At 72.2% G+C, this 54,562-nt stretch carries 53 protein-coding genes, 1 tRNA gene and 2 pseudogenes (1 of these 56 cut by a window edge); 23 read left to right on the top strand and 33 right to left on the bottom strand.

What is annotated here, in order from left to right:
• A protein-coding gene (locus tag J7E94_RS29320) for a TetR/AcrR family transcriptional regulator (RefSeq protein ID WP_215019824.1) crosses the window boundary here: on the bottom strand, positions 1–42 show its 5' end (the start). Its footprint begins 564 nt before the window's first position; only the first 42 of its 606 coding nucleotides appear in the window; its start codon is at positions 40–42; the stop codon falls past the left edge of the window.
• 76 nt (positions 43–118) lie between these two features.
• Between J7E94_RS29320 and J7E94_RS29315 the strand changes: the two genes are divergently transcribed.
• Complete coding sequence (locus tag J7E94_RS29315; RefSeq protein WP_215019823.1) at positions 119–691, top strand: alpha/beta hydrolase; 573 nt, start codon at positions 119–121, stop codon at positions 689–691.
• A gap of 27 nt (positions 692–718) precedes the next feature.
• Here J7E94_RS29315 and pyk read toward each other — a convergent pair whose 3' ends face one another.
• Positions 719–2,146, bottom strand: coding sequence for a pyruvate kinase (gene pyk / locus J7E94_RS29310; RefSeq protein WP_215019822.1), 1,428 nt, complete (start codon positions 2,144–2,146; stop codon positions 719–721).
• A 145-nt stretch (positions 2,147–2,291) separates the two neighbouring features.
• On the bottom strand, positions 2,292–2,993 hold the full coding sequence (locus J7E94_RS29305) for an SIMPL domain-containing protein (protein ID WP_215019821.1): 702 nt from the start codon (positions 2,991–2,993) through the stop codon (positions 2,292–2,294).
• 128 nt (positions 2,994–3,121) lie between these two features.
• Between J7E94_RS29305 and J7E94_RS29300 the strand changes: the two genes are divergently transcribed.
• Positions 3,122–4,918, top strand: coding sequence for a bifunctional UDP-sugar hydrolase/5'-nucleotidase (locus tag J7E94_RS29300; protein ID WP_215019876.1), 1,797 nt, complete (start codon positions 3,122–3,124; stop codon positions 4,916–4,918).
• Positions 4,919–4,980: 62 nt separating this feature from the next.
• On the opposite strand, the gene J7E94_RS29295 is transcribed toward J7E94_RS29300, so the two are convergent.
• The 3 genes from J7E94_RS29295 to J7E94_RS29285 all read right to left on the bottom strand — a co-directional run bounded on the left by J7E94_RS29295 (position 4,981) and on the right by J7E94_RS29285 (position 9,709).
• On the bottom strand, positions 4,981–6,390 hold the full coding sequence (locus tag J7E94_RS29295) for a lysine N(6)-hydroxylase/L-ornithine N(5)-oxygenase family protein (protein WP_215019820.1): 1,410 nt from the start codon (positions 6,388–6,390) through the stop codon (positions 4,981–4,983).
• A complete protein-coding gene (locus J7E94_RS29290) occupies positions 6,387–7,778 on the bottom strand; it encodes an aminotransferase class V-fold PLP-dependent enzyme (protein ID WP_215019819.1) in 1,392 nt (463 codons plus the stop codon). Before J7E94_RS29290 ends, J7E94_RS29295 begins: the two co-directional genes overlap by 4 nt.
• Positions 7,779–8,263: 485 nt before the next feature.
• Positions 8,264–9,709, bottom strand: coding sequence for a transposase (locus J7E94_RS29285; RefSeq protein WP_215019818.1), 1,446 nt, complete (start codon positions 9,707–9,709; stop codon positions 8,264–8,266).
• Positions 9,710–9,817: 108 nt separating this feature from the next.
• On the opposite strand from J7E94_RS29285, the gene J7E94_RS29280 reads away from it, so the two are divergent.
• Positions 9,818–10,300: a 2-phosphosulfolactate phosphatase gene (locus J7E94_RS29280; protein ID WP_215019817.1), complete on the top strand. Its 483-nt coding sequence runs from the start codon at positions 9,818–9,820 to the stop codon at positions 10,298–10,300.
• Between the two features lie 40 nt (positions 10,301–10,340).
• Here the strand turns inward: J7E94_RS29280 and pepN are convergent, their stop codons facing one another.
• The 4 genes from pepN to J7E94_RS29260 all read right to left on the bottom strand — a co-directional run bounded on the left by pepN (position 10,341) and on the right by J7E94_RS29260 (position 15,652).
• Positions 10,341–12,848, bottom strand: a complete 2,508-nt coding sequence (pepN, locus tag J7E94_RS29275; RefSeq protein ID WP_215019816.1) for an aminopeptidase N — start codon at positions 12,846–12,848, stop codon at positions 10,341–10,343.
• 579 nt (positions 12,849–13,427) lie between these two features.
• On the bottom strand, positions 13,428–13,748 hold the full coding sequence (locus J7E94_RS29270; protein ID WP_215019815.1) for a chorismate mutase: 321 nt from the start codon (positions 13,746–13,748) through the stop codon (positions 13,428–13,430).
• A 352-nt stretch (positions 13,749–14,100) separates the two neighbouring features.
• Positions 14,101–14,709: a response regulator transcription factor gene (locus J7E94_RS29265; RefSeq protein ID WP_215019814.1), complete on the bottom strand. Its 609-nt coding sequence runs from the start codon at positions 14,707–14,709 to the stop codon at positions 14,101–14,103.
• 187 nt (positions 14,710–14,896) lie between these two features.
• A complete protein-coding gene (locus J7E94_RS29260; protein WP_251057408.1) occupies positions 14,897–15,652 on the bottom strand; it encodes a serine protease in 756 nt (251 codons plus the stop codon).
• Positions 15,653–15,804: 152 nt separating this feature from the next.
• On the opposite strand from J7E94_RS29260, the gene J7E94_RS29255 reads away from it, so the two are divergent.
• From J7E94_RS29255 to J7E94_RS29240, 5 genes and pseudogenes are all read left to right on the top strand, one after another.
• Positions 15,805–16,695: a hypothetical protein gene (locus tag J7E94_RS29255; RefSeq protein WP_215019812.1), complete on the top strand. Its 891-nt coding sequence runs from the start codon at positions 15,805–15,807 to the stop codon at positions 16,693–16,695.
• A gap of 121 nt (positions 16,696–16,816) precedes the next feature.
• Positions 16,817–17,467, top strand: coding sequence for an HAD family acid phosphatase (locus J7E94_RS29250; RefSeq protein WP_215019811.1), 651 nt, complete (start codon positions 16,817–16,819; stop codon positions 17,465–17,467).
• Positions 17,464–17,664: pseudogene (locus J7E94_RS36095) on the top strand (hypothetical protein); the annotation flags it as partial. The gene J7E94_RS29250 and the pseudogene J7E94_RS36095, both read left to right, overlap by 4 nt.
• 324 nt (positions 17,665–17,988) lie before the next feature.
• Positions 17,989–18,384, top strand: coding sequence for an IclR family transcriptional regulator C-terminal domain-containing protein (locus J7E94_RS35045; protein ID WP_308345506.1), 396 nt, complete (start codon positions 17,989–17,991; stop codon positions 18,382–18,384).
• Between the two features lie 65 nt (positions 18,385–18,449).
• Positions 18,450–18,812 (top strand): DUF4180 domain-containing protein, encoded by a 363-nt coding sequence (locus J7E94_RS29240; protein WP_215019810.1) that lies wholly within the window; start codon positions 18,450–18,452, stop codon positions 18,810–18,812.
• Positions 18,813–18,851: 39 nt separating this feature from the next.
• Here the strand turns inward: J7E94_RS29240 and J7E94_RS35040 are convergent, their stop codons facing one another.
• From J7E94_RS35040 to J7E94_RS29225, 4 genes are all read right to left on the bottom strand, one after another.
• Positions 18,852–19,601, bottom strand: a complete 750-nt coding sequence (locus tag J7E94_RS35040; RefSeq protein WP_251057397.1) for a Gfo/Idh/MocA family oxidoreductase — start codon at positions 19,599–19,601, stop codon at positions 18,852–18,854.
• Positions 19,595–20,146 (bottom strand): Gfo/Idh/MocA family protein, encoded by a 552-nt coding sequence (locus tag J7E94_RS35035; RefSeq protein ID WP_251057396.1) that lies wholly within the window; start codon positions 20,144–20,146, stop codon positions 19,595–19,597. The genes J7E94_RS35040 and J7E94_RS35035 overlap by 7 nt, the downstream gene beginning before the upstream one ends.
• A 365-nt stretch (positions 20,147–20,511) precedes the next feature.
• Positions 20,512–21,420 carry an SDR family oxidoreductase gene (locus J7E94_RS29230; protein ID WP_215019809.1) on the bottom strand — a complete coding sequence of 303 codons (909 nt, stop codon included), beginning with the start codon at positions 21,418–21,420 and terminating at the stop codon, positions 20,512–20,514.
• 1 nt (position 21,421) lies between these two features.
• The gene (locus J7E94_RS29225; protein ID WP_251057395.1) at positions 21,422–22,279 is read right to left on the bottom strand and encodes an SDR family oxidoreductase; all 858 of its coding nucleotides are present in this window, start codon (positions 22,277–22,279) and stop codon (positions 21,422–21,424) included.
• A 56-nt stretch (positions 22,280–22,335) separates the two neighbouring features.
• Between J7E94_RS29225 and J7E94_RS29220 the strand changes: the two genes are divergently transcribed.
• From J7E94_RS29220 to J7E94_RS29200, 5 genes are read left to right on the top strand one after another with little or no spacing between them, the layout of a single operon-like run.
• A complete protein-coding gene (locus J7E94_RS29220; protein ID WP_215019808.1) occupies positions 22,336–23,112 on the top strand; it encodes an enoyl-CoA hydratase family protein in 777 nt (258 codons plus the stop codon).
• Positions 23,109–23,963: a CoA transferase subunit A gene (locus tag J7E94_RS29215; RefSeq protein ID WP_215019807.1), complete on the top strand. Its 855-nt coding sequence runs from the start codon at positions 23,109–23,111 to the stop codon at positions 23,961–23,963. The genes J7E94_RS29220 and J7E94_RS29215 overlap by 4 nt, the downstream gene beginning before the upstream one ends.
• On the top strand, positions 23,960–24,703 hold the full coding sequence (locus J7E94_RS29210) for a CoA-transferase subunit beta (RefSeq protein ID WP_215019806.1): 744 nt from the start codon (positions 23,960–23,962) through the stop codon (positions 24,701–24,703). Before J7E94_RS29215 ends, J7E94_RS29210 begins: the two co-directional genes overlap by 4 nt.
• Before the next feature lie 29 nt (positions 24,704–24,732).
• Positions 24,733–25,815 (top strand): nitronate monooxygenase, encoded by a 1,083-nt coding sequence (locus J7E94_RS29205; RefSeq protein ID WP_215019805.1) that lies wholly within the window; start codon positions 24,733–24,735, stop codon positions 25,813–25,815.
• Between the two features lie 30 nt (positions 25,816–25,845).
• Positions 25,846–26,778, top strand: a complete 933-nt coding sequence (locus tag J7E94_RS29200) for a tyrosine-protein phosphatase (RefSeq protein ID WP_215019804.1) — start codon at positions 25,846–25,848, stop codon at positions 26,776–26,778.
• Between the two features lie 105 nt (positions 26,779–26,883).
• Here the strand turns inward: J7E94_RS29200 and J7E94_RS29195 are convergent, their stop codons facing one another.
• The 6 genes and pseudogenes from J7E94_RS29195 to J7E94_RS29170 form a co-directional block, all read right to left on the bottom strand.
• Positions 26,884–28,584, bottom strand: a complete 1,701-nt coding sequence (locus tag J7E94_RS29195; RefSeq protein ID WP_215019803.1) for a DEAD/DEAH box helicase — start codon at positions 28,582–28,584, stop codon at positions 26,884–26,886.
• 101 nt (positions 28,585–28,685) lie between these two features.
• Positions 28,686–28,892 carry a cold-shock protein gene (locus J7E94_RS29190; protein WP_030707191.1) on the bottom strand — a complete coding sequence of 69 codons (207 nt, stop codon included), beginning with the start codon at positions 28,890–28,892 and terminating at the stop codon, positions 28,686–28,688.
• Positions 28,893–29,231: 339 nt separating this feature from the next.
• A complete protein-coding gene (locus tag J7E94_RS29185) occupies positions 29,232–30,389 on the bottom strand; it encodes an acetyl-CoA C-acetyltransferase (protein ID WP_215019802.1) in 1,158 nt (385 codons plus the stop codon).
• A 26-nt stretch (positions 30,390–30,415) separates the two neighbouring features.
• Entirely contained in the window at positions 30,416–31,057 is a 642-nt protein-coding gene (locus tag J7E94_RS29180) for a TetR/AcrR family transcriptional regulator (protein ID WP_215019801.1), read from the bottom strand.
• Positions 31,058–31,233: 176 nt separating this feature from the next.
• Positions 31,234–32,016, bottom strand: a complete 783-nt coding sequence (locus J7E94_RS29175; protein WP_215019800.1) for an SDR family oxidoreductase — start codon at positions 32,014–32,016, stop codon at positions 31,234–31,236.
• Positions 32,013–32,129 (bottom strand): annotated as a pseudogene (locus J7E94_RS29170) (acyl-CoA dehydrogenase family protein); the annotation flags it as partial. The pseudogene J7E94_RS29170 and the gene J7E94_RS29175, both read right to left, overlap by 4 nt.
• A 159-nt stretch (positions 32,130–32,288) precedes the next feature.
• Here J7E94_RS29170 and J7E94_RS29165 point away from each other — a divergent pair.
• From J7E94_RS29165 to J7E94_RS29155, 3 genes are read left to right on the top strand one after another with little or no spacing between them, the layout of a single operon-like run.
• Positions 32,289–33,158: an enoyl-CoA hydratase gene (locus J7E94_RS29165; RefSeq protein WP_215019799.1), complete on the top strand. Its 870-nt coding sequence runs from the start codon at positions 32,289–32,291 to the stop codon at positions 33,156–33,158.
• Positions 33,158–34,303, top strand: coding sequence for an acyl-CoA dehydrogenase family protein (locus J7E94_RS29160; RefSeq protein ID WP_215019798.1), 1,146 nt, complete (start codon positions 33,158–33,160; stop codon positions 34,301–34,303). Before J7E94_RS29165 ends, J7E94_RS29160 begins: the two co-directional genes overlap by 1 nt.
• A complete protein-coding gene (locus J7E94_RS29155; RefSeq protein ID WP_215019797.1) occupies positions 34,303–35,298 on the top strand; it encodes an acyl-CoA dehydrogenase family protein in 996 nt (331 codons plus the stop codon). The genes J7E94_RS29160 and J7E94_RS29155 overlap by 1 nt, the downstream gene beginning before the upstream one ends.
• Here J7E94_RS29155 and J7E94_RS29150 read toward each other — a convergent pair.
• The 3 genes from J7E94_RS29150 to J7E94_RS29140 all read right to left on the bottom strand — a co-directional run bounded on the left by J7E94_RS29150 (position 35,271) and on the right by J7E94_RS29140 (position 37,078).
• Positions 35,271–35,639 (bottom strand): YrdB family protein, encoded by a 369-nt coding sequence (locus J7E94_RS29150; RefSeq protein ID WP_215019796.1) that lies wholly within the window; start codon positions 35,637–35,639, stop codon positions 35,271–35,273. The genes J7E94_RS29155 and J7E94_RS29150 overlap by 28 nt on opposite strands.
• Positions 35,640–35,724: 85 nt before the next feature.
• A complete protein-coding gene (locus tag J7E94_RS29145; protein ID WP_215019795.1) occupies positions 35,725–36,450 on the bottom strand; it encodes a class I SAM-dependent methyltransferase in 726 nt (241 codons plus the stop codon).
• A 76-nt stretch (positions 36,451–36,526) separates the two neighbouring features.
• Positions 36,527–37,078 carry a hypothetical protein gene (locus J7E94_RS29140; RefSeq protein WP_215019794.1) on the bottom strand — a complete coding sequence of 184 codons (552 nt, stop codon included), beginning with the start codon at positions 37,076–37,078 and terminating at the stop codon, positions 36,527–36,529.
• Between the two features lie 68 nt (positions 37,079–37,146).
• Here J7E94_RS29140 and J7E94_RS29135 point away from each other — a divergent pair.
• Positions 37,147–37,221, top strand: a tRNA-Ala gene (locus J7E94_RS29135).
• A 26-nt stretch (positions 37,222–37,247) separates the two neighbouring features.
• Here the strand turns inward: J7E94_RS29135 and J7E94_RS29130 are convergent.
• The 3 genes from J7E94_RS29130 to J7E94_RS29120 are packed head-to-tail and all read right to left on the bottom strand — an operon-like array spanning position 37,248 to position 39,547.
• Entirely contained in the window at positions 37,248–38,174 is a 927-nt protein-coding gene (locus J7E94_RS29130; protein WP_215019793.1) for an alpha/beta hydrolase, read from the bottom strand.
• Positions 38,171–38,902: an SDR family NAD(P)-dependent oxidoreductase gene (locus tag J7E94_RS29125; RefSeq protein ID WP_215019792.1), complete on the bottom strand. Its 732-nt coding sequence runs from the start codon at positions 38,900–38,902 to the stop codon at positions 38,171–38,173. The genes J7E94_RS29130 and J7E94_RS29125 overlap by 4 nt, the downstream gene beginning before the upstream one ends.
• Positions 38,903–38,905: 3 nt before the next feature.
• A complete protein-coding gene (locus tag J7E94_RS29120) occupies positions 38,906–39,547 on the bottom strand; it encodes a hypothetical protein (protein ID WP_215019791.1) in 642 nt (213 codons plus the stop codon).
• A gap of 105 nt (positions 39,548–39,652) precedes the next feature.
• On the opposite strand from J7E94_RS29120, the gene J7E94_RS29115 reads away from it, so the two are divergent.
• The 3 genes from J7E94_RS29115 to J7E94_RS29105 are packed head-to-tail and all read left to right on the top strand — an operon-like array spanning position 39,653 to position 41,213.
• Entirely contained in the window at positions 39,653–40,264 is a 612-nt protein-coding gene (locus tag J7E94_RS29115) for a PadR family transcriptional regulator (protein WP_308345502.1), read from the top strand.
• Between the two features lie 38 nt (positions 40,265–40,302).
• Positions 40,303–40,647, top strand: coding sequence for a hypothetical protein (locus J7E94_RS36090; protein WP_215019884.1), 345 nt, complete (start codon positions 40,303–40,305; stop codon positions 40,645–40,647).
• Positions 40,644–41,213 (top strand): pyridoxamine 5'-phosphate oxidase family protein, encoded by a 570-nt coding sequence (locus J7E94_RS29105; protein ID WP_215019790.1) that lies wholly within the window; start codon positions 40,644–40,646, stop codon positions 41,211–41,213. Before J7E94_RS36090 ends, J7E94_RS29105 begins: the two co-directional genes overlap by 4 nt.
• Here J7E94_RS29105 and J7E94_RS29100 read toward each other — a convergent pair.
• The 4 genes from J7E94_RS29100 to J7E94_RS29085 form a co-directional block, all read right to left on the bottom strand.
• Positions 41,206–42,516, bottom strand: coding sequence for a DUF1906 domain-containing protein (locus J7E94_RS29100; RefSeq protein WP_215019789.1), 1,311 nt, complete (start codon positions 42,514–42,516; stop codon positions 41,206–41,208). The genes J7E94_RS29105 and J7E94_RS29100 overlap by 8 nt on opposite strands.
• 70 nt (positions 42,517–42,586) lie before the next feature.
• Positions 42,587–43,687: a hypothetical protein gene (locus J7E94_RS29095; RefSeq protein WP_215019788.1), complete on the bottom strand. Its 1,101-nt coding sequence runs from the start codon at positions 43,685–43,687 to the stop codon at positions 42,587–42,589.
• Positions 43,684–43,914 carry a hypothetical protein gene (locus J7E94_RS29090; RefSeq protein WP_215019787.1) on the bottom strand — a complete coding sequence of 77 codons (231 nt, stop codon included), beginning with the start codon at positions 43,912–43,914 and terminating at the stop codon, positions 43,684–43,686. Before J7E94_RS29090 ends, J7E94_RS29095 begins: the two co-directional genes overlap by 4 nt.
• Positions 43,915–44,092: 178 nt before the next feature.
• Positions 44,093–44,491, bottom strand: coding sequence for an ATP-binding protein (locus J7E94_RS29085; RefSeq protein ID WP_308345501.1), 399 nt, complete (start codon positions 44,489–44,491; stop codon positions 44,093–44,095).
• Positions 44,492–44,631: 140 nt separating this feature from the next.
• Here J7E94_RS29085 and J7E94_RS29080 point away from each other — a divergent pair, with 140 nt between their 5' ends.
• Both J7E94_RS29080 and J7E94_RS29075 read left to right on the top strand, forming a co-directional pair.
• Positions 44,632–45,174: a GntR family transcriptional regulator gene (locus J7E94_RS29080; RefSeq protein ID WP_215019786.1), complete on the top strand. Its 543-nt coding sequence runs from the start codon at positions 44,632–44,634 to the stop codon at positions 45,172–45,174.
• Positions 45,171–45,953, top strand: coding sequence for a GntR family transcriptional regulator (locus J7E94_RS29075; RefSeq protein WP_215019785.1), 783 nt, complete (start codon positions 45,171–45,173; stop codon positions 45,951–45,953). Before J7E94_RS29080 ends, J7E94_RS29075 begins: the two co-directional genes overlap by 4 nt.
• Before the next feature lie 120 nt (positions 45,954–46,073).
• Here the strand turns inward: J7E94_RS29075 and J7E94_RS29070 are convergent, their stop codons facing one another.
• The 3 genes from J7E94_RS29070 to J7E94_RS29060 form a co-directional block, all read right to left on the bottom strand.
• On the bottom strand, positions 46,074–47,534 hold the full coding sequence (locus J7E94_RS29070; protein WP_215019784.1) for a glutamate synthase subunit beta: 1,461 nt from the start codon (positions 47,532–47,534) through the stop codon (positions 46,074–46,076).
• Positions 47,527–52,095, bottom strand: a complete 4,569-nt coding sequence (gltB, locus tag J7E94_RS29065) for a glutamate synthase large subunit (RefSeq protein ID WP_215019874.1) — start codon at positions 52,093–52,095, stop codon at positions 47,527–47,529. The genes J7E94_RS29070 and gltB overlap by 8 nt, the downstream gene beginning before the upstream one ends.
• 375 nt (positions 52,096–52,470) lie before the next feature.
• On the bottom strand, positions 52,471–53,202 hold the full coding sequence (locus J7E94_RS29060) for a VIT1/CCC1 transporter family protein (RefSeq protein ID WP_215019783.1): 732 nt from the start codon (positions 53,200–53,202) through the stop codon (positions 52,471–52,473).
• Between the two features lie 246 nt (positions 53,203–53,448).
• Here J7E94_RS29060 and J7E94_RS29055 point away from each other — a divergent pair, with 246 nt between their 5' ends.
• Positions 53,449–54,435, top strand: a complete 987-nt coding sequence (locus tag J7E94_RS29055) for an ADP-ribosylglycohydrolase family protein (protein WP_215019782.1) — start codon at positions 53,449–53,451, stop codon at positions 54,433–54,435.
• Positions 54,436–54,562 lie beyond the last annotated feature (127 nt).

Raw genomic sequence — 54,562 nt, 5'->3', positions numbered from 1 at the left:
TCCGCCTGTCCGGGGTGGCCGGTTCTGTGGATTGGTTGACACGTCATCACGATAGCCCTACCTTTAATCGAAACGCTGCGTAGCGTTTCGATTGATTGGTTGATCAGGGGGACGAGTCATGAGCAGGATCGTGATCGCGCACGGGTACGGCATGAGCGGTGGGGAGCACTGGTATCCGTCGGTGGCCGAGGAGCTGGGTGCCGAGGGGCATGAGGTGCGGGTGCCGGACTTCCCGGAGCCGTTCGCGCCGGAGGCGGCGGCGTGGCTGAAGGGGCTGCGGGCGGAGACCGAGGGTGCGCGGGCCGGGGAGACGGTGCTGGTGGGGCACAGTCTGGGCGGGGTGAATGTGCTGCGGCTTCTGCAGGAGCACGACACCGAGGCCGAGGGGGCTTTCGCGGGGGTGGTGTTCGTGGCGTCGATGAATGCCGGTGTGGGGTATGACGCGCTGGCGCCGTTCTTCTCGCCGGAGTTCGACTGGGTGGGGATCCGTGGTGCGGCGCGGGAGTTCCGGGTGCTGCATGCGGCTGATGACCCGGTGACCGGGGAGCGGACCTCGGAGCACATCATGCGGTTCGTGACGGAGCTGGGGGCGGTGGCGCGGGTGACCGCGTCGGGCGGGCACTTCCCGAGTACGGGTGAGAGCCTGCGGGAGCTGCCCGACGCGGTGCGTCTTATACGTGAGGTGCTGTAGCGGCTGTGTGAGGTGCTGTTGCGGTGGCTAGCGGACGGCGTCGCCGATGTGGTGGATGCGGACGAGGTTGGTGGATCCGCTGACGCCGGGGGGTGAGCCGGCGGTGATGACGACGACGTCGCCGGGGATGCAGCGGCCGATGCGCAGGAGTTCTTCCTCGACTTGGGCGACCATGGCGTCGGTTGAGTCGACGTGGGGGCCGAGGAAGGTTTCCACGCCCCAGGTGAGGTTGAGTTGGGAGCGGGTGGCGGGGTCGGGGGTGAAGGCGAGGAGGGGGATGGGTGAGCGGTAGCGGGAGAGCCGGCGGACGGTGTCTCCGCTCTGGGTGAAGGCGACGAGGAATTTGGCGTCGAGGAAGTCGCCCATTTCGGCGGCGGCTCGGGCTACGGCTCCGCCTTGGGTTCGGGGCTTGTTGCGCTCGGTGAGGGGTGGGAGGCCCTTGGCGAGGATGTCTTCTTCGGCGGCTTCGACGATGCGGGACATGGTGCGGACGGTTTCGACGGGGTATTTGCCGACGCTGGTTTCACCCGAAAGCATCACGGCGTCGGTGCCGTCGATGACGGCGTTGGCGACGTCGGAGGCTTCGGCGCGGGTGGGGCGGGAGTTGTCGATCATCGAGTCGAGCATCTGGGTGGCGACGATGACGGGTTTGGCGTTGCGCTTGGCGAGTTTGATGGCTCGCTTCTGGACGATGGGGACTTGTTCCAGGGGCATTTCGACGCCGAGGTCGCCGCGGGCGACCATGATGCCGTCGAAGGCGGCGACGATGTCGTCGATGTTCTCGACGGCTTGGGGCTTTTCGACCTTGGCGATGACGGGGAGGTGGCGGCCTTCTTCCTTCATGATGCGGTGGACGTCGTGGATGTCGCGGCCGCTGCGGACGAAGGAGAGGGCGATGATGTCGGCGCCGATGCGCAGGGCCCAGCGGAGGTCTTCGATGTCCTTTTCGGAGAGGGCGGGGACGGAGACGGCTACGCCGGGGATGTTGAGGCCTTTGTGGTCGGAGACCATGCCGCCTTCGACGACGGTGGTGTGGACGCGGGGGCCGTCGATTGCGGTGACTTCGAGGGTGACGCGGCCGTCGTCTACGAGGATGCGTTCGCCGGTGGTGACGTCGGCGGCGAGGCCTTTGTAGGTGGTGCCGCAGGTGTGGCGGTCGCCTTCGTGGTCTTCGACGGTGATGGTGAACTCGTCGCCGCGTTCAAGGAGTACGGGTCCTTCGCGGAATCGGCCGAGGCGGATCTTCGGGCCTTGAAGGTCTGCGAGGATGCCGACGCTGCGGCCGGTTTCGTCGGCGGCTTTGCGTACGCGCTGGTAGCGCTCTTCGTGTTCGGCGTAGGTGCCGTGGCTGAGATTGAAGCGGGCGATGTCCATTCCGGCTTCGACCAGGGCTTTGATCTGGCCGTATGAGTCGGTGGCGGGGCCCAGGGTACATACGATTTTCGCTCGGCGCATGAGGCGAGCGTATTCCCCTACCAGGCAGTAGGAAATTGGTTCCGGGTGTCCACTCAACAACCTTTGGGCAAAAGGTTGTTGACAATTGTTGAATGTGCATGGGGGTGCTCTGATGAGCACCCCCGGGGCGCCGATTGTGCGGGTCTCAGAGTTGGGGAGGGGTCATGGTGAAGCGGGCGTTCACCTGGGCGTAGACGGTCTGGCGCTGTGGTTCGAGGTCGAGTGGCGGGGGGCCGGCGTCCTCGGCGGTGCTGAAGGCCATGGTGCGCATTCCGGCGGCGGGGGCGGCCTGGAAGGGGACGGCGTTCTCGGCTCCGAGGTCGGCGAGTTCGACGAGGGCGGCGAGGCGGGCGCCGAGTGCTTCGGCGTATTCGCGGGCGCGTTGGACGGCTTCGAGTACGGCTTGGCGGCGGGCTTCGCCGTGGGCGGGCGAGGTGGGGCGCAGGGCCCACCAGGGTCCGTCGATCTGGGTGAGTTCGAGGTCGGCGAGGCGGGTGGTGAGTTCGCCGAGGGTGGTGAAGTCGTTGAGTTCGGCGGTGATGTGGACGCGGCCGTGGTAGGCGCGGATGCGTTCGCCGCGGCCGTGGCGGGTGAGTTCGGGGGTGATGGAGAAGGAGCCGGTTTCGAGTTTCTCGACGGGGTCGCCGTAGCCCTTGAGGAGGTCGAGGACGGTGTTGTTGCGGCGGGTGAGGTCGTCGAGTGCGGTGCGCCGGTCGGTGCCGCGGGCGCTGACGGTGATGCCGATGCGGGCGATCTCGGGGTCGACTTCGATGCGGGCTTCGCCGCGGACGGCGACGCGGGGTACTTCGGGGGTTCCGTAGGGCTGGTGCGATGCGTCCTGGGTCATGGTTTCACTCTCGCACTGTCGCCCGTACGGGTCCGGTCATCGGATCGAAACCTGGCAGGGGTATTGCTGCCTGTTGCCGCTGGGTCAGAATCTACGCGCGTTGTTCACGCCTCAAAAGGGGAGATGGCATGGCGTTCGACCGTAGGACGTTTCTGGGGACCACGGCTGCGACTGGTGCGGCCGTGGCGTTGGCGGGGGCCACGAGCACTCCGGCCGCGGCACAGTCCGAGTCGGGGAGGCCGCCGCGGACGTACTCGTTCACGGTGATGGGCACGACCGATCTGCACGGGAATGTCTTCAACTGGGACTATTTCACGGACAAGGAGTTCGACGACAAGGCGCACAACGATGTGGGTCTGGCGAAGATCTCCACGCTGGTGAATCAGGTGCGGGCGGAGAAGGGGCGGTGCAACACGCTGCTGATCGACGCGGGTGACACGATCCAGGGCACGCAGCTTTCGTATTACTACGCCAAGGTGGACCCGATCACGGCGCGGCGGGGTCCGGTGCATCCGATGGCCCAGGCGATGAACGCGATCGGCTACGACGCGGCGGCGCTGGGGAACCACGAGTTCAATTACGGCATTCCGGTGCTGCGCAAGTTCGAGGAGCAGTGCGACTTCCCGCTGCTGGGGGCGAATGCGCTGGATGCGAAGACGCTGCGGCCGGCGTTCCCGCCGTACAGCATGCACCGGCTGCGGACCCCGCACGGGCCGGATGTGAAGGTGGCGGTGCTGGGGCTGACGAACCCGGGGATCGCGATCTGGGACAAGGCCAATGTCCAGGGGCAGATGACGTTCCCGGGGTTGGAGGAGCAGGCGGCGAAGTATGTGCCGCGGCTGCGTTCGCTGGGTGCGGATGTGGTGATCGTGTCGGCGCACTCCGGGTCGAGCGGGACCTCTTCGTACGGGGATCAGCTGCCGTACATCGAGAACGCGGCCGGGCTGGTGGCGGAGCAGGTGCCGGGGATCGACGCGATCCTGGTGGGGCACGCGCACACGGAGATCCCCGAGTACCGGGTGAAGAACAAGGCGACCGGCAAGGACGTGGTGCTGTCGGAGCCGCTGAAGTGGGGGCAGCGCCTGACGCTGTTCGACTTCGAGCTGGTGTGGGCGAAGGGCCGCTGGTCGGTGGCGCAGGTGTCGGCGAAGGTGCTGAACTCCAACACGGCGGCGGAGGACCCGGAGATCACGGGGTTGCTGTCGGACGAGCACCGCAAGGTCGTGGCGTATGTGAACCAGGTGATCGGCACGTCGACGCAGGCGATGTCCTCGGCGGACGGCCCGGTCAAGGACGTGGCGATCATCGATCTGATCAACCATGTCCAGGCGGAGACGGTGAAGGCGGCCCTGTCCGGTACGGAGTGGGCGGCGCTGCCGGTGGTGTCGCAGGCCTCGTGCTTCTCGCGGACGGCGTCGATCCCGGCCGGGCAGGTGACGATCAGGGACGCGGCCGGCCTGTATCCGTTCGAGAACACGCTGGAGGCGCGGCTGCTGACCGGTGCGCAGCTGAAGGACTATCTGGAGTACTCGGCGAGGTACTACGTGCGGACCGCTCCGGGTGATGTGGTGGATCCGGCAAAGCTGACGAACTCGGAGAGCACGCCGGACTACAACTACGACGCCGTGTACGGGTTCACGTACGACATCGACATCGCGCAGCCGGTCGGTTCGCGGATCACGGGGCTGTCGTTCCAGCGGAAGCCGGTGGATCCGGCGGGGCAGTTCGTGCTCGCGGTGAACAACTACCGGGCCTCGGGCGGCGGGAACTTCCCGCATGTGCCGCAGGCCAGGCAGTTGTGGGCGAATTCGGATGAAATACGTAACACGATCATCCAGTGGGTGAAGGCGAAGGGGACGGTGGATCCGACGCAGTTCGCGTCGGTGGACTGGCGGCTGACCCGGGCCGGGGTGCCGGTCTTCTAGGGCAGGCCGCGGCGGTCGCCGGCCCGTCGGGGTCCGCCCGGCCGGATGTCGCCTGATGCCGCCTACGGGTGTTCGACCAGCGGGAGCAGTTCGACGGCCGGCTGTGGCCGGGTGTGTTCCCGCTGTTCGAGCCCGAAGGTGGTGAAGGCGGTGCGTACGGGCTGGGGGTAGGGCTCTTTGCCCGTGAGGGTGTTCAGGATGGCGGCGCTGCGCCAGGCGGCGAGGCCGAGGTCCGGGGCTCCGACGCCGTGGGTGTGGCGTTCGCCGTTCTGGACGAAGATGCTGCCGGTGACGGCGGGGTCGGTGATCATCCGGTAGTGCTCGTCGATGCGGGGGCGGCCGGAGGAGTCCTTGCGCAGGTAGGGGTCGAGGCCTGCGAGGAGGCTGCTGAGGGGGCGTTCGCGGTAGCCGGTGGCGAGGACGACGGCGTCGGTGGTGAGGCGGGAGCGGGTGCCCTGTTCCACGTGTTCGAGGTGGAGTTCGACCTTGGTGGTGGCGACGCGGCCGGCGGTGCGGACGCTGACTCCGGGGGTGAGGACGGCGTCGGGCCAGCCGCCGTGGAGGGTGCGGCGGTAGAGCTCGTCGTGGATGGCGGCGATGGTGTCGGCGTCGATGCCTTTGTGGAGCTGCCATTGGGCGGGGACGAGTTTGTCGCGGACGGGTTCGGGGAGGGCGTGGAAGTAGCGGGTGTAGTCGGGGGTGAAGTGTTCCAGGCCGAGCTTGGAGTACTCCATGGGGGCGAAGGAGGGGGTGCGGGCGAGCCAGGTGAGGCGTTCGCGGCCGGCGGGGCGGGCGCGGAGCAGGTCGAGGAAGACCTCGGCTCCTGACTGGCCCGATCCGATGACGGTGACGTGTTCGGCGCCGACGATGCGTGCGCGGTTGTCGAGGTAGTCGGCGGAGTGGATGACGGGGACGGTGGGGGCTTCGGCGAGGGGGCGCAGGGGTTCGGGGACGAAGGGGGCGGTGCCGACGCCGAGGGCGAGGTGGCGGGTGTAGGTGCGGCCGAGGGCTTCGGCTTCGCCGTCGGGGTCGAGTTGGGTGAAGTCGACTTCGAAGAGGTCGCGTTCGGGGTTCCAGCGGACGGCGTCGACCTGGTGGCCGAAGTGGAGTGCGGGGAGGCGGCCGGCGACCCAGCGGCAGTAGGCGTCGTATTCGGCGCGCTGGATGTGGAAGCGCTCGGCGAAGTAGAAGGGGAAGAGACGTTCCTTGTGCTTGAGGTAGTTGAGGAAGGTCCAGGGGCTGGCCGGGTCGGCGAGGGTGACCAGGTCGGCGAGGAAGGGGACTTGGAGGGTGGCTCCGTCGAGGAGGAGTCCGGGGTGCCAGCGGAAGTCGCGGCGCTGGTCGTAGAAGGCGGTGGCGAGTTCGCCCGCTCCTTGGTGCGGCAGGCCGTGGGCGAGGGCCGCTAGGGAGAGGTTGAAGGGGCCGATGCCGATTCCGACGAGGTCGTGGGGTGCATCGAGCTGGGCGGTCATCGGTGGGTTCTGCCTTCCAGGAGGGTGACGAGGGTGTCCAGGTCCCGCGCGGTGGCGTGGGGGTTGAGCAGGGTGGCTTTGAGCCAGAGGCGGCCGTCGGCGTGGGTGCGGCCGAGGACGGCGCGGCCTTCGTGCAGGAGGGTGCGGCGCAGGGTGGCGACCTGGGTGTCGTCGGCGTGGGTGGGCCGGAAGAGCACGATGGTGAGGGTGGGCGCGCGGTGGAGTGTGAAGCCGGGGTGGGCGTCGAGGAGCCGGGCGAGGTGCTGGGCGAGTTCGCAGGTGTGGTCGATGAGGCGGGCGAGTCCGTCGCGGCCGAGTGAGCGCAGGGTGGTGGCGATCTTGAGGGCGTCGGGGCGGCGGGTGGTGCGCAGGGAGCGGCCGAGGAGGTCGGGGAGGCCGGCTTCGGTGTCGTCGGTGGCGTTGAGGTAGTCGGCCTGGTGGGCGAGGGGGGCGAGGAGGGCGGTGTCGGGGACGGCGAGGAGTCCGGCGGCGACGGGCTGCCAGCCGAGTTTGTGGAGGTCGATGGTGAGGGAGTGGGCGCGGTCGATGCCGTCGAGGGTGGCGCGGTGGCGGGGGCTGAGGGCGAGGAGGCCGCCGTATGCGGCGTCGATGTGGAGGTCGGCGCCGTAGCGGTCGCAGAGGTCGGCGATGCGGTGGAGGGGGTCGATGAGTCCAGCGTCGGTGGTGCCGGCGGTGGCGGTGACGAGGACGGGGCCGGGGGTGGCGGCGAGGGCCTCGGCGAGGGTGGCGGGGTCGAGGGTGCCGGTGGGGGTGGGGAGGGCGGTGGCCGGGGGCAGGCCGAGGAGCCAGGCGGAGCGCGGGATGGAGTGGTGGGCGTTGGCGCCGTGCAGGACGGTGAGGCCGGGTCCGTGGCGTTCGCGGGCGAGGAGGAGGGCGAGCTGGTTGGCTTCGGTGCCGCCGGTGGTGATGAGGGCGTCGGGGTGGGGTGTGGTGGCGTAGAACTCGGCGGCGAGGGTGCGGGTGAGGAGGGCCTCGATGGTGGAGGCGGCGGGGGCCTGGTCCCAGGAGTCGAGGGAGGGGTTGAGGGCGGAGGCGGCGAGGTCGGCGGCGGCCGCGACGGCGAGGGGCGGGCAGTGCAGGTGGGCCGCGCAGAGGGGGTCGGCGGGGTCGGCCGCGCCGGCGGCGAGGGTGTGGACGAGGGTTCGGAGCGCTTCGTGGTCTCCGGTGCCGTGCTGGGGCAGTACGTCGCCCAGCGCGGCTTGGACGCGGGCCGCGATGGCGTCGGGGCCGCCGGCCGGGAGGGGTCCGCCGCGCTCTTGGGCTCCGGTGTGCAGGGCGTCGAGGACGGTGTCGAGGAGGGGCCTCAGGGCTTCGGCGCCGTCGCGGCCCCCGGCGAGCGGGGGCGGTGTACCGGGCGGCACTGTCATGCGGGGTCCTCCGGAGGCTGGGCGGGCGGGCTGGGCGGCTGCGGCTGTACGCCGAGGCAGGGCGGGGCACCCCGCCGGTACAACGATCCGACCCGAATGGGGTAACCGCCGGGGTTTGTCCGGAACCGATTCCAGACCGGTTCTCCGACGCCGGTCCCCGGCGGGGCCTGCGGGGGCCTGGGGAAGCCGAGGGGGCCGGGGAGGCCTGCGGGGGCCGGAGGCCCGAGGCCCGAGGCCGGAGCCGGAGGCCCGAGGCCGGAGCCGGAGCCGGAGGCCCGAGGCCGGAGCCGGAGCCGGAGGCCCGAGGCCGGAGCCCGAGGCCGGGGCCGGAGCCGGGGCCGGAGCCCGAGGCCGGGGCCGGAGCCGGGGCCGGGGCCGGAGCCCGAGGCCGGGGCCGGGGAGCCCAAGGCCGGGGCCGGGGAGCCTACGGAGCCCGGGGCCAAGAAGCGGGTCTGGCCCAAGTTGTGTGAGCCGACTACGCAGGGTCACGCGAGGAGGACGCGTTTCCGTAGGAGCGGGAATCCGGCGCGGCCGAACATCTGCCTCTTGAGCATCTTGATCCGGTTCACTGCCCCTTCGACCGGTCCGGAGTTCCAGTGGGTGGTCAATCCGGCGGTGACCGCGTCGAAGTCGGCTTCCAGGCCGACGGCGAAGGTGCTGACGCCGGGGAGGCCGGCGGTCATGGCGTCGGTGATCCAGTCAGTGAGTCGGCCGCCGTCGAGCGTGGTGAGCATCTCGGCGAACGAGCCGACCAGATGGGCGGTCGTCTCCAGCTCCGGGCACTGGTCCAGGACCGTCTTCCTGCGGATCTTCTCTTCTTCGGTGAGGGTCGCGGGGTGCCGGGTGAGCCAGCCGGTGACCTGGCGGATCGACGGCGCGGCAGGCGCTGGCGGAGTGCCGTTCGACGCGGGCAGGGCCTTGCGGACCCACAGTTGGACGGTGGAGTAGTGACCGCGGAAGCCTCGGGCCGTGATCTCGCGGTGGAGATCGAGGATGGTCACTTTCCCTTCGGTTTCGTCCCAGCGTTGCGCCAGGTAGGGCTTGAACGGGTCGAGTTTGCTGGGCTGTTGGTGCTTTCGGCCTTTGACCATGTCCTGCCAGCGGGCGGCGCGGGCGTACCGCTGGACGGTGTGCCGTCCCCAGCTCAGGTGCCGGGCGATCTCCCGGAGCCCCAGCCCCTGAGCGAGGAGGTCGTGGACGAGCGCGTGATGTGCCCGGGCGCGTTCGGCGAACTTTCCGGACGGATCGTCGTCCTCGCGCGCCGGAGCGTCCGTGGTCTCCCACTCGGGTTCGGGCTCAGGCGCCGGGGCGGGGAGGTCGCGAAGGCAGGGGCGATGGGCGGCGACTGTCTTCTCGACCGCGGTGGCGAGGTTCTGCCACAGGTGGAAGCGGTCGGCAACTTGCAGAGCCTGTGGTGCGGCGGTGTGAGCGGCGTCGGCGTAGGCCCCGACCGCCCTCGGCTGGGTCGCGGGCGGGTCGGGCAGATCCATCACCCGCCGCAACAGCGTATTGCGGCTGGTCACGATGCCAAGATGCGCAGCGAGGCGGGCGCCGGCCCGCCCGGCAAGCGCCAGCCCGACCTTGCTCATCGTGGACCGCAGACGCTCGGTGGCCCGGCCGTGGCGCCTGGTGAGTCCCGGCACCTGCTCGACGAACGTGCGCCGCGGGCATTCGGCGCTCGCGCAGATGAACCGGCGGACCCGCAGCGCCAGTACACACGGCCGTCCGGCACAGGCCAGATCTGCGGGGAAGCGCAGGTAGGAGCCGTGGATCTGAGCCGACCAGTCCCCGCAGGCCGGGCAACAAGCGTTGCTTGCGGTGCATCGTGCCTCGATACGTATCGCTTCGCCCTCCAGCTCGGCGGACGTGATCACGACCTTCGTGTTCGACGGGAACAACAGCTCTTGTACCGGAGACGGATCTTCGTTCATGGCGACCGAATGTCGAGCACGTCAGCCATATGAGGAGCGAAATCAAGGCGACTTTCGAACCCCAGCAGCAAAGATCAACAGCTACAACGAGTAGTCGGCTCACACAACTTGGGCCAGACCCCAAGAAGCCTGCGGAGCCCGGGCTGTCTGCGCAACGCGGCGGCGGTCGGACGCTGGCTGGCCGGGCGCGGCTACGGGACCGCGGAGCGCCCCGTCCTGGTGGTCGCGGCCGGCGAGCGGTGGCCCGACGGAGGACTGCGGCCGGCGCTGGAGGACTTGCTGGGCGCCGGGGCGATCATCGCCGAACTGCTGTCGCAGGGCATCGGCCCCCTGTCCCCCGAGGCGGCCGCCGCCCGGGCCTGCTTCACGCAGACCGACGATGTCGCCGGTGCCGTGGCTGCGTGTTCCTCGGGCATCGAACTGGCCCGGGGCGGGTTCGCCGAGGACGTGGCCGTCGCGACCGAGCTCGATGCCGGCACGATCGTGCCGGTCCTCGTCGACGGAGCGTTCGGCCACAGCGCCGACGACGCGCGGCCGCAGCAGCAGCAGCAGCAGCAGCAGCAGCAGCAGCAGCAGCAGCCAGATCATTGAGGGGTGGCGCCCGCCCCTGGTGGGGCGGGCGCCGGTGGGGTCAGGGGGTGCGGACGCGGAGGGCGCGGGCGAGGTCGTCGAGCTGGTCGACCAGTTTGCGGCGCAGCAGGGGGAGGATGTCGGGGTTCTCCAGGCAGGCGCGGCCGGCTTGGAGGTTGATCTCGTCCACGGCGTGGGCGGGGAAGGCCCAGCGGCCGGCGGCTTCGCCGATGGCGGGGCCGCGGCGGGCGCCGAGGGCGACGGCGTCCGGGTAGAAGCGGGTCACGTACGGCTGTACGAGGTCGGCCTGTTCGGGCTGCCAGAAGCCCTGGGCGGTGGCGCTGAAGAGGTAGTTGGAGAGGGTGTCGTCGTGGAAGAGGCGCTGCCAGGCGGCGGCCTTGGCCTCCGCTGAGGGGAGTGCGGCTCGGCAGCGGGCGGCGCCTTCCTCGCCGGTGGCGCTGGGGTCGGCGGCGAGGGCGGCGTCGATGTCGCGCTCCCCCACGGCGCCGAGGACGGCGAGGCGGGCCAGGATGCGCCAGCGCAGTTCGGGGTCGAGTTCGGGGCCGCCGGGGACGGTGTCGTCGGCGAGCCAGGCGGCGATGGTGTCGGGCTGGGTGGCGCTGTCGATGAGGGTGCGGACGGCGGTGAGCCGCAGGCCGGGGTCCGAGCCGTCCTCGGTGCGCCGCAGGAGGCCGCGGGCGATGGAGGTGATGGCGGCCAGGGCCGCCGGCCGCTCCTCGGGGGCGGCGTAGCGCACGGCGACGTGGTTCCGGGCGAAGGCGAGGACGCCTTGGACGACGGCCAGGTCCTGTTCCTGGTGGAGGTGGGCGGCGGCGGTCATCAGGTAGGCGTCGGGCTCCAGTTCTCCGTCGCGGACCATGTCGCGCAGGGAGTTCCAGACGACGGCCCGGGTGAGCGGGTCCGGGATGCCGGAGAGGCCGCGCAGGGCGGTTTCGACGGAGGTGTCGTCGAGGCGGACCTTGGCGTAGGTGAGGTCGGCGTCGTTGAGGACGAGGAGCGCGGGGCGGGGGCCGTTCGCGGAGACCACGTCGCGGGACGGGACGTCGAGGTCGAGGAGTTCGCGCAGTTCCAGGATGTGGGGGTCGACGGGGTCGTGGTCGTAGACGCCGACGGCGATGTGGTGGGGGCGGCTGCCGTGGCGGTCGACGGTGAGGGTCCAGCCTTCGGGGGCCTCCTCGATCCGCGGGGTGAGGGTGTCGATGCCGGTGGTGCGCAGCCAGATGTCGGCCCAGGCGTGGACGTCGCGTTCGGTGTGGGCGGCGAGGGAGTCGACGAAGTCGGCGAGGGAGGCGTTGGCGAACTTGTGGCGGGCGAAGTGGGTGTTGATGCCGGCGAGGAAGTCCTTTTCGCCGAGCCAGGCGACGAGCTGGCGCAGGGCGGAGGCGCCCTTGGCGTAGGAGATGCCGTCGAAGTTGAGGAGGGCGGAGGCGGTGTCGGGGACGTCGTCGGGGTCGGGGGCGACGGGGTGGGTGGAGGGCCGCTGGTCGGCGTCGTAGCCCCAGGGCTTGCGCTCCATGCCGAATTCGGTCCACGTGCCGGTGAAGCGGGTGGCTTCGGTGAGGGTCTGGTAGCCCATGTACTCGGCGAAGGACTCGTTCAGCCAGATGTCGTCGAACCAGGCGAGGGTGACGAGGTCGCCGAACCACATGTGGGCCATCTCGTGCGCGATGATCATGGCGCGGCGCTGGCGTTCGGTGTCGGTGACGGCGGAGCGGAAGACGAACTCGTCGCGGAAGGTGACGAGGCCGGGGTTCTCCATGGCGCCCGCGTTGAACTCGGGGACGAAGGCCTGGTCGTAGGAGTCGAAGGGGTAGGGCTCGTCGAACTTCTCCTGGTAGCGGTCGAAGCAGGCCGTGGTGATCGAGAGGATCTCTTCGGCGTCGGTGTCCAGGTGCGGGGCGAGGGACTGGCGGCAGTGGATGCCGAAGGGCAGTCCGGCGTGCTCGGTGCGGACGCTGTGCCAGGGGCCTGCGGCGAAGGCGGCGAGGTAGGTGGAGATGACGGGGGTGGGGGCGGACTGCCAGATGCCGGCGCCGTCCGTGGGGCGGTCGGCGATGGGCGTGGTGATGCCGTTGGCGAGGACGGTCCAGTGGGCGGGGGCGGTGACGGTGAACTCGAAGACGGCCTTGAGGTCGGGCTGGTCGAAGGCGGGGAAGACGCGCTGGACGTCGTCCAGGAACATCTGGGTGTAGACGTACGTCTCTCCGTCCGCGGGGTCGGTGAAGCGGTGCAGGCCTTCGCCGGTGCGGGAGTAGCGCATGCGGGCGTCGAGGCGCAGCTCGTGGGGGCCGGGGGTGAGGCCGGTGAGCGGGAGGCGGTTGCCGTCGAGGGCGGCCGGGTCGAGGGGGTGGCCGTCGAGGGCGACGGAGCGCAGGACGTCCGGTTTCAGCTCCACGAAGGTGTCTCCGGCGGCGCGGGCGGTGAACCGGATGACGGTGGCGGACTCGAAGGTGTCGTCGCCGACGGTGAGGTCGAGGTCGACGGTGTAGTGGTGGACGTCGAGGAGCTGTGCTCGGAGCTGCGCTTCGTTGCGCGTCAGTGCGGACATGGGGCCCATGCTGCCCGACGGCGGCGCGGGGCCGTAGGGGGTGTCGCCGGAGCGGTGTCGGGTGGCGCGGGGGCCCGCCGGCAGGCCGGGCCGGCCTGCCGGCGGCGGGCGCGGACGGGCGGGGGTCCGGGACGGGCCCGGGGGTCGGCGGCCGCCCCGGCCCGGGGGGCGGCACGGCCCGGGGGGCGGCACGGCCCGGGGGGCGGCACGGCCCGGGGGGCGGCACGGCCCGGGGGGCGGCACGGCCCGGGGGGCGGCACGGCCCGGGGGTCGGCGGCCGCCCCGGCCCGGGGGGCGGCACGGCCCGGGGGGCGGCACGGCCCGGGGGGAACGGCCCGAGGGGCGGCACGGCCCGGGGCACCGGGGGCGTACCCGAGGACCCTGGATCCAGCGGCGGGCCCAGGTTTCAGGGGCGGGGCCGGGCTGGGGCCCCGGGGAGGGTGGGCCCCGGGGACGTACCCGAGGACCCTGGATCCAGCGGCGGGCCCAGGTTTCAGGGGCGGGGCCGGGCCGGGGCCCCGGGGAGGGTGGGCCCCGATCCAGGGGCGGCCCCGGGCCCCCGGGGCGGGCCCGCCATTGCTACTCCTCGCCCGCGGCGATCGTCTCGTGGTGGCGGATGACCTCGGCGATGATGAAGTTGAGGAGCTTCTCGGCGAAGGCCGGGTCGAGCTTGGCGTTCTCGGCGAGCTGGCGGAGCCGGGCGATCTGGCTGGCCTCGCGGCCGGGGTCGGCCGGGGGCAGGTGGTGCCTGGCCTTGAGGTGGCCGACCTGCTGGGTGCACTTGAAGCGCTCGGCGAGCATGTGGACCACGGCCGCGTCGATGTTGTCGATACTGTCCCGCAGGCGGGCGAGCTCGGCGGTGACGGCCTCGTTGGTCTCGTCGATGTCGCTGTTGTTCATGGTCCCCGAGAATACGGGGCGGGGGCGGGTGGCCGTTCGGCCAGTCGGCCAGTGAGACGGACACCGGCCAGGGTGCCCCGCTACAGGGGCAGGGTCGCGGTGACCAGCCGCCGCATTCCGGCGCGGGGCCGGCGGTGAGGGGGGGCGGCGAGGCTGAAACGCCGGTCCGCGGCCCTCATGGTGGGGCGGGAGAGAGCGCGCCGGGGAGCGCGGCTGTGCCGGGGCTTCCTGGGGCTACACCCCAGACCCCCGCGCCTCAAACGCCGGCGAGGCTGGATATGCACGGCCGGCGCCCCGAGGTAGGAGGGGGGAGGACGCAGCGGTGGGGGCGGCTCGCCGGGGCCTCCCGGGGCTACACCCCAGACCCCGCGTCCCCGCGCCTCAAACGCCGGCGAGGCTGAACATGCCCGGGCGGCGCCCCGAGGCAAGGCCGGGTGGGCTGCTCGCCGGCGATCTCCGCGTGGGTCTGGCCGCGCGCGGCGCAGCGGACGACGTCGCGTTCCCGGTCCGTCAGGGGTTCGGCGGGGCGGCGGGCGGGGGTGCGCGGGGCCATTTCGCGCAGGAGGCGGGCGGTGATGGCCGCGGAGGCCCGGGAGTCGCCGACCGCGGCCGAGCGGACCGCTTCAACCAGCACGGCCGGGCTGGCGTCTTTCAGGAGGAAGCCGGACGCTCCGCCGTGGATCGCCGCGTGGGCGTACTCGTCGAGGTCGAAGGGGGTGACGATGACGATGCGTGGTGTGTCGTTGCCGGAGAGGCGGCGGGTGACTTCGAGGCCGTCGAGCGCCGGCATGCGGATGTCGGGGAGCAGCACGTCCGGCCGGTGCTCGGCGACGGCGGCCAGTGCCGCTTCGCCGTTGACGACGTCGGCGGCGACCTCGATGTCCGGTCGGCTTTCGAGGGTCATCCGGAATCCGGTTCTGACCATTTCCTGGTCGTCCGCGATGACCACTCTGATCGCCATGCGCTGCTCCTGCCTGCCCCGCTGTCGCCCGAGGCCTTGGTTGCAAGGGGCCGGTGCGTGCGTCGGCCCGCAACCGCAGCCCCATGAGCCCCATGAGCCTCATGAGCCTCAGGGCGTGGTGCCTTGCCCTACCGGCCGGTTCCCTACCGGCCGGTTCCCGACCGGCCGGAAGGACAAGGCGGACCGGCTACAGGGTCGCCGCGGCGGACTTGATCGCGGAGGCGAAGGTGGAGACCTCGGTGTAGACGCCGGGGTAGCCGGGGCGGGCGCAGCCTTCGCCCCAGCTGACGATGCCGACCTGGATCCAGGCTCCGGTGTCGTCGCGGCGGAACATCGGGCCGCCGGAGTCGCCCTGGCAGGTGTCGACGCCGCCCTCGTCGAGGAAGCCGGCGCAGATCTCCTCGCTCGGCACGAGGGAGCTGCCGTACGCGGCCTGGCAGTCGGCGTCGGAGACGAAGGGCACGGTGGCCTTCATCAGGTAGCGCTGCTGGCTGCCGCCTTCGCGGGTGGCGCCCCAGCCGGCGACGGTGAAGGTGCCGTTGTCGTAGGTCTTGGTGTCGGCGATCTTGAGGGTCGGGAGGTTGATGGGCTGGGCGAGCTTGATCAGTGCCCAGTCCTTGCCCGTGCCGTTGTAGCCGGGGGCCTGGAGGACCTTGGTGGACTTGACCTTGATGGCGCTGGAGCTGCGCAGGTCGACGGCCCCGGCGGTGGCGGTGATGGTGGTGTTGTTGCCGGAGCCGCTGACGCAGTGGGCGGCGGTGAGGACGATCTGCTGGGTGTAGAGGGCGCCGCCGCAGCCCATGGAGAGCCGCACCATGAAGGGGAATTCGCCTTGGGCGGCGCGGGTGCCGCCGACGACGGGGGCGGTGGAGGCGGTGGCGGAGCCGGGCTGGAGGCTGACGGCCGCGAGGGCGACCGCGCCGGCGGCGAGGGTGCGCTTCATGAACCGCGTGAGGGTGCTCACAGTCAACACACTGCCTTTCGTGGGGGGTTGGGCCGTGCGTGCCATCGCATGAATGACGGGTCCATGACACATCCGACGTATGGCGGGCATCAAGAACGCGTTTTCGGACAACTTCCCGCGCTGGGGGCGGCATGACGCAGAACAGCGGGCCCAACAGCCCGGTCGAGCACGGATTTCCGCACCTGGACACCGTGCGCGCCTCGATCGCCGCGCTCTTCCGGTGCCTCTCGGCCGACGGGATCCGCGCCTACACCGGCAGCTTCGCGCCCGCAGACGCCGCCTTCACGGCCGAGGACGACCTGCACCTGGGAGCCCAGCGGGTGGCCTCGGCGGTGGTGCGCGCGCTGCGGCTGCCCGACGCGCGCGTGGTGGTGAGCTTCCGGCCGATGCAGGAGGCGGCCACCGTGGAACTGGCGGCAGGGCCCGAGCACTTCATCGAGGTCAACGACCGATTCCGAGTCCACCGGCGCGATCTGGCGGCGGCCCTGGCCCACGAGGTCACCCATGTCCTGCTGCACCGCCTGGACCTCTCCTTCCCGGCCACCGCGCAGAACGAGATCCTCACCGACACCGCCGCCGCCTACCTGGGCGTCGGCTGGCTGCTGCTCGACGCGTACCGCGAAGACGCGCTGACCCACCAGAAGTTCGGCTACCTCACCCCGGAGGAGTTCGGGTACGTCCTCGCCCGGCGCGCCCGGCTGACCGGCGAGGACCCCTCGGCATGGTTCACCAGCCCTCAGGCGTACGAGGCCTACGCGCGCGGCCGCGCGAGGGCCGGGCGGGACCTGCGCCGGCCTCCCCTCGCCGCCGCGGGCCCGGTGGCGCGGCTGCGCTACGCCAAGGACCGCCGGGCCGGGGCCGCTTCGGGGCAGGGGGCGGCGTACCGCTTCGAACGCCACGACGGCGGCCTGCGGGTGAGCTTCCCCTGCCCGGTGTGCGAGCAGCGGCTGCGGGTGCCGGTGCGCGGACGGCTGAGGGCGCGGTGCGGGCTGTGCCGCACGGTCCTGGACTGCGACACGTAGCCCTTGCCGACGGGGATTCACCGGGTGGCCGCGAAAAGTTTCCTACCGGCCGGTAGACAACGGTGTGGATCTCGCCAACTCTGGCCACGTACATGCCAATGCGTGATCGAGGAGCGTCCCCATGCGCAGCACCCGTACCGCCACCACCGCCGCGGCGGTGGCCGCGGCGGCCGCCGTCCTGACCCTGGTTCCGGCCACCGCCGTCCAGGCGGCCCCGGCCGCGCCGGCGTCCGTCACCGCGTCCGCGCCTGGCGGAAACGCAGCGGTCCTCGGCATCGACTACGCCACCTGGCAGCGCGATGTCGCCGCCGTCATCGACGCCGCCCGCCCCGCCATCGAGCAGCGCATCGCCGCCTCCCCCGCCGGGGAGAAGCCCGCGATCGTCCTCGACATCGACAACACCTCGCTGGAGACGGACTTCCACTGGTTCTGGACCTTCCCGACCCCCGCGATCGCCAAGGTGCGCGAGCTGACCCGGTACGCGAACGACCGCGGGGCCGCCGTCTTCTTCGTCACCGCCCGCCCCGGGATCGTCCACTCCCTCACCGAGCGCAACCTCAAGGCGGTCGGCTACCCCGTCTCCGGCCTCTACGTCCGCGATCTGCCCGACCTGTTCGACCAGGTCAGCGCCTACAAGACCGGCAAGCGCGCCGAGATCGAGGCCCGCGGCTACACGATCATCGCCAACATAGGCAACAACGAGAGCGACCTGGTCGGCGGGCACGCCGAGCGCACCGTCAAGCTGCCGGACTACGACGGCAAGCTGTCCTGACGGCCGAGGGCCGCGGCGATGGCGTTGACCGCGGCCCAGCCGAAGGCCATGGCAGGGCCGATCGTCGCGCCCGGCCCCGGGTAGGGCTCCCCCATCACCGCCGCCGAGCAGTTGCCGGAGGCGTAGAGGCCCTGCCGCAGCCGCGGCTCTCGCTCACCGAGGTCGTACGCCGCTCCGGAATCCCGCGTTCCTCCGCCCATCGGATCCTCGACCAGCTGGTGCAGCTGCGCTGGCTGGACCGGGAGGGCCGGGACTACCGGATGGGCATGCGCATGCTGGAGCTGGGCGCGCTGGCCTCCCACCACAACCGGCTGCGCCGGGCCGCCCTCCCGCTGCTGCACGCGCTCCACAGACCGGGCAGCTGGTGCACCTTTCGGTGCTGGACGGCGCCGAGGTGGTCTGCCTGGAGCGGATCGGCGGCTCGGAGGCCAGCGCCGTGCCCTCCCGGGTGGGCGGGCGGATGCCCGCGTACTGCACGGCCGCCGGCAAGGCGGTCCTGGCCTTCAGCGACCCGGGCGGCGGTGGAACACGTCTTGGCCCAGGGGCTGCGGCCGCGCACGGCCCGCACGCTGATCCGGCCGCTCGCGCTGCGCTCGGAGCTGGCGGCGACCCGCGAGCGCGGGGCGGCCTACGACCGGGAGGACAGCTTCCGCGGGATCTCCTGCGTGGCGGCGCCGCTGCGGGGCGCGGGCCGGGCCGTCGCGGCGGTATCGGTCTCCTCCTGCCGCGGCGAGCGCGAACTGGCCCGGCTGGGACCGGTGGTCGCGGCGTGCGCGCGGGCCGTGTGGCGCGAGCTGTACGGGCCGGGGCGCGCCGGGCGTTCGACGACCGCCCCGGCGCGGGACCTGGAACCGGCCGTGTCCGCACAGGCGATGGACAACATGATGGGCTGGCTGCGGTTCAGCGAGTGGATGTAGCGGGTACAGATACCCCACGGACCCGACCCCTCGCCAGGGGGCCGGGCCCGTTACGTTTGGTCCCCATGAACACCTTGGAGACCATCCACGACGTCCCCGTCCTGATCGCCTCCGCCGAGGGCGGGCCCATCGCCGCCGAGGCCGACGCCCTGGACTTGATCGGCGATGCCTCGTACCAGGGTGCCCAGTGGGTCGTCATCCCCGCCGAGCGGTTCGACGAGGCCTTCTTCCGCCTGCGCACCCGCGTCGCGGGTGACATCATCCAGAAGTTCGCCCAGTACCGCATGGGCCTGGTCGTCCTCGGCGACATCTCCCGGCACACGGAGGGCGGTACGGCGCTGCGGGACTTCGTCCGCGAGTGCAACCGCGGGCGGCATGCGTGGTTCCTGGCCGATGCCGGGGAGCTGCGGGAACGCCTGAAGGGCTGAAGGGCTGAAGGGCTGAAGGGCTGAGGCGGCGAAGGTCGGTCAGCCCGTGCCGGCGGCTGCCGGCGGCCGTACGGTCTCGACGGTGCCGTTGCGCCGGGCGCGTTCGGCGGCGAGCACGGTCAGGTGGCTGGTCAGGGACTCCCGCGGGCCGGACTTCACCAGCCCGGGGTTTCCGGTGGCGACGGCGGTGACGAAGGTGTCCATGAGGCCCGCGTCGCCGCCGCCGTGGCCGCCCGCCGCGTCCATCGCCCCCGCCGCACCGCCGCCAACGCCGGCGCCGAGGCCGACGAGTTCCTCGGTCCGCGTCAGGAAGTCGTAGACCCGCAGGCTCTTCCCGTCGCCGCGCAGCTCGCCGCGGGTCCCGAAGACGCGGGTCTGGCGGTCCGCCTGCTCGGTGAAGGCGGTCATGGTGAAGGTGGCCGTGGCTCCGGAGTCGAACTCCATGGCCACCACCTGGTGGTCGACCACGTCGTTGTCGCACGCGTACACGCACCGCCCGTACGGTCCTTCCCGCAGCGCGCCCTCCAGCGCCTGCGGGGTGAACTCGTCGACCACCACGTTCAGCGGCCAGGAGTGCTCGCCGCGGGCCAGCCGGTCGCCGTAGTCGCGCGCGGCGGAATAGGGGCAGTCGCCCTCCACGGCGCAGTCCAGGCAGCGGTCCGCCGCGCCGGCGGGCCTGTTCGCGGGCCTGAAGTGGGAGAGCCGGCCGAAGCTGGAGACGCGGAGGGGCGGCCGGCCGAGCACGTACTGCAGCCAGTCCAGATCGTGGCAGGACTTGGCCATCAGCATGGACGTCGCCTGGTCCTCGCGGCGCCAGTTGCCCGTACGAACGAGTGCGCCTGGTGCCAGAAGCCGACCGGTTCCAGGTGCTGGACGCTGACGATCTCCCCGAGCCGGCCGGAGTCGACGACGGCCTTCAGCGCCCGCGTATAGGGGGTGTAGCGCAGGACGTGGCCGACCGCGAGGGTCACCCCGGCCTCCTCCACCGCGTCCACGATCCGCCGGCACTCCTCCTCCGTCAGCGCCATCGGCTTCTCCAGCAGGAGGTGGTAGCCGAGCGCGGCGAAGGCCAGCACCGGCTCCAGGTGATCCCGGTCCAGGGTGCAGATCAGCACCGCGTCCGCGATCCGCCCGCGGGCGGCCAGCTCCCGCCAGTCGCCCACCGCCGCCCCGGCCCCGATCCCGTGGGCGGCCGCCAGCCGCTCGCGCCGGACCGTGCGCGGTTCGGCCACGGCGACGATCTGGGCCCGCTCCGGGTGGGCCAGGGCCCAGCGGGCGTATCCGGTGCCCCGGCTTCCGGCGCCGACGACGGCAAGGGTGACAACGGCAGGCATGCGTAAGCCCTTCCCCGCGGCCTGCGGTTCCAGTCCGCTCCCGCCGGTTGCAGTCGGCTTCAGTCGTAGGTAATCCGCACCCGGGCCTGGCCGGCCGCGCGTGCCTGGCAGGCCAGGACATAGCCCTCGGCCAGGTCCTCCTGGTCCGCGGAGCTCCATCGCGTCGAGGAGGTGCCCGTAGTCGGGCTCGTCGACGCCCATCATGGCCTGCATGACGGGGGACGAGAGCCCGACCTTGTGGCCGGTGACGACGGCGCCGTCCGCGCAGCGCGCCCGGATGCCCCCGACCGGGGCCCATCCAGCCCCGCCGGCGCTTGAGGCGAAGGGGGACAGGGGGCGGAGCACCCGACGGCGGGGGCGCGCCGTCAGGGGGCGCCGTACACCGGCAGCGGAGCCTCCGCGGCAGCGAGCAGCTTCGCCGCCGCCTCCCCCGCCTCCGCCGGAGTCCACCGGCCCCCCCGATCGGCGGTCGGGCCCGGCCGCCACCCCTCCATCACCGTGATCCGGCCCCCCTCCGCCTCGAAGACCCGCCCCGTCACCCCGGCCGACGCATCCGCCCCGAGCCACACCACCAGCGGTGACACGTTCTCCGGAGCCATCGCGTCGAACGCCCCGGCCCCCGGCGCGGCCATCGTCTCCGCGAAGGTCCGCTCCGTCATCCGGGTCCGCGCCGCCGGGGCGATCGCGTTCACCTGGACCCCGTACCGCCCCATCTCCGCGGCGGAGACCAGCGTCAGCCCCAGGATCCCGGCCTTGGCCGCGCTGTAGTTGCCCTGGCCGACCGAGCCCAACAGCCCGGCCCCCGAAGAGGTGTTGACCACCCTCGCCGCGACCCGGCGCCCCGCCTTCGCCTCCGCGCGCCACCACCCGGCCGCCGCCCGCAGCGGCAGGAAGTGCCCCTTCAGGTGCACCCGCATGACCGCGTCCCAGTCGTCCTCCTCCAGGTTCACCAGCATCCGGTCCCGCAGGAACCCCGCGTTGTTGACGAGCGTGTCCAGCCGCCCGAAGGAGTCCAGGGCGCACGACACCAGCGAGGCCGCCCCCTCCGCCGTCGCGATGTCCCCGCCGTGCGCCACCGCCTCCCCGCCCAGGGCCCGGATCTCCGAAACGACCAAGGCTGCCGGGGAGTCGGGCCCCGGCAGCCCGTCCAGCCCCACTCCCAGGTCGTTGACGACGACCTTCGCCCCCTCCGCCGCGAAGGCCAGCGCGTGGGCCCGCCCCAGCCCCCGCCCCGCGCCCGTCACGATGACCACTCGGCCTTCCGCAATGCCCATGTCAGCTCTCCTCGTTCCCAGTTGCCTTGTTCGCAGTCGCCTTGTTCGCAGCCGCCTTGTTCGCAGCCGCCTTGTTCGCAGCCGCCTTGTTCACAACCGCCTGGTTCACGGTTGCCGCATCCAGAAACGCCGGGCGCTCCCCGCCCCCGTGCACGAGCAGGCTCGCCCCGCTCACGTACCCCGCCCGGCCGGAGGCCAGGAACACCGCCGCCTCCCCCACGTCCGAGGGTTCCGCCAGCCGCCCCAGCGGTACGGTCGCCCCCACCGCCGCGATCCCGGCCTCGTCCCCGTAGTGCAGGTGCGCCAGCTCGGTCCGCACCATGCCCAGGACCAGCGAGTTCACCCGCACCTCGGGAGCCCACTCCACGGCCATGGACCGGGCCAGGTTCTCCAGCCCCGCCTTCGCCGCCCCGTAGGCCGCCGTCCCCGGCGAGGGCCGGGTCCCGCTGACGCTGCCGATCATCACCACCGAACCCCGCGTCGCCCGCAGCCACGGATACGCCGCGAGCGAGGCCGTCATCGGGGCCACCAGGTTCAGCTCGACGACCCGCGCGTGCCGCTCCGCCTCTCCCTCCCCCAGCAGCCGGTACGGCGTCCCGCCCGCGTTGTTGACCAGGCAGTCCAGCCGCCCGTACCGCCCGGCGACCGCGCCGAAGAAGTCCTGCACGGCGGCCGGGTTCCGCAGGTCCAGCGGGAGGTAGGACGCCTTGCGCCCGCCCCCCTCCGCCACCGGTTCCTCCGGCGGCCGCCGCGCGCAGACGACGACCTCCGCGCCGGCCGCGAGGAACGAGCGGGCGATCCCGGCACCGACGCCCCGGGTCCCACCGGTGACGGCGACAACCCTCCCGTCGAGCTCCATAGGCTGCTACCTTCCTCACCTAACAAATGTTTGGTGGAAAGGTAGCTGATCTGCTCATGGGTGTCTCCACCTCAAGCCCGGACAAGGGCATCGCCCTTGTCACAGTCGACTTCCCGCCCGTCAACGCGCTCCCCGTGCAGGGCTGGTACGACCTCGCCGACGCCCTCCGGGCCGCCGGCCGCGACCCCGAGGTCCGCTGTGTCGTCCTCGCCGCCGAGGGCCGCGGCTTCAACGCCGGCGTCGACATCAAGGAGATGCAGCGCGACACCGGGCACTCCTCCCTCATCGGCGCCAACCGGGGCTGCTACGAGGCCTTCGCCGCCGTCTACGAGTGCGAGGTGCCGGTCGTCGCGGCCGTGAACGGCTTCTGCCTCGGCGGCGGCATCGGCCTCGTCGGCAACGCCGACGCGATCGTGGCGAGCGACGACGCGACCTTCGGGCTCCCCGAGCTGGACCGCGGCGCGCTCGGCGCCGCCACCCACCTGGCCCGCCTCGTCCCGCAGCACCTGATGCGCGCTCTCTACTACACCTCGCGCACCGCGACCGCCGCCGAACTGCACGCGCACGGCTCGGTCTGGAAGGTGGTCCCGCCCGCCGGACTGCGCTCCGCCGCCCTGGAACTGGCCGCCGAGATCGCGAAGAAGGACGGCTGCCTCATCCGGCTGGCCAAGGCCGCCATCAACGGCATCGACCCCGTGGACGTGCGCCGCAGCTACCGCTTCGAGCAGGGCTTCACCTTCGAGGCCAACCTCAGCGGGGTCGCCGACCGGGTCCGCGACACCTTCGGCCAGGAGAGCAAGGAGAGCAAGGAGAGCAGGGAGGACCGGTCGTGACCGACAAGACCATGGCCCCCGAAGAGGTGGTCGGACGGCTGCGCAGCGGGATGACCCTCGGCATCGGCGGCTGGGGCTCCCGGCGCAAGCCCATGGCCCTGGTGCGAGCACTGCTCCGCTCCGAGATCACCGATCTCACCGTGATCGCGTACGGCGGCCCCGACATCGGCCTGCTGGCCGCCGCGGGCCGCATCCGCCGGCTCGTCGCCCCCTTCGCCACCCTCGACTCGATCCCGCTGGAGCCGCACTTCCGCGCCGCCCGCGAGCGCGCCGCCTTCGCCCTCACCGAGTACGACGAGGCCATGTTCATGTGGGGCCTGCACGCCGCCGCCAACCGGCTGCCCTTCCTCCCCGTCCGCGCCGGCCTCGGCTCCGACGTGATGCGGGTCAACCCGGAGCTGCGCACCGTCACCTCCCCCTACGCCGACGGCGAGGAGTTCGTCGCCGTCCCCGCCCTGCGCATGGACGCCGCCCTGGTCCACCTCAACCGGGCCGACCGCCTCGGCAACGCCCAGTACCTGGGCCCGGACCCGTACTTCGACGACCTCTTCTGCGAGGCCGCCGACGCCGCCTACGTCTCCTGCGAGCAGCTCGTCGAGACCGCCGAGCTCACCAAGACCGGCCCCCCGCAGTCCCTCCTCGTCAGCCGCCACTGCGTCACCGGGGTCGTCGAGACCCCGAACGGCGCGCACTTCACCTCCTGCGTGCCCGACTACGACCGCGACGAGGCCTTCCAGAAGCTCTACGCGACCACCCCCTGGCCCGAGTTCGCCGACCGCTTCCTCGCGGGCGCGAGCGAGCACGACTACCAGTCCGCCGTCCGGACCTGGCACGAGGAGCAGCAGCCGTGACCACCCCCCTCACGATCTCCCGCGCCGAGTACTGCGTGATCGCCTGCGCCGAGGCCTGGCGCGACAACGGCGAGGTACTCGCCAGCCCGATGGGCCTGATCCCCTCCTTCGGAGCCCGCCTCGCGAAGCGGACCTTCGCCCCCGACCTGCTCCTGACGGACGGCGAAGCCATGCTCGTCGGCCTCGACGGCACGGTCGAGGGCTGGCTCCCCTACCGGCGCCACCTCACCATGGTCACCGGCGGGCGCCGGCACGTGATGATGGGCGCCAGTCAGATCGACCGGTTCGGCAACCAGAACATCTCCTGCATCGGCGACTGGCGGCAGCCCGCCCGCCAGCTGCTGGGCGTGCGCGGGGCGCCCGTCAACACCCTCAACAACCCGGTCAGTTACTGGATCCCCAAGCACTCCCCCCGGGTGTTCGTGGAGAAGGTCGACATGGTCAGCGGCGTCGGCTACGACCGCGCCGAGGCGGCCGGGCCCTCGGCCACCCGTTACCACCGCCTCCCCCGGGTCGTCAGCGACCTGGGCGTCTTCGACTTCGCCGGCCCCTCCCGCTCGATGCGCCTGGCCTCCCTCCACCCCGGGGTCACCGTCGACCAGGTCCGGGCGGCCACCGGCTTCGAGCCGGCCATCGCCGACGAGGTCCCGTACACCCGGGAGCCGACGTCGCAGGAGCTGCGGCTGATCCGCGAGGTGATCGACCCCAAGGGCCTGCGCGACCGAGAAGTACGGGTCTGACAGCGATGGCCATGCCGATGGTGAGGGACATGGAGACGGCGTTCACCAGGCTGGTCGGTGTGCGGCACCCGATCGTGCAGACGGGCATGGGCTGGGTCGCGGGCCCGCGCCTGGTGTCGGGCGCGGCCAACGCGGGGGCCCTGGGGATCCTGGCGTCGGCGACGATGACCATGGACCAGCTGCGGTCGGCGGTCCGGGAGGTCAAGTCCCGTACGCCGGACGGAACCCCCTTCGGGGTCAATCTGCGCGCGGACGCCGGTGACGCGGCCGAGCGCGCCCAGCTGATCATCGACGAGGGCGTACGGGTCGCCTCCTTCGCCCTCGCGCCCTCCAGGGAGCTGATCGCGCGGCTCAAGGACGCGGGCGTGGTGGTCATCCCCTCGATCGGGGCGCGGCGGCACGCCGAGAAGGTGGCCGCGTGGGGCGCCGACGCGGTGATCGTGCAGGGCGGCGAGGGCGGCGGGCACACCGGGGACGTGGCCACGACCGTCCTGCTGCCGCAGGTCGTGGACGCCGTGGACATCCCGGTGGTGGCGGCGGGCGGCTTCAGCGACGGCCGCGGCCTGGTGGCGGCTCTGGCCTACGGGGCCGCGGGCATCGCCATGGGCACCCGCTTCCTGCTGACCTCCGACTCCACCGTCCCGGACGCCGTCAAGGCCGAGTACCTGAAGGCCACGGTCAAGGACGTCACCGTCACCACGGCCGTCGACGGTCTCCCGCACCGCATGCTCCGCACCGGGCTGGTCGACTCCCTGGAGCGGGCGGGCCGCACCCGGGCGCTGGTCCGGGCGGTCCGGCACGCGGCCGGCTTCCGCAGGCTCTCCGGGCTGAGCTGGCAGCAGATGGTGCGCGACGGCATCGCGATGAAACACGGCAAGGAGCTGTCCTGGAGCCAGGTCCTGCTCGCCGCGAACACCCCCATGCTCCTCAAGGCGTCCATGGTCGAGGGCCGTACGGACCTCGGTGTCATGGCATCAGGCCAGGTCGCGGGGGTGATCGACGATCTCCCGTCCTGTGCGGAGCTCGTCTCCCGCGTCATGGCCGAGGCACACACCGTGCTGGAACAGCTGCACCACCCGCACACGCTCGGCACCCTGCCACCACCAGGGTGATCCCCCTTCTCCGTCACAGGAGTCGCCTCCATGAGCCGTGCCCGAATCCGCCTGGCGACCGCGGTCCTCGCCTCCGCCCTCGCCATCGGGACCCTGCCCGCTTCCGCGTACGCGGCGGCGGCGCCCGGAGCCGGGGTCAGTGCCCGGCACCACCAGCACGTCCAGGCGGAAACGATCCGCCAGATCCCCCTCCAGGGCGCGGTCAACTTCCGCGACCTGGGCGGCTACCTCACCTGGACCGGCGGCCAGGTCCGCCAGGGCCTGGTCTACCGCTCCGACGCACTGAGCAAGCTGACCGCCGCGGACATCACCACCGTGTCCGGTCTCGGCCTCACGAAGGCCGTCGATTTCCGCATCCCGATGGAGCTGCAGTACGACGGCGCCGACAAGCTGCCCGCCGGGCTGGCCCCCACGTCGCGCCCGGTCAGCGACCTCGGCCTCTATGGGACCCTCGTCGGTGCGATCGCCAGCGGCGACCCCGTCCAGCAGGAGCGGATGCTCGGCGGCGGTCGCGCCGAGGCCTACATGCGCGACATCTACCGCACCTTCGTGACCAGCCCCGAGAACCGGGCGCAGTTCGCGGCGACCGTGCGGGAGATCGCGGACGGCGGACAGGGTCCGCTGCTGTACCACTGCACCTCGGGCAAGGACCGGACCGGCTGGATGAGCTACGTCCTGCTGCGGGCCCTGGCCGTCCCCGAGGACACCGCGGAGCGCGACTACCTGGCGTCCAACACCTTCCGCGCCGCGTACGACGCGCAGGTGCGGGCGGCCCTCAAGCAGTCCGGGCGCATGCAGAACCCGGACCTGCTGATCCCGCTCCAAGAGGTCCGCCAGGACTACCTGGACTCCGCGACGGCCCAGCTGGAAGCCGACTACGGCAGCTTCTACGGCTACCTGACGGACGGCCTCGGCCTGGACCTGCGGACCCTGGCCAAGCTCCAGGCCAAGCTGGTCCGCTAGCGGAAGCAGAAACGGAAGCAGAAGCGGAAACGGAAACGCCGCCGCCGGGCGGCCCTGCGAAGGGCTGCCCGGCGGCGTCGTCGTACGTACGTGTCCCGCTACGGGTCAGACCGCCCGGCGGCGGCCCTGGCCCCCGGAGCCGACCCGGCTGCGCGCCGAAGCCGCGGCCGCACCACCGGTGGCGCCGCCACCCGTGCGCCGGCCGCGCTCACCGGAGCCGGCGGCCCCGCCGCCCTGGGCGCCGGTGCCCTGCCCGCGACGGGCCTGGCCCGACCCGGAGGCCGCCGGGGCCTGCCCGGAGCCGCCGCCGGCGCGACGGCCGCGGCCGCCCGCCGCCGGTGCGCCGGCCGTGGCGGAGCCGGTGCGCGGCCCGCCCGACCGGCGGCGCGAGCCGGAGCCGGAGCCCGAACCGGACCCGGAACCCGAGCCGCTGCGCTGCTTGGGCGGGGTCGGCTGCGGCACGTCCAGCACCACCGGGATGCCGGAGGGCGCCTTGGCGCCGGTCAGCCGGGACAGCTCCTCGTCGGAGGACTTGATCTGCGCGGTGCGCGGGGAGATCCCGGCGTCCGACATCAGCCGGATCATCTCCCGCTTCTGGTCGGGCAGCACCAGGGTGACCACGCTGCCGGACTCGCCGGCGCGCGCGGTACGGCCGCCGCGGTGCAGGTAGTCCTTGTGGTCGACGGGCGGGTCCACGTTGACGACGAGGTCCAGGTCGTCGATGTGGATGCCGCGCGCCGCGACGTTCGTCGCCACCAGCGCGGTGACCTCGCCCGTCTTGAACCAGTCCAGGGTGCGGTTGCGCTGCGGCTGCGAGCGCCCGCCGTGCAGGCCGGAGGCGCGCACGCCGTCCGCGAGGAGCTTCTTGACCATGCGGTCGACCCCGCGCTTGGTGTCCACGAACATGATCACCCGGCCGTCGCGAGCGGCTATACGCGTCGCCACGGCCTTCTTGTCGGTCTCGTCCATGACGTACAGGACGTGGTGCTCCATGGTGGTGACCGCGCCGGCCGACGGGTCGACGGAGTGGCCGACCGGGTCGGTCAGGAACATCTTGACGAGCTTGTCGATGTTCTTGTCGAGCGTCGCCGAGAACAGCATGGTCTGGCCGCCGGCCTCGACCTGCTTGAGCAGCGCCGTGACCTGCGGCATGAAGCCCATGTCGGTCATCTGGTCGGCCTCGTCGAGGACGGTGATCGCGACCTGCGAGAGGTCCGCGTCACCGCGGTCGATGAGGTCCTTCAGACGGCCGGGGGTGGCGACGAGCACCTCGGCGCCGCGGCGCAGGGCGCCGGACTGCCGGTTGATCGACATGCCGCCGACGACGGTGGCGATGCGCAGGTTGACGGCCGTGGCGTACGGGGTCAGGGCGTCGGTCACCTGCTGCGCGAGCTCGCGGGTCGGTACGAGGACCAGCGCGAGCGGCTGCTTGGGCTGCGAGCGGCGGCCGGCGGTACGGGCCAGCAGCGCCAGGCCGAAGGCCAGCGTCTTGCCGGAGCCGGTACGGCCGCGGCCGAGCAGGTCACGGCCGGCGAGGGAGTTCGGCAGCGTCGCGGCCTGGATCGGGAACGGCTCGGTCACGCCCTGGGCGGCGAGGGTCTTCAGCAGCGCCTCGGGCATGCCCATGTCCTCGAACGCGGCGACCGGCGGCAGCGCCGGGGCCATCGGGTCGGGCATGGTGAATTCTTGGGGCCGGGCAACGGGCGCGGACTTCTGCCGTCCCGCGCCAGCCTTCGGACGTCCCTGGGCCGCACCTCGGCCCCGGGTGGGGCGGCGGCTGGGTCGTGCGGAGCTGGAGCTGGTCATGCGAGAAAGCCCTCCTGAAACCGGCAGGTAAAACAAACGTCGAAACAGCAGACAAGCCGGGGCCCGCACCTCACGGTGCGGACCCCGGCATGCTGGAATACTTAGTTGGCGGGGAGGATGTTCTCCGCCTGGGGGCCCTTCTGGCCCTGGGTGACGTCGAAGGACACGCGCTGGCCCTCCTGGAGCTCACGGAAGCCCTGGGTGGCGATGTTCGAGTAGTGGGCGAAGACGTCCGGGCCGCCACCGTCCTGCTCGATGAAGCCGAAGCCCTTTTCCGAGTTGAACCACTTCACGGTGCCAAGTGCCATTTTAAATCTCCTGAATAGGCGGCAAAGGGCCCCATCCGGAGAGTCCGGCAAAACAATAAAAGCGCCTGAGGATCATTCCCGTCAGGCGCACATAAAGTTCATGGGTACCACAACTGCAACGAGATCTACGCTAGCACAAGTCTGCCGCGGAGTGTGGCCGGCGGCGTGTGACGTGCGCCCTTCGTGGTACCCGCGCGCACGCTGCGGCGCCCTCGGGAGCGGGCGCGGTGCGGACGGCGCAGGCTTCGGTCGGCGTCGCAGCACACGTCCGCGTCGCAGCACACGTCCGCATCGACGCCGCCGTCCTCCTCGGCTGCGGCCTGATCCCCTCCTGAGGGGCTACAGGCGCTCGATGATGGTGACGTTGGCCTGGCCGCCGCCCTCGCACATCGTCTGGAGGCCGAAGCGGCCGCCGGTGCGCTCCAGCTCGTGCAGGAGGGTGGTCATCAGCTTGACGCCCGTCGCACCCAGGGGGTGGCCCAGGGCGATCGCGCCGCCGTTGACGTTCACCCGCTCGGGGTCCGCGCCCGTCTCCTTCAGCCAGGCGAGCACCACCGGCGCGAACGCCTCGTTGATCTCCACCAGGTCGATGCCGGCCAGTGACATGCCGGTCTTCTTCAGTGCGTACGCCGTGGCCGGGATCGGCGCGGACAGCATGCGGATCGGGTCCTCGCCGCGGACCGAGAGGTGGTGGATGCGGGCGCGCGGGCGCAGGCCGTGTTCCCGGACCGCCCGCTCGGAGGCGATCAGCATCGCCGCCGCGCCGTCCGAGACCTGGGAGGAGACCGCCGCCGTGATGGTGCCGCCCTCGACGACCGGCGCCAGGGTGGCCATCTTCTCCAGCGAGGTGTCGCGGCGCGGGCCCTCGTCCACCGTCACGTCCCCGTACGCCGCCGTCTCGCGCGCGAAGCGGCCCTCGTCGATCGCGCGGATCGCCCGCTGGTGGGAGCGGAGGGCGAATTCCTCCATGTCCCGACGGGAGATGCCCCACTTCTGCGCGATCAGCTGGGCGCCGTGGAACTGGTTCACCGGGGCGTCCCCGTACCGGGCCCGCCAGCCCTCCGAGCCCGCGTAGGGTCCCTCCGTGAGGCCCAGCGGCTCGGCCGCCTGCCGCGAGGCGAAGGCGATCGGGATCATCGACATGTTCTGGGTGCCGCCCGCGACCACCAGGTCCTGGGTGCCGGACAGGACCCCCTGCGCAGCGAAGTGGACGGCCTGCTGGGAGGACCCGCACTGGCGGTCCACCGTCACCCCCGGCACCTCCTCCGGCAGCCCCGCCGCCAGCCACGCCGTCCGCGCGATGTCCCCGGCCTGCGGCCCCACCGTGTCGAGGCAGCCGAACACCACGTCCTCCACCGCCGCCGGGTCCACCCCGGACCGCTCGACCAGCGCCTTCAGTACGTGCGCTCCCAGGTCGGCCGGGTGGACCGCGGACAGGCCGCCCCTGCGCCGCCCCACGGGGGTGCGTACCGCTTCGACTATGTAGGCCTCGGGCATCGGAACTCCTCTGACGATCTCATCGGTCAGGTGCGGAGGGCGATCCCGTCCAGCACCATCGACAGGTACTGGCGGGCGATCTCCTCGGGGCTGTGCTGTCCTCCCGGCCGGTACCAGGACGCCGCCACCCACACCGTGTCGCGGACGAAGCGGTAGGTGAGGCGGATGTCGAGGTCGGCGCGGAAGACCTTGGCGGCGACCCCGCGCTCCAGCGTCCCCAGCCAGGCCTTCTCGAACTTCTGCTGCGAGTCGGACAGGTAGTGGAAGCGGGGCTGCGCGGACAGGGTGCGGGACTCCTTCTGGTAGATCGCGACGGCGGCGCGGTGCCGGTCGATCTCGCGGAAGGACTCGGTGACGAGGGCCTCGATGGTCTCCCTGGGGCCGAGGCCGGCGGCGAGGACCGTGTCGTAGCCCTCCCACAGCTCGGTCAGGAAGGCCGAGAGGATCTCGTCGAGCATCGATTCCTTGGAATCGAAGTGGTAGTAGAGGCTGCCGGCGAGCATCCCGGCGGCATCGGCGATCTTGCGGACGGTGGTGGCGTTGTAGCCCTGCGCGGCGAAGACCTCGGCGGCGGTGTCGAGGAGTTCGCGGCGCCGCTCGGGCGAGGCGGTCACCTGCGGCTTCTTCGGAGCGGGCTTCTTCTCGGCGGTCGGCTTGTTCGTGGGCACGCGTCCATTCTCGGCCAGGGGGTGCCTTGCCGGTCAGGCCGGATCAGCGAGCGGCGGCTGGTGCGTGCGATCGCAAGGCGGAGGAGGGAGTCGACGCGGAGCGTCGGCGACCGACGACAACGCGGCGAGCGTGCGTGCCAGGCGTCGCGAGCCCGGCCTGACCGGCAAGGCACCCCCTAGGCGTGCTGGCTGCTGACCGACACGGTCTCGCCGGTCATGTACGAGGAGTAGCCGCTGGCCAGGAAGACGATCACGTTGGCCACCTCCCAGGGCTCGGCGTACCGGCCGAAGGCCTCGCGGGCGGTGAGTTCGGCGAGCAGCTCCTCGCTGGTGACCTTCACCAGGTGCGGGTGCATGGCCAGGCTCGGGGCGACCGCGTTGATCCGTACGCCGAACTCCGCGGCCTCCAGTGCCGCGCAGCGGGTCAGCGCCATCACACCGGCCTTGGCGGCGGCGTAGTGGGCCTGGCCGGTCTGGGCGCGCCAGCCGACGACGGAGGCGTTGTTGACGAGGACTCCGCCGCCGCCGGACGCCTTCAGCGACCGCAGCGCGGCGCGGGTGCAGCGGAAGGTCCCGTTCAGGGTGACGTCGAGGACGCGGGACCACTGTGCGTCGGTCATGTCGACGAGGGCGGCGGTGCCGCCGAGGCCGGCGTTGTTGACGACGATGTCGAGGCGGCCGTGGGTCTGCTCGGCAAGCGCGAAGAGGGCCTGGACCTGGTCCTCGTCGGTGACGTCGCAGGGGAGGGAGGCGACGCGGTCGGCCCCGAACTCGGCGGCGAGCGCGTCCTCGGTCTCCTTCAGGCGGCGCGCGTGGGCGTCGCTGATCAGGATCCGGGCGCCCTCCTCCAGGAAGCGGCGGGCGGTGGCCCCGCCGATGCCGGCGCCGGCGGCGGCGGTGATGACGGCGGTGCGGTCCTTCAGCAGTCCGTGGCCGGGGACGTAGTCGGGGGTGGTCACGCCCGTACCTCCTTGGGAAGGCCGAGGATCCGCTCGGCGATGAGGGTGCGCTGGATCTCGTCCGAGCCCGCGTAGATGGTGTCGGCGCGGGCGGAGAGGAAGAGCCGCTGCCGCTCGTGTGCTCGCGGCCGGGCCCGCCGCGGCCCTTGAGGGCGGCGAACCCGCCGGTGAGGTGGGCCTTCAGCCACCTCCGAGCCCCGGTGCGGAACTCCTCGACGCTGCTCATGGCCGTACGTTAACCTACCAAACACTTGTTAGGGAAGGATCCCCGCATGCCCGAAGCCCCGGTGGTGCTGTACGAGCGGCGCGGCCCGGTCGCGTACGTGACCATGAACCGCCCCCGTTGCCGCAACGCGCAGAACAGCGCCATGACCTACGCCCTGGACGACGCCTTCTACCGCGCCGCCGACGACCCCGAGGTGAAGGTGGTCGTCCTGGCCGGCGCCGGCGAGCACTTCTCCGCGGGCCACGACATCGGCACTCCGGAACGCGACGCCCATCTCCCCTTCGAGCGGCGGGCCGGCCTGTGGTGGGACCACTCGGACCGGCCGGGCGCCGAATCCCGCTTCGCACGCGAGTCGGAGGTGTACCTCGGGATGTGCCGGCGGTGGCGGGAGCTGCCGAAGCCGGTGATCGCCTCGGTGCACGGGGCGTGCGTGGCGGGCGGGCTGATGCCGGCCTGGGTCTGCGACCTGATCGTGGCGAGCGAGGACGCCTTCTTCGCGGACCCGGTCGTACGGATGGGCATCCCCGGCGTCGAGTACTTCGCGCACCCGTGGGCGATGCCGCCGCGGATCGCGAAGGAGTTCCTCTACACGGGGGACCGGATGCCCGCCCGGCGGGCGTACGGGGTCGGCATGGTCAACCGGGTCGTGGAACGCGCCCGGTTGACGCAGGAGACCGACCGGCTCGCGCTGCGTATCGCCGAGATGCCCGGCTTCGGGCTGGCCCTGACCAAGCGGGCCGTCAACCAGGCCGAGGACCTCCAGGGCCTGCACACCGGCATGGACTCGGTGTTCGGCCTGCACCACCTGGCGCACGCGCACGACGCGGAGACGGCGGCGGACTCGCTCGGCGGCATGGACGTATCCGCCATGAAGGGCGCCGCCATAGGCGCTGCCATGAAGGAGGCGAACGGCTGATGGACCTGACCCAGACGCCGGAGGTGGAGGCCTTCCGCGCGGAGGCCCGGAGCTGGCTGGCCGCGCACGTCCCGGCCGATCCGCTGCCCTCGCTGGAGACGGGGCAGGGGTTCGCGGCCCACCGGGAGTGGGAGGCGCGGCTGCACGCGGACCGCTGGTCGGTGGTGTCCTGGCCCGAGGAGTACGGCGGCCGGGGCGTGGACCTCGTGAAGTGGCTGGTGTTCGAGGAGGAGTACTGGGCGGCCGGCGCGCCCGGCCGGGTCTCGCAGAACGGCATCAACCTGCTCGCCCCGACGCTCTTCGACCACGCGACGCCCGAGCAGCGGGCCCGGGTGCTGCCCTCCATGGCGAGCGGCGAGGTGATCTGGGCGCAGGCCTGGTCGGAGCCGGAGTCGGGCTCCGACCTGGCCTCGCTGAAGTCCCGGGCAGTGCGCACCGAGGGCGGCTGGCTGCTGTCCGGGCAGAAGACCTGGTCCTCACGGGCCGCTTTCGCGGACCGCGCCTTCGGCATCTTCCGCACGGATCCGGACGCCCCGAAACCGCACCAGGGGCTGACGTATCTGATGTTCGGCCTGCGCGCGCCCGGGGTGACGGTGCGGCCCATCGGCCGGCTCGACGGCAAGCCGGCCTTCGCGGAGCTCTTCCTCGACCAGGTCTTCGTACCGGACGAGGACGTGATCGGCGAGCCCGGTCAGGGCTGGCGGATCGCGATGTCGACCACTGGCAACGAGCGGGGGCTCACCCTGCGCTCCCCCGGCCGTTTCCTGGCGGCGGCGGACCGGCTGGTCGCGCTGTGGCGCTCGCACGGCGACCCGTCCGACACCGCGCTGCGCGACCGGGTGGCGGACGCGGTGGTCGGGGCGCGCGCCTACGAGCTGTTCACCTGGGCGGGCGCCACCCGCTTCGCGGAGGGCGGAGGGATCGGCGCCGAGTCCAGCCTGAACAAGGTGTTCTGGTCGGAGTACGACATCGCGCTGCACGAGACGGCGCTGGACCTGCTGGGGCCGGACGCCGAGCTCGCCGAGGGCCCGTGGGCCGAGCCCTGGATCTTCTCCCTGGCGGGCCCGATCTACGCGGGGACGAACGAGATCCAGCGCGACATCATCGCCGAGCGGCTGCTCGGCCTCCCGAAGGGCCGCCGCTGATGCGCTTCCTGCCGACCGACGAGCAGTCGGACTTCGCCCGTACGCTGCGCTCCCTCCTGGGGGCCGCGGATGTCCCCGCGGCGGTACGGGCCTGGGCGGGCGGCGGGCACGGGCCGGGGCGGGCGCTCTGCTCCCGGATCGCCGGTACGGGCCTCTTCGCCCTGGCCGCGCCCGAGGCGTACGACGGCATGGGGCTGCTCCCGGTGGAGCTGTCGCTGGGTTTCGTGGAGCTGGGCCGGGCCGGGGTGCCGGGGCCGGTGGTGGAGACGGCGGCCGTCTGCGTACTCCTGTCGGAGCTGGGGGACGAGGGGCTCGCGAAGCGGTTCCTGCCCGGGCTGGTCGCGGGCGGGGCCTCGGCGACGCTGACGCTGCCGGGCGGGTCCCCGTACGCCCTCGACGCGGACGCGGCCACGTACTGCTTCACGGTGTCGGAGGCGGGCGAGCTGCGGCTGGCACCGGACGGGGGCGGCCGGCTGCCGGCCTCGACGGACCCGGCGCGCCGGCTGACCGCGCCCGCGGCGGGCGGCGAACTCCTGGCGGCGGCACCGCAGGTGGTGGAGGCGGCGGTGGTGGCCGGGCGCTGGGCCCGGCTGCTGACGGCGGCCCAGTGCCTGGGTGTCGGCGAGGCGCTGCTGGCCCGGACGGTGGAGTATGCGAAGCAGCGCACGCAGTTCGGGACGCCGATCGGCGGCTTCCAGGCGGTCAAGCACCGGCTGGCGGACACCTTGCTGGGCCTGGAGTTCGCCCGGCCGCTGGTGTGGGCGGCGGCGCTGTCCCTGGCGCCGGGGGAGGTGGCGGCGGCGAAGCTGACCGCGGGCGAGGCGGCGTACGCGGCGGCCCTGTCCGCCCTCCAGCTCCACGGCGCGGTCGGCTACACGGAGGAGCTGGACCTGTCCCTGTGGCTGCGCAAGGCCCGCCCGCTGCGGGACGCGTGGGGCACGCCGTCGGTGTGCCGGGCCGAGGTCCTTCAGGCGCGGGAGTCCCGAGAGCGGTAGTACGTGACGAGAGCGGTGTTCACGAAAACGATCGCCGCGAACCAGCAGGCCTGTGGCAGCAGTCCGAGCCCCACCACGGCGAGGGCGGCGGCCCCGAACACCACGGCCTTGACGGAGAGCACGCCGGGCAGCGGCACCTTGTAACGGGCCTTGGGCGCGGCGAAGGCCCCCCACAGCAGAGCGGCGGCCGCCGCGGCCGCCGTACCGAGCAGCACGCCGCCGATCAGCCCGCCGCCCTGCCGGTAGCCCCACAGGGCGAGGGTGAGGAGGGCGAAGACCTCCAGGAGGAAGGCGAGGAGGTCGTTGAGGATCCCGAAGGTCCGGCGGCGCGGCGCTGTCATGCGCACAACCTCACCCGCGCGGGACGCGCTGTCCAGTGGCGTCTCGTACAAAGGCGGTCATACCAGGGCGGTCATACGAAGGCGGTCATACGAGGGCGACGCTGAGGCTGACCACGTACGGCTCCTCGACGGACCCGTCGGGGAAGAGGGCCGGCAGCCGCTCCCGCTCGGCGTCCATGAACTCCCTGGTACGGGCCTCCCCGAGGAGGAGGAAGGCGGAGTGGCTCGCCTGGTTGGCGAGGTGCGCCTCCAGGGGGATCCGCCGCGACCAGCGGACCTCCCGCCGGCCGGTGATGTCGAGCCCGTCCGTGGTTTCGCGCGGCGGCAGCCCGATCTCCCCGATGAAGGCCCGGATCCGCGCGTCCTGCTCGGCGATCCACGGGACGGTGGTGTCCAGGTCGTTCCACCACAGCGCGAGCGCGCCGCCGGGGCGCAGCACACGGCGGGCCTCGGGGACGGCGCGGGCGGGATCGGTCCAGTGCCAGGCCTGGGCGTAGGTGAGGAAGTCGAACGCGGCACTCGCCAGCGGCAGCCGGTCGCCGTCGCCGCGCACGATCGGGATGCCGGGGTTGGCCCGCCGGAACTCGGCGGCCATGCCGTCCCCGGGCTCTACGGCGAGGACCTCGGCCCCGCGGGCGCGCAGCAGCGCGGTGGCGATCCCGGTCCCCGCCCCCACGTCGGCCACCCGCGCCCCGGCGAGCGGCCGCCCGGCGAGCTCCTCGACGGCGTCGAAGAGCGCCGCCGGGTAGGCGGGACGGTAGGCCCGGTACTGCGCGGCGGCGGCATCGAAGGACCTGGCGCGTGACGTCATGCGGCCATTCTTGGCGATCACCGGAAGCCGGTCCAGCGCGTTGCCGCCGGCCTCCGGCGGGACGTAGGCCAGGGTCTCAAGCCCGGGCGGGGCGCAGGGAGATACGGGTGAGGGTGGCGGTCTGGATCAGGAGCAGGACGCCCGCGCCCGCGGCCCGCCAGAGCGGTTCGGCCGGGCGGGGGCCCAGGGACCAGGCGGGGCCGTCCGGATCCGCCGTCACCGTCAGCCGCGCGCCGACCGGGAGGTCCTTGGCCACCGGCCCGGGGAGGTCGCGGCCGCCCTCGGTGCGCAGCCGCAGCGACGGGGTGTGGCCGGAGCCGTCCTCCACCATCGTCCGCGACGCGACCACCGCCGTTTGCTCGCGGCCGCGCTCGTGGAGCGTGTGCCGGTCCCAGGCGATCCAGCCGGTCACCGCGATCCCGGCCGCGGCGAGCGCGACGGCGGTACGGGCCACGAACTCCGCGTTGGTGCCGTGCGGCACGGCCGCCCCGAGGACGAAGAGGGCCAGCAGGATCGGCACCCAGGCACCCTCCAGGTCCCGCAGCAGCAGGATCGCCCCGAACTCCCCGGCCAGCACAAGGCAGTTGCGCAGAATCGCCCCCGGCACCCGCCGGACCAGTTCAGCCATGGACACATCATGTCCGGGGAAATCCGGGTGCAGCCCTCCCCAGGCGCCTCGTAGGATGCGGGGCAAGGGCGGGGTCGTAGCACAGAGGTAGTGCGCCTACACAGCATGGAGGAGGACGCCGGTTCGAATCCGGCCGCCCCGCCCCCCTGTCCTCCTGTTTCTTCGCGGGCTACCGCGCGTCCGTGGTCGCCACCCATGCCGCCGCCGCGCTCCGGGCGGCCGCCGCGGCCGGCAGGGGAAGCCCCAGGAAGCCGTGGAAGACGCCCGGGTGGAGCTGGACCGTGCAGTCGACGCCCGCTGCCGCGAGCCGGCGTGCGTACGCGAGGCCCTCGTCCCGCAGCACGTCGCAGTCCGCGAGGACGATCAGGGTGCGCGGGAGCCCGGACAGGTCGGGGGCACGCAGCGGGGAGACGTGCGGGTGGGCCGGGTCGCCGCCGTAGGTGTCCCAGTACCAGGCCATGTGCGCGGCGGTGTGGAAGTAGCCCTCCGCGAAGGCCTCCACGGAGGCGGAGTCCATCGACGCGTCCAGCGGCGGATAGAACAGCAGCTGGCCCGCGACCAGTTCGGGCGCCCGCAGCGCGGTGACGGCCGCGAGGTTGCCGCCGCTGGAGTCCCCCGCCACCACCAGCCGGGCCGGGTCGCAGCCCAGCGCCCGCGCCTGCGCGCGCGCCCACAGCAGTACGGCCAGCGCGTCGTCCGGCGCCGCCGGCCAGGGGTGTTCGGGGGCGAGCCGGTAGTCCGCCGAGACCAGCACCGCACCCGAGGCCGCCGCCAGGGACCGGCACAGCGCGTCGTGGGTGTCCAGGCCGCACATCACCCAGCCGCCGCCGTGGAGGTAGACCACCAGGGGGCGGCCGACGGCTCCCGGGGCGGGATCGTAGACGCGGACGGGGACGCCCGGGGCGTCGGTGTCGTACACCGACGCCACCTCCGGGCCGCGCGGGCCGGGTACCGCCGCCGCCCGCAGGACCGCGGGATCGCCGGGGCCGGGGAAACCGGCCGCCATCGCGTCGCACATCAGCCTGGCCGCCGGTGACAGGAGATCGCTCGGATCGCTGGGATCGCTGGGATGGCTCGGATCGCTGGGATGGCTCATGCCGCCGTCATCCCTCCGTCGACCGTGAACTCCGTGCCCGTCACGTACGAGGACGCGTCCGAGCAGAGGAAGAGGACCAGCTCCCCGACCTCCTCCGGCCGCCCCATGCGGCCCAGCGGCACGTGCGACCAGTCCCGCCCGGCGACCGCCTCGGCCACCATCGGGGTGTCGATGGCCCCGGGATGCACCGAGTTGACCCGGATCCGGTCCGGCGCCAGGTCCAGCGCCGCCGACCGGGTCAGCCCGCGCAGCCCGAACTTGGTGGAGCCGTAGGCCGCGTGGCCCGGTATCCCGACCAGTCCGGCCGTCGAGGAGATGTTGACGATCGAGCCGCCGCCGCCCGCCCGCAGGACCGGCGCCACCGCCTGTATGCCGAGGAACGGCCCCAGCAGGTTGACCCGCAGAAGGGCCTCGAAGCCTTCGGGGCTCTGCTCCTCCACGTGCGCCGTGCGCCACAGCGCCGCGTTGTTGACCAGCGCCGAGACCGTGCCGAAGGCCGTGACCGCCGCCTCCACCACCCCTGCCCAACCTGCCGCGTCGGCCACGTCGTGCCGTACGTACAGCCCCTGGTCGCCGAGTTCCGCGGCCACCGCCCGGCCCTCGTCCTCCCGTACGTCGGTGACGACGACCCGCGCCCCGGCCGCGGCGCACAGCCGGGCCTCGGCCGCGCCCTGACCGCGCCCGGCGCCGGTGATGACGACGACCTTCCCGTCGAGGCAGACACCCACGGCTCAGCCCTCCAGCGCGCGGAAGTGCGGGATGACCTTCTCGCCCCACTGGCGGATGGTCTCCATGCACGCCTCCTGCGGCACGGTGCCCATCTGGATCAGGCACATCACCTCGTCGACGCCGATCTCGCGCAGCTGCTCGACGTAGGCGACGGCCGTCTCGGCGCTGCCGTAGGCGTGTTCCGCGTTGTAGGTGCCGGTGTCGACGGGGCGGGCCGGGATGTTCGCCTCGTGCAGCTTGGCGACGAGTTCCTCGCGGCTCTGTGCCAGGGCGGCCGCGTGGTCCTCGTCCTCCCCGCCGGTGGGTTGGGGGCCGTTGCCGTACCAGTGCGCGATGGACTCGGCGAAGAACCGCTGCCCCCGGGTGCCGAGCCGCAGCGCCCGCTCGGCGTCGTCGTCGAGGACGATGGTCGGGCAGAGGGCGGAGAGGTGGTCGTTGACCTCTTCCGACACGAAGCGCTCTCCGCCGCGGGTGGCGATGGCCTCGTCGTAGACCTTGCGCATCGCGCGGACGTCGGCCCAGATCCGGTCGAAGCCCATCTCCTCGGCGAAGACGGCCTGTTCCACGCAGTCGTGGATGACCTGGCGCTCGCGTTCGGGGGTGGGGTCGACGAGCTGCGCCTCGAAGATCATCGAGAACTTCACAGTGAGGTCCCTCCGTCCAGGGAGTTATTTCTAATAGGAATACTTCTAGCAGGCACACCCCGCAGGGGGAAGGGCGCCGCGGGGACCGGTCGTAGACTGCGCTGCGTGGCAGAAGAGACGGCAGGCGAGACGGCGAACGAGACGGCAGGCGAAGCGCAGAAGCCCACGCTCCCCGCGACCAGCTGGGCGGTGCTCGGCCTGCTCTCCTTCGGGGAGGAGCTCTCCGGCTACGACCTGAAGAAGTGGTCGGACTGGTCGCTGCGGTTCTTCTACTGGAGCCCGTCCTTCAGCCAGATCTACGGCGAGCTCAAGCGGCTGGAGAAGGCCGGCTACGCCTCCTCACGGCTGGTCGCCCCGGAGAGCGGCACCCGCGACAAGCGGGTGTACCGGATCACCGACGAAGGCATGACGGCCGTACGGGAGTGGGCGCGCGAGACCCCGGTCGACCCGCCGGTGCTCAAGCACGGGCCGATGCTGCGGCTGTGGCTGGGCCACCTGCTGGAGCCGGAGAAGATGCGCGAAGTCCTCGTACAGCACCAGGAGTTCGCCGAGAAGATGCGCCGTCGCGCGGTGGCCGACGTGGAGGGCGCCCAGGGCGAGACCGCGTGGGCGTACCCGACGCTCACCCTCAAGTGGGCCGAGCGGTACTACGCCTCCGAGCGCGACCTGGCGGCCGCCATGCTCGCCGACATCGAGGAGCTCGGCAAGCGCCCGTAGGCGCGCCGGAAGTAGAGCAGCGGCGGCTCGCCGGCGCGGTGCGCGGTCAGGTCGGTGACGCGGCCGAGCACGATGGCGTGGTCGCCGCCGTCGCGATCCGGCCCTACAGCTCCTGGTCCGAGCTGGTCACCCTGCGCCCCGGCGACCGGTACCTGCTGGTCAACCCGTTCTTCCACACCTTCGGCTACAAGGCGGGCGTCCTGGCCTGCCTGCTGCGCGGGGTCACCATGCTCCCCGAGGCCGTCTACGACACCGACCGCATCCTGGCGCGCATGGCCGCCGAGCAGGTCACCACCGGGAACGGCTGGCGGCCGAACTGGAGTTCCTCGGCGTGCGCGTCTGAGCGGCGGCTGTCGGAGCCACGCGCTTTGATGGGCGTATGACGACGAACAACTGGGCAGTGTTCGAGAAGGCCGAGCCGGAGTTCGCGGCGGCCGTCCAGGCCCGCTTCGCGCAGTATCCGCACCATGTCCTGGCCACTCTCCGCAAGGACGGCTCCCCGCGGCTGGCCGGGCTGAATGTCGACATCCGCGGCGGGGAGCTGTGGCTGGGCATGATGGCGGGCTCCCTGAAGGCCCGGGACCTCCAGCGCGACCCGCGGTTCGCCCTGCACACCAATCCGGGCGCGGGCGAGGAGATGCCGGACGGGGACGTACGGATCTCCGGGCGCGCGCTGGAGCTGGTGGATCCGCCCGAACTGCACCGGTACGCGGAGGAGACGGACACCCCGCACCCCTTCCACCTCTTCCACGCCGATCTGACGGAGGTGGTCCGCATCGGCGTGGAGGGAGACGATCTGGTGGTGCGGTCCTGGACCCCGGTGCGCGGCCTGCGCACCATCCGCCGGGGCAATGACGACGAACCGCCGAGGGAGGACCCGCCGGCCGCTGCGGGTCCGGCCGCCCCGGCGAGTCCGGCCGCCCCGGCTCCGGAGGGTCCCGCTAACTGAGCGGGAAGAGGGAGCCGGGCCCGAGGACGGAGGGGTCGATGTCGAGCCAGTTGCGGTCGATGTTGATGGTGACCCCGCCGTAGGAGGCGTCGTGGTCGCCGCGGAACTGGTGGGCGCGGCGCCGGCCGGCCCACTGGTCGGTGCCCGCGGGCAGGCCCATGTCGGCGTCGCTGACGGAGGGCGAGTCGTTCCAGCGGGCGACCCACAGCACGTCCGGCATGGCCTGGGGGGCCTGGTGGTAGTGGGCGCTCAGCGCCTTGGCCCCGGAGCCGGCCGAGACGTAGGCGGCGGAGCGGTAGCCCAGCTCGTGCAGCCGGACCGTCCAGGCGGTCAGGTAGGAGACGACCGGGGCGTCCCAGGTGGCGCGGTCGGTGTAGCCCTCCACGTCGTTGTAGAGCACGGTGTCCGGGGGCAGTCCCAGGGACTCCGCGGCGGCCGCCGCGCCGTCGGCGGCGGACCGGCCCTGCGCATCGGCCTCGGAGGGGTCGGTGGACAGGCCGGTACTGGAGCTGTTCCAGGGCTGGGGGCCCACCCAGATCGGCATGAGGTGCCAGCCCCCGTCGGCCTGCCGCCGGACCCAGTCGGCCGTGAGCTGCGGCTGGGCGCAGGCCCGGGCGCGGCCGCCGATGTAGATGCCGATCGCGCCGAAGGGGGAATCGGCCCGCCAGGTGTCCATGGACCGCTGGTTGGGGGCGGTGCAGGCATCGAAGCCCTCGCCGGTGAAGGGCGCCTGTGCGGTACGGGGCGTGTCCCCGTCGGTGGCCACCGCCGGCTCGGCTGGGGGCCGGGGGCCCGCGGGGGCGCCGGGGGTCACGGCGCGGGCGCGCGCCAGGACCCGGCGTACGGCGTCGGGCGCGGCCCCGTAGGAGACGGTGGCCATGACCCCGGGCCGGGGCAGGGCGTACCGCAGCTCGTTGCTGTCGGACTGGGGCGGGTCCTCGGGCAGCGCGGTTGCGGAGTCGACGGCGATCGTGAGGATGTCGGCGCGCTGCGGGGCTCCGTCGAGGGGTTCGAGGTGGAGGGTGTCGGCACGGTCGGCGACGGCCCGGCCGGTGCACCGGCTCTGGGTGCCGGCGTGGCCGAGGTAGAGAGTGGGCAGGTCCAGGCGCAGGCAGGCGTCGGGGTCGAGGCCGAGGTCGACGATCCGCCAGTCGGGGGGGACGGTGAGGCGCAGACCGGCGTAGTCGATGGTTCGCGCGTCGACGGTCCGGGCGTCGGCGGCGGCGGTCGTCGCCGCGGGGAGTACGGGGACCAGCAGGGCGGCGCCGAGGAAGCCGCTCAGCAGGGTTCGAAAGGGGGTCATGATCCGGATGGTTAGCAGACGGCGGGGCCCCTCAACGCGGCCGAGGGACCCCGCAGATGGTCCGTACGGCTCAGGGCGCCGGCTGGTCCTGGAAGGCGGGGAGGTCGAAGACGCGCTGCTTGCCGGCCTCGTCCATCAGCTCGACGAGGGGCAGGACCAGCTCCCACAGGTCCTGTTTGCCGACCTCCCGGACGAGTGCGTCCAGTTCGGTGTCGCCGAGCGCGGCGGCGGCGTCCGCGACCACCTTGCGCGCTTCCCCGGGCAGGACGCCGACCAGCGGCAGGAACTCGCCCCACAGCCCGGTCGCCACGACGGCCCGGACCACGCCGGCCAGCACCTGCGGATCCCGCAGGGAGTCCAGCCGGGCCACGGCGAGCCGGTCCTGCGCGCCGAGCAGGGCGACGAGGGGCAGCAGCGTCTCCCACAGCCCCTGATCGTGCGTCACCCGCACGAGTGAGTCCAGCGCGGCCCCGTCGAGACGGGCGGTGAGCTGGGCGATCCGCAGCCGCTGCTCCCCGCCGACCATGGCGGCGACGGCGAGGGCCTCCTCCCAGAGCCCGGCGGCCGAGGCGGTGCGGACGACCGAGCCGAGCCGCTCGTCCCCCATGAGTTCGAGGATCCGGGGCAGCCGCTCGGGCTGGTCCACGTAGAACCCGGCCTTCAGCACGTCGGCGTCGCCGACCTGCTCCAGGGTCCGCCCGAGCACATGGTCGCGCAGGTGCCCGACGAACCGGCCCATCGTGAGGTGGTCGCCGTTCGCGGCGAGCACGACGGCGATCCGTACGACGAGCCCCTCGTCGAGCCGGTCCACGATCGCGGCGATCTTCCGCGGGTCGAGGTGGGCACAGGACTCGGCCGTGAACGACACGGGCAGCTTCTCGATGATGTCGGCGGCCCGCCCGGCCTCCAGCCGCCCCGCGACGGCGGCCGCCAGCCGGGGGCCGAGCGCCTTCTGCGAGATGGCGGCGGCGACCCCGGCGGGCACCAGCCTGGTGGCGGCGGCGATCCGGTCGAGCATCTCGGGGGCACCGTCGAACAGCACGGCGGCGGCCCGCTCCCGGAAGGCCCGCACATCCTCACCCGGCAGCCCGGCCAGAAACCCCACCGCGGCGGTGTCAAGCCCCAGCAGCCGACCGACCTTCTCCACCTCGGCACGACCCGCGGCGCTCACCGGAACAACACCTTGCGCACGGCCCCACGCGCGAGGCCAGGCACCAGCTTGAGCGCCTCCTCGGCGGCCTCGTTCAGCCCCCCGGCCTGCCGCGCCCGCTCGTCCCGCACCGCGTCGGCAAGCCGCGCCAACTCGGCGCCGGCCAGACCGGCGAACGACCCAGGAGGCCGCACACCACCCAACTCCCCCGCCAACCGCTCGAGTTCCTGTCCATGCTGCTCGCCCACGGCACGACCTCCACCCACAAGAGACGACGGCTCGTCCCGAGGGTGACCCCGTATTGACTATTAGTCAATACTCGTGGGTAGCACTGCACTCCCCAACGTCGCCGCCGGGCAAGGAAGGTCGGCGCGGCGCCCGCCCCCCCGGCCGGGGACTCGGCGGGCACCAGGCCGACCAGGTGGCTCACACCGGCGCCAACTTGAAGCCGACCAAGGCCGATTTGCCCACCCTTTCGTCGCGGATCTCGAACTCGTCCGCAAGCGCCGTCACCAACCACAGCCCCCGCCCGGTCTGGGCATCGAAGTCGGGGTGCCGTACGACCGGATGTCCCGGGCCACTGTCACGGACTTCGATCCACAACACCCCGTCCTCCCGCGCCAGCCGCACCGAGAACTCGCGCCCGAGCGGGACACCGCGCAGAACGGCGTTCGCAGCCAGCTCTGAGACGCAGAGCCGTATGTCATCCCGCCGCTCGGACACGCCCCACTCGGCGAGGGTGTCGCCTACAAACTGACGGGCCGCGCGCACGAGACGCGAGTCCGAGGGAAACGCTGCTGCCGGGACAAGGGCATACCACCCCACCGCCTTAACGCTGAGCTTCCAAGGCCACACAGAACGTACCGCTATTCGCGAAAAGCGGCAAGGCTTGCGAGGGTAGGTCACATCGGGGCCGTCGCTTAACGTGGGGGACGGCAGAGCGAGTCGGATGTGCAGGAGGCGGCGTGAGCGGCAGCGGATGGACCAGTACGTCGATGCCCTACCTGACGCCCCGCACCTCAGGGCAACCGGACGCCTGGAGCGAAGAAGCCAAGGCGGCAGGCCGTCGGGGCAGCCAGCGCATCATCCACGCCGGGGAGACCCGGGCCCCGGCCGATGTCGCCCTCGCTCTGGACCTGATGGCCGGAGATGCCGTTGTCGTGCGCCGCAGGATCATCGAACTCGACGGTGAGCCGACCGAGTTGACCGACACGTACTACCCGGTGGACATCGCCGCGGGAACTCCACTGGCCGGCACGGCGAAGATCCGCGGTGGCGCCCTGACACTGCTGGCCGACCTGGGGCACGTCGGCGTACGCGTCGTCGAGAACGTGACAGCGAGGATGCCCAGCGCCGGCGAGTGCGAGCAGCTCCGTCTCGCGGCGGGCGAACCGGTCCTGCAACTCGCCCGGACCACCTACGACTCGGCGGACCGACCGATCCAGGCCGACGTGATGGTCATGCCCGCCGCGCGCCAGCAACTGCGGTACGAGATCAGGATCGGATGACCGTGCCCCACCCCGAAGCCGCCGACCTCGATCCCCGACCGCTCCATGCCCGCATCGCGGCCGATCTCCGCGACGAGATCATGAGCGGCGACCTCGCACCCGGGGCGAAGCTGCCCTCGACCGCGCAGCTCAAGGCACGGTTCGAGGCCTCCAACGCCACGATCCAGAAGGCCGTGCAGCTCCTCAAGGACGAGGGACTCGCCGTCGGCCGGGCGGGCGCGGCCGTGACCGTACGGGAGAACCGGCAGCGCACCGTCCGGCCCGCGGGCTCCCTGGCTCCGGCAGCCAATGGGGCACCGTACCCGTGGCTCGTCGAGGCCGGGGAACGGCCGTCAGCGGCTCGCAGCATTCTGCTGGCCGTGGAAGAGGTGACCGTACGCGGCGATATCGCCACCGCGCTGGGGCTCCCGGAGGGCAGCCCGGCGGTCTGTCGGCGCCAGCTGATCAGCATCGATGACGAACCTGCCGAGCTGGTGAGCTCGTACTACCGGCCGGAGCTCGCACGCGGCACCGCCCTCGCGGAGTCCCGCCGGATCCGGGGCGGCACCCCGACCCTGCTGGCAGAGCTCGGCTTCCCGCCGCGCCGCAGCGTCGACCGGATCTCCGCGCGGGTCGCGACACAGGAGCAGTACACCGCCCTGCGACTTCCCGGAGAGCTGCCTGTGTTGCGTACCCTCCGCACGGTCCACGGCCCGGATGACCGCCCGGTCGAAGTCACCGTCATGGTGAAGGCCGGGCACCTCTACGAGCTCCAGTACGAGTTCACGCCCGCGCCCTGAGGGCGAACGCCACAGCGCCCGCCATCCCTGGTCGGGGACTATGGCGGGCGCTGCGTCAGGTTTCCGTACGCCGTTGTACGGACCGTATGAGGGGTCTCCCCGGAGGGAGGGATGACGGGGTTACACCGTCAGGGAGCGGTCCGTCGGCTTGACGGGGTACGGGAGGGCGCTGCTGCCGGTCAGGAAGCGGTCCACGCCGCGGGCGGCCGAGCGGCCTTCCGCGATGGCCCAGACGATGAGCGACTGGCCGCGGCCCGCGTCGCCGGCGACGAAGACACCGTCGACGTTGGTCGCATAGGAGGCGTCGCGCTCGATGTTGCCGCGGGCGTCCAGCGCCAGGCCGAACTGCTGGACCAGGCCGTTCTCCTGGTCCGTGCCCGTGAAGCCCATCGCCAGGGTGACCAGCTGCGCGGGGAGGACGCGCTCGGTGCCCGGCTTATGGACGAGCTTGCCGTCCACGAACTCGACCTCGACCAGGTGCAGGGCCTGGACGTTGCCGTCCTCGTCGCCCTCGAAATGGGTGGTGGAGACGGAGTAGACCCGCTCGCCGCCCTCCTCGTGCGCCGAGGTGACCTTGTACAGCATGGGGAACGTCGGCCAGGGCTGGTTGGCGTTCCGCTCCTCGCCGGGCTTCGGCATGATCTCCAGCTGCGTGACGGAGGCCGCGCCCTGGCGGTGGGCGGTGCCCACGCAGTCCGCGCCGGTGTCGCCGCCGCCGATGACGACCACGTGCTTGCCCTCGGCCGTGATGGGGGGCGCCATGAAGTCGCCCTCCTGGACCTTGTTCGCGAGCGGCAGGTACTCCATCGCGAAGTGGATGCCCTTGAGGTCGCGGCCCGGGACCAGCAGGTCGCGGGAGACCGTCGCGCCGGCCGCGATGACGACCGCGTCGAACCGCTTGCGCAGGTCGGTCGCGGTCAGGTCGCGGCCGATCTCGATGCCGGTACGGAACTTGGTGCCCTCCGCACGCATCTGCTCGATGCGGCGGTTGATGTGCACCTTCTCCATCTTGAACTCGGGGATGCCGTAGCGGAGCAGACCGCCGATGCGGTCGGCGCGCTCGTACACCACCACGGTGTGTCCGGCCCGCGTCAGCTGCTGGGCCGCGGCCAGACCGGCCGGACCCGAGCCGATGACGGCGGCCGTCTTGCCGGACAGGCGCTCCGGCGCCTGCGGGGTGACGTCGCCGTTGTCCCAGGCCTTGTCGATGATCGAGACTTCGACGTTCTTGATCGTGACGGCCGGCTGGTTGATGCCGAGGACGCACGCCGACTCACACGGGGCCGGACACAGGCGGCCCGTGAACTCCGGGAAGTTGTTCGTCGCGTGCAGGCGCTCCGAGGCCGCGGTCCAGTCCTCGCGGTACGCGAAGTCGTTCCACTCCGGGATCAGGTTCCCGAGCGGGCACCCGTTGTGGCAGAACGGGATGCCGCAGTCCATGCAGCGGCCGGCCTGCTTGCTGATGATCGGCAGCAGCGAGCCCGGAACGTAGACCTCGTTCCAGTCCGTGAGGCGGTCGGCCACAGGACGGGTGCAGGCGGTCTCGCGGGGGGTGGTGAGGAAGCCCTTCGGGTCAGCCATGGGTCGCCGCCTCCATCATCTTCTCCGTGGTCTCGGATTCCGAGAGTCCGGCGAGCTCAGCGGCGTCCTTGGCGGCGAGCACTGCCTTGTACGTGGTCGGGATGATCTTGCTGAAGCGGTCCACCGCGACGGACCAGTCAGCCAGGAGCTTCGCGGCCACGGTCGAGCCGGTCTCCTCCTCGTGGCGGCGCACCACATCGTGCAGCCACTGCTTGTCGGCGTCGGAGAGGTCGGTCTCGACCGCCTCGGTGTTCCCGGCGTTGACGTTGTTGCGGTCGAGGTCGATCACGTACGCGACGCCGCCCGACATGCCGGCCGCGAAGTTGCGGCCCGTCTCGCCCAGGACGACCGCCTGGCCGCCGGTCATGTACTCGCAGCCGTGGTCGCCCACGCCCTCCGAGACGACCAGGGCGCCGGAGTTGCGGACGCAGAAGCGCTCGCCGGTGCGGCCGCGCAGGAACATCTCGCCGCCGGTGGCTCCGTAGCCGATGGTGTTGCCGGCGATGGTGGAGTACTCGGCGAGGTGGTCGGCGCCGCGGTCCGGCCGGACCACGATGCGGCCGCCGGAGAGGCCCTTGCCGACGTAGTCGTTGGCGTCACCCTCCAGGCGCAGCGTGATGCCGCGCGGCAGGAAGGCGCCGAAGGACTGGCCGGCGCTGCCCGTGAAGGTCAGGTCGATCGTGTTGTCGGGCAGGCCCGCACCACCGAACCTCTTGGTGACCTCGTGGCCGAGCATGGTGCCGACGGTCCGGTTGATGTTCCGGATGGCGACCTGCGCGCGGACCGGCTGGGCGGCCTCGGCGGACTCGGCGTTCAGCGCGTCGGCCGCGAGCTCGATCAGCTCGTTGTCGAGGGCCTTCTCCAGACCGTGGTCCTGCTCGATCAGGGCGTGGCGGACCGCGCCGTCGGGCAGCTCCGGCACGTAGAAGAGGGGCTCGAGGTCGAGTCCCTGGGCCTTCCAGTGCGTGACGGCCTTGGTGGTGTCGAGCAGCTCGGCGTGGCCGACGGCCTCCTCGATGGTACGGAAGCCCAGCTCGGCGAGGATCTCGCGCACCTCCTCCGCGATGAACTCGAAGAAGTTGACGACGAACTCCGGCTTGCCGGAGAAGCGGTCTCGCAGGACCGGGTTCTGCGTGGCGATGCCGACCGGGCAGGTGTCCAGGTGGCAGACGCGCATCATGACGCAGCCGGAGACGACGAGCGGCGCGGTCGCGAAACCGAACTCCTCGGCGCCGAGCAGCGCGGCGATGATGACGTCGCGGCCGGTCTTGAGCTGGCCGTCCGTCTGGACGACGATCCGGTCGCGCAGCCCGTTGAGCAGCAGGGTCTGCTGGGTCTCGGCGAGGCCGAGCTCCCAGGGGCCGCCCGCGTGCTTCAGCGAGGTGAGCGGGGAGGCGCCCGTACCGCCGTCGTGGCCGGAGATGAGGACGACGTCCGCGTGGGCCTTGGAGACACCTGCGGCGACGGTGCCGACACCGACCTCCGACACCAGCTTCACGTGGATGCGTGCGGCCGGGTTGGCGTTCTTGAGGTCGTGGATCAGCTGAGCCAGGTCCTCGATGGAGTAGATGTCGTGGTGCGGCGGCGGGGAGATCAGGCCGACACCCGGGGTGGAGTGCCGGGTCTTGGCGACCCACGGGTAGACCTTGTGGCCGGGCAGCTGGCCGCCCTCGCCGGGCTTGGCACCCTGCGCCATCTTGATCTGGATGTCGTCCGCGTTGACCAGGTACTCGGAGGTGACGCCGAAGCGGCCGGAGGCGACCTGCTTGATCGACGAACGCCGCGCCGGGTCGTACAGGCGCTCCGGGTCCTCGCCGCCCTCACCCGTGTTGGACTTGCCGCCCAGCTGGTTCATGGCGATGGCGAGGGTCTCGTGCGCCTCCTTGGAGATGGAGCCGTACGACATGGCGCCGGTGGAGAAGCGCTTGACGATCTCGGAGACGGGCTCGACCTCGTCAATGGAGATCGACGGGCGGTCGGACTTGAAGCCGAACAGGCCGCGGAGCGTCATCAGGCGCTCGGACTGCTCGTTCACGCGGTCCGTGTACTGCCGGAAGATGTCGTACCGGCGGTTGCGGGTGGCGTGCTGGAGGCGGAAGACCGTCTCCGGGTCGAACAGGTGCGGCTCGCCCTCGCGGCGCCACTGGTACTCGCCGCCGATCTCCAGCGCGCGGTGCGTCGCCGGGACGCCGGAGACCGGGTACGCCTTGGCGTGGCGGGCGGCCACCTCCTTGGCGATGACGTCCAGGCCGGCGCCGCCGATCTTGGTGGCGGTGCCGCTGAAGTACGTGCCGACGAACTCCTCGTTCAGGCCGACGGCCTCGAAGACCTGGGCGCCGCGGTAGGAGGCGACGGTGGAGATGCCCATCTTGGACATGACCTTCAGGACGCCCTTGCCGAGCGCGTAGATCAGGTTCTTGATGGCCTGCTCCGGCTCCAGGCCGGACAGGAAGGTACCGGCGCGCAGCAGGTCCTCGACGGACTCCATGGCGAGGTACGGGTTGACCGCGGCGGCGCCGTAGCCGATGAGCAGCGCGACGTGGTGGACCTCGCGGACGTCACCGGCCTCGACCAGCAGGCCCACCTGGGTGCGCTGCTTGGTGGCGATGAGGTGGTGGTGCACGGCGGAGGTGAGCAGCAGCGACGGGATCGGCGCGTGCTCGGCGTCCGAGTGGCGGTCCGAGAGGACGATCAGGCGGGCGCCGGCCTCGATGGCGGCGTCGGCCTCGGCGCGGATCTCGGCGATCCGGGCGGCCAGCGCCTCGGCGCCGCCGGAGACCCGGTAGAGGCCCGAGAGGGTGGCGGCCTTCATGCCCGGCATGTCGCCGTCGGCGTTGACGTGGATGAGCTTGGCCAGCTCGTCGTTGTCGATCACCGGGAAGGGCAGGGTGACGCTGCGGCAGGACGCGGCGGTCGGCTCCAGCAGGTTGCCCTGCGGGCCCACCGAGGACAGCAGCGAGGTGACGAGCTCCTCGCGGATGGCGTCCAGCGGCGGGTTGGTGACCTGCGCGAAGAGCTGCGTGAAGTAGTCGAAGAGCAGCCGGGGGCGCTCGGACAGGGCCGCGATCGGGGAGTCCGTGCCCATGGAGCCGAGCGGCTCGCCGGCGGTACGGGCCATCGGCGCGAGGATGACGCGCAGCTCTTCCTCGGTGTAGCCGAAGGTCTGCTGGCGGCGGGTGACCGAGGCGTGGGTGTGCACGATGTGCTCACGCTCGGGCAGGTCCGACAGCTCGATCTCGCCGGTCTCCAGCCATTCGGCGTACGGAGCGGCGGCGGCGAGCTCGGACTTGATCTCGTCGTCCTCGATGATCCGCTTCTGGGCGGTGTCGACGAGGAACATCTTGCCGGGCTGGAGGCGGCCCTTGCGGACGACCTTGGCCGGGTCGATGTCGAGCACGCCGACCTCGGAGCCGAGGACGACGAGGCCGTCGTCGGTGACCCAGTAGCGGCCGGGGCGCAGACCGTTGCGGTCGAGGACCGCGCCGACCTGGGTGCCGTCGGTGAAGGTGACGCAGGCCGGGCCGTCCCAGGGCTCCATCAGCGTGGAGTGGTACTGGTAGAACGCGCGGCGGGCCGGGTCCATGGAGGTGTGGTTCTCCCACGCCTCCGGAATCATCATCAGCACGCTGTGCGGCAGCGACCGGCCGCCGAGGTGGAGCAGCTCCAGGACCTCGTCGAAGGAGGCCGAGTCGGAGGCGTCCGGGGTGCAGATCGGGAAGATGCGGTCCAGCGCGCCGTCGCCGAAGACGCCGGAGGCCAGCTGGGACTCGCGGGCCTCCATCCAGTTGCGGTTGCCCTTGACCGTGTTGATCTCGCCGTTGTGCGCGACGAAGCGGTACGGGTGGGCGAGCGGCCAGGACGGGAAGGTGTTCGTCGAGAACCGCGAGTGGACCAGGGCGAGCGTCGACGCGAAGCGGCGGTCGGACAGGTCCGGGAAGAAGGGCTCCAGCTGGCCGGTGGTCAGCATGCCCTTGTAGACGATGGTGCGGGCGGAGAGCGACGGGAAGTAGACCCCGGCCTCGCGCTCGGCGCGCTTGCGCAGCACGAAGGCCTTGCGGTCCAGCTCGATGCCGGTGCTGCCTCCCCCAGACTCGGTCCGGGAGGTGCCCCCACTCACGAAGAGCTGGGAGAAGGCCGGCATGGTGGCGCGGGCGCCGTTGCCGAGCAGGTCCGGCGTCACCGGAACCTCGCGCCAGCCGAGGACCGTCAGGTTCTCCTCGGCGGCGATGGCCTCGATCTGCTCCACGGCGACGGCCTGTGCGGGGCCGTCGGCGGGGAGGAAGGCGATGCCGACGGCGTACGCGCCGGCCTCGGGAAGGTCGAAACCGGCCACCTCGCGCAGGAAGGCGTCGGGCACCTGGGACAGGATTCCGGCGCCGTCGCCCGAGTCCGGCTCGGAGCCGGTCGCGCCGCGGTGCTCGAGGTTCCGCAATACGGTCAGCGCCTGCTCAACGAGGGTGTGGGTCGCCTCGCCGGTGAGGTTCGCCACGAAGCCGACGCCGCAGGCGTCCTTCTCGTTGCGCGGGTCGTACATGCCCTGCTGGGCGGGGCGACCGTCCATGGGCGACCAGGCAGTGGTGCTGGGGCCGGTCGCGGAGTGCGTGGATGCGGAACGCATCGGCTCTCCCGTCGTCGTCGTGGCATATGTGCATAGCCGAGGGACGACGTTGGCCCTCTGCGAAATTTCGTGCAGGTTACATGATGACGGCAATCCCGAGAAGCGGATATGTCGTTCCAGCATGCGGACATGCGCGAGGCAGAAAAGAGGGGGACCTTCGGGAACGTTTCAGAAAATCAACGGGGACGAAGGTCCCGGCGCGAGGCGGGCATCATTGCCCGGGCGCCCTGGTGTGATGCCCAGCGGACACACGACCGAAACCGCAGGGTAACGGATTACTTATGCGGAGCTCTGCATAGTGTGGCACTCCCTGCTCGATCAGCCTACGGCTCCACCGATCCACGTGCCCAGGATGTACGTCACACCGGCGGCCGCGCCACCCAGAACCAGCTGCCGCAGCCCGCTGTACCACCACGACCGCGCGGTGACCCGGGAGACGACCGCGCCGCACGCGAAAAGCCCGACCAGGGCGAGCAGCACCGCCGGCCACAGGGACGCGGCTCCGAGCAGGTACGGCAGTACGGGGAGCAGCGCCCCCAGGGCGAAGGAGCCGAAGGACGAGACGGCGGCGACGAGCGGCGAGGGCAGGTCGTCGGGGTCGATCCCGAGCTCCTCGCGGGCGTGGATCTCCAGCGCCTGCTCGGGGTCGCGGGACAGCTGCATGGCGACCTCGCGGGCGAGCGCCGGCTCGACGCCGCGCGAGACGTAGAGCTCGGCCAGCTCCTCCATCTCGTCGATGGGGTGCTTGCGCAGCTGCTGGCGTTCCACGTCCAGCTCGGCGAGGACCAGCTCGCGCTGCGAGGCCACGGAGGTGTACTCGCCGGCCGCCATCGAGAAGGCGCCGGCCGCGAGGCCCGCGAGCCCGGTGATCACGATGGTGTGCGGGGCGACGGCGCCGCCGGCCACGCCGGTCATGAGCGCGAGGTTGGAGACGAGCCCGTCCATGGCACCGAAGACGGCCGGCCGCAGCCATCCGCCGTTGACGTCGCGGTGGGTGTGGTTGTCCCGGTGCGCGGTGTGCAGCGGTGCTTCGATGTCGATGATGGACATACGCATGTCTCCCCATTTGTGCGAACGGGCGCCGCGAGACACCCCGCTCCCCCTGACCACCTCGAAAGTACGCACGATTTCCGCTGCCCGCCAGCAAGGTAGGCCGTACTTACCTGCGGTTTTGCGGGTCGGCGACCGGGTGACGGGGGCGTTCGCGGGGTGTTTCGCGACGAGCGACAAACCGCATGCCATGGCACAAATCCCCCAAGGGCTCAATATGAGTCCCATCAAGTGGAGAGGCGCGCCATGGAGCTGATTGCATGCAATCCGCAGGTCCTCCTCGAACGGGCCAGGGGCGCTCTTCTGGGCCTCGCGGTGGGTGACGCGCTGGGCGCCCCCGCCGAGAACATGAAGCCGTCGGAGATCCGGGCGAAGTGGGGCCGCATCGAGGGCTTCGTCTCGGACGACCCGGCGGGCACGGACGACACGGAGTACGCGATCTTCTCGGGCCTGCTGCTGGCCCGCCACGGCTCGGCGCTCACCGTCGCGCACGTCGAACGCGCGTGGCACCACTGGATCGCCGACCTGGACGAGGGCCCGTTCCGCGGGGCGGGCTTCAGCGAGCGCGGCACCCTCGAAAACCTCCGGCGCGGCCTGGCGGCCCCCATCTCGGCCCAGCACCGGCACGCCTGGTCGGACGGGCTCGCCATGCGGGCGGCCCCCTTCGGGGTGTTCGCGGCGGGCCGCCCGGCGGAGGCGGCCCGGCTGGTCGCCATCGACGGCTGCGTCAGCCACGACGGCGAGGGCATCTACGGGGGCCAGGCGGTGGCGGCGGGCGTCGCCGCGGCCATGGCGGGCGGCAGCCCCGCGTCGGTGGTCTCGGCGGCGCTGTCCGTCATCCCCTCGGACTCCTGGACGGCCCGCTCCCTGCGCCGGGCCGTCACCGCCGCCCCGCGCGGGGAGCGGGCGGTGCGCTCGGCGGTGGTCATCGGCGGCTACCCGTGGACGGACCTGGCACCGGAGGCCGTCGGCCTGGCCTTCGGCGCCTTCGCGGCGTGCCGGGGCGACTTCCCCTCGTCCGTCCTGACGGCGGTGAACATGGGCCGGGACGCGGACACCACCGCGGCGGTGGCGGGCGCGCTCGCGGGCGCGCTCTCCGGCGCGGGCGCCATCCCCCTGCCCTGGTCCTCGGCCATCGGCCCGGTCCGCGGCAGCTGCCTCCCCTCAATGCGGGGCTACCACGTCCTGGACATCGCGGACCTCCTCACCCCGGAATACGAGGCACCCCGATGACCCCAGCGGACCCCGCCACACCCAACCCCTCCCCCCTCCTCGGCCCCTCCCCCCTCCCCGCCGCCTTCCTGCTCCCGGAACCCCAGGCCGCCGCACCCGCCGCCTTCCCCCTCGCGGACGCCCACCC

It is taken from the genome of Streptomyces sp. ISL-94, from assembly GCF_018614075.1.
Taxonomy (GTDB): Bacteria; Actinomycetota; Actinomycetes; order Streptomycetales; family Streptomycetaceae; genus Streptomyces.
The sequence above is the reverse complement of the archived record's forward strand: the minus strand, read 5'-3'. Positions and strand labels throughout refer to the sequence as shown.

What these genes read in the sequence shown, in the direction of transcription:
- J7E94_RS29315 (WP_215019823.1), top strand. Translation starts at nt 119, where the DNA reads ATGAGCAGGATCGTGATCGCGCACGGGTACGGCATGAGCGGTGGGGAG.
- pyk (WP_215019822.1), bottom strand. Translation starts at nt 2,146, where the DNA reads ATGCGCCGAGCGAAAATCGTATGTACCCTGGGCCCCGCCACCGACTCA.
- J7E94_RS29305 (WP_215019821.1), bottom strand. Translation starts at nt 2,993, where the DNA reads ATGACCCAGGACGCATCGCACCAGCCCTACGGAACCCCCGAAGTACCC.
- J7E94_RS29300 (WP_215019876.1), top strand. Translation starts at nt 3,122, where the DNA reads ATGGCGTTCGACCGTAGGACGTTTCTGGGGACCACGGCTGCGACTGGT.
- J7E94_RS29295 (WP_215019820.1), bottom strand. Translation starts at nt 6,390, where the DNA reads ATGACCGCCCAGCTCGATGCACCCCACGACCTCGTCGGAATCGGCATC.
- J7E94_RS29290 (WP_215019819.1), bottom strand. Translation starts at nt 7,778, where the DNA reads ATGACAGTGCCGCCCGGTACACCGCCCCCGCTCGCCGGGGGCCGCGAC.
- J7E94_RS29285 (WP_215019818.1), bottom strand. Translation starts at nt 9,709, where the DNA reads ATGAACGAAGATCCGTCTCCGGTACAAGAGCTGTTGTTCCCGTCGAAC.
- pepN (WP_215019816.1), bottom strand. Translation starts at nt 12,848, where the DNA reads ATGTCCGCACTGACGCGCAACGAAGCGCAGCTCCGAGCACAGCTCCTC.
- J7E94_RS29270 (WP_215019815.1), bottom strand. Translation starts at nt 13,748, where the DNA reads ATGAACAACAGCGACATCGACGAGACCAACGAGGCCGTCACCGCCGAG.
- J7E94_RS29265 (WP_215019814.1), bottom strand. Translation starts at nt 14,709, where the DNA reads ATGGCGATCAGAGTGGTCATCGCGGACGACCAGGAAATGGTCAGAACC.
- J7E94_RS29260 (WP_251057408.1), bottom strand. Translation starts at nt 15,652, where the DNA reads ATGAAGCGCACCCTCGCCGCCGGCGCGGTCGCCCTCGCGGCCGTCAGC.
- J7E94_RS29255 (WP_215019812.1), top strand. Translation starts at nt 15,805, where the DNA reads ATGACGCAGAACAGCGGGCCCAACAGCCCGGTCGAGCACGGATTTCCG.
- J7E94_RS29250 (WP_215019811.1), top strand. Translation starts at nt 16,817, where the DNA reads ATGCGCAGCACCCGTACCGCCACCACCGCCGCGGCGGTGGCCGCGGCG.
- J7E94_RS29240 (WP_215019810.1), top strand. Translation starts at nt 18,450, where the DNA reads ATGAACACCTTGGAGACCATCCACGACGTCCCCGTCCTGATCGCCTCC.
- J7E94_RS35040 (WP_251057397.1), bottom strand. Translation starts at nt 19,601, where the DNA reads ATGCTGATGGCCAAGTCCTGCCACGATCTGGACTGGCTGCAGTACGTG.
- J7E94_RS35035 (WP_251057396.1), bottom strand. Translation starts at nt 20,146, where the DNA reads ATGCCTGCCGTTGTCACCCTTGCCGTCGTCGGCGCCGGAAGCCGGGGC.
- J7E94_RS29230 (WP_215019809.1), bottom strand. Translation starts at nt 21,420, where the DNA reads ATGGGCATTGCGGAAGGCCGAGTGGTCATCGTGACGGGCGCGGGGCGG.
- J7E94_RS29225 (WP_251057395.1), bottom strand. Translation starts at nt 22,279, where the DNA reads ATGGAGCTCGACGGGAGGGTTGTCGCCGTCACCGGTGGGACCCGGGGC.
- J7E94_RS29220 (WP_215019808.1), top strand. Translation starts at nt 22,336, where the DNA reads ATGGGTGTCTCCACCTCAAGCCCGGACAAGGGCATCGCCCTTGTCACA.
- J7E94_RS29205 (WP_215019805.1), top strand. Translation starts at nt 24,733, where the DNA reads ATGGAGACGGCGTTCACCAGGCTGGTCGGTGTGCGGCACCCGATCGTG.
- J7E94_RS29200 (WP_215019804.1), top strand. Translation starts at nt 25,846, where the DNA reads ATGAGCCGTGCCCGAATCCGCCTGGCGACCGCGGTCCTCGCCTCCGCC.
- J7E94_RS29195 (WP_215019803.1), bottom strand. Translation starts at nt 28,584, where the DNA reads ATGACCAGCTCCAGCTCCGCACGACCCAGCCGCCGCCCCACCCGGGGC.
- J7E94_RS29190 (WP_030707191.1), bottom strand. Translation starts at nt 28,892, where the DNA reads ATGGCACTTGGCACCGTGAAGTGGTTCAACTCGGAAAAGGGCTTCGGC.
- J7E94_RS29185 (WP_215019802.1), bottom strand. Translation starts at nt 30,389, where the DNA reads ATGCCCGAGGCCTACATAGTCGAAGCGGTACGCACCCCCGTGGGGCGG.
- J7E94_RS29165 (WP_215019799.1), top strand. Translation starts at nt 32,289, where the DNA reads ATGCCCGAAGCCCCGGTGGTGCTGTACGAGCGGCGCGGCCCGGTCGCG.
- J7E94_RS29160 (WP_215019798.1), top strand. Translation starts at nt 33,158, where the DNA reads ATGGACCTGACCCAGACGCCGGAGGTGGAGGCCTTCCGCGCGGAGGCC.
- J7E94_RS29155 (WP_215019797.1), top strand. Translation starts at nt 34,303, where the DNA reads ATGCGCTTCCTGCCGACCGACGAGCAGTCGGACTTCGCCCGTACGCTG.
- J7E94_RS29150 (WP_215019796.1), bottom strand. Translation starts at nt 35,639, where the DNA reads ATGACAGCGCCGCGCCGCCGGACCTTCGGGATCCTCAACGACCTCCTC.
- J7E94_RS29145 (WP_215019795.1), bottom strand. Translation starts at nt 36,450, where the DNA reads ATGACGTCACGCGCCAGGTCCTTCGATGCCGCCGCCGCGCAGTACCGG.
- J7E94_RS29140 (WP_215019794.1), bottom strand. Translation starts at nt 37,078, where the DNA reads ATGGCTGAACTGGTCCGGCGGGTGCCGGGGGCGATTCTGCGCAACTGC.
- J7E94_RS29130 (WP_215019793.1), bottom strand. Translation starts at nt 38,174, where the DNA reads ATGAGCCATCCCAGCGATCCGAGCCATCCCAGCGATCCCAGCGATCCG.
- J7E94_RS29105 (WP_215019790.1), top strand. Translation starts at nt 40,644, where the DNA reads ATGACGACGAACAACTGGGCAGTGTTCGAGAAGGCCGAGCCGGAGTTC.
- J7E94_RS29100 (WP_215019789.1), bottom strand. Translation starts at nt 42,516, where the DNA reads ATGACCCCCTTTCGAACCCTGCTGAGCGGCTTCCTCGGCGCCGCCCTG.
- J7E94_RS29075 (WP_215019785.1), top strand. Translation starts at nt 45,171, where the DNA reads ATGACCGTGCCCCACCCCGAAGCCGCCGACCTCGATCCCCGACCGCTC.
- J7E94_RS29070 (WP_215019784.1), bottom strand. Translation starts at nt 47,534, where the DNA reads ATGGCTGACCCGAAGGGCTTCCTCACCACCCCCCGCGAGACCGCCTGC.
- gltB (WP_215019874.1), bottom strand. Translation starts at nt 52,095, where the DNA reads ATGGACGGTCGCCCCGCCCAGCAGGGCATGTACGACCCGCGCAACGAG.
- J7E94_RS29060 (WP_215019783.1), bottom strand. Translation starts at nt 53,202, where the DNA reads ATGTCCATCATCGACATCGAAGCACCGCTGCACACCGCGCACCGGGAC.
- J7E94_RS29055 (WP_215019782.1), top strand. Translation starts at nt 53,449, where the DNA reads ATGGAGCTGATTGCATGCAATCCGCAGGTCCTCCTCGAACGGGCCAGG.